The sequence below is a fragment of the Curtobacterium poinsettiae genome, from assembly GCF_025677645.1.
In the GTDB taxonomy this organism is placed as follows: Bacteria; Actinomycetota; Actinomycetes; order Actinomycetales; family Microbacteriaceae; genus Curtobacterium; species Curtobacterium poinsettiae_A.
Window position 1 is genome coordinate 2222213 of the sequence record NZ_CP106879.1, and the last position, 57671, is coordinate 2279883.

Sequence of the window (57671 nt, forward strand, 5' to 3'; positions counted from 1 at the left end):
AGGACGCCAGCGTCGACCTCGTGAAGCACTGGCTCGCACACCCCGCCACCATGGCCGCCATCGACTTCGACGGCTACGCCAACGGAGGTGACGGCGTCCGCAAGCAGGGCTTCCAGCTCCTCGCTGCCGACGAGCGCGAGGCCTGGGAGCCCGAGGCACCCGACGGCCCCCGTCCCACCGCCACGATCGACCCCGCACCGACGACCGGAGCAGCACGATGAGACTCGACGGACAACGCACGTACGGCACGGACGACGTCGTCGACGTGGTGGTGGTCGGCACCGGGGCCGGGGGAGCACCGCTCCTCGCATCGCTGGCGCGCCGTGGCCTGACGGTCGTCGCGCTCGAAGCCGGCCGCAACACCGAGCCGGGCGACCACGTGCCGGACGAGGTCGCCGCCCCCGGGGACATCAACTGGATGGACGAGCGGCTGAGCGGCGGTGGAGCCCCCACGGCCTTCGGCCCGAACAACAGCGGCACGGGCGTCGGCGGGTCGACGTTGCACTGGGGCGCGTTCACCCCGCGGCCGAGCGAGCACGACCTGCGACTGCGGACCGAGAGCGGCGCGGGGCAGGACTGGCCGATCAGCCACGCCGAACTCACCGGCTGGATCGAGCAGGTCGAGCACGACGTCGGCGTCGCCGGCCCCGAGTACTACCCGTGGGACCCGTCCCGCCGCTACCGGATGCGCCCGCCGGCCCGGAACGCCTCGTCGGACATGATGATGCGCGGCACCGCGGCGGCCGGGATCACCGCGACGGACGCCCCGGTCGGCCTGACCACCGAGGACCGGCACCAGGAGCACCACGGGCTGCGCCAGGCATGCGTGTCCTGCGGGTCCTGCCACCAGGGCTGCCGGAACGGCGCGAAGGTGTCGATGGACACGACCTACCTGCCCGCCGCGGTGGCGTTCGGTGCCGAGATCCGTCCGGAGTCCTTCGTGCACGGCATCGAGCTCGACGCGGCGGGACGGGTCGAGGCGGTCCTGTACACCGCCGACGGGCGCGAGCACCGCCAGCGCTGCCGGAGCCTCGTCCTCGCCGCGGGTGGTGTCGAGACGCCGCGGCTGCTCCTGCACACCGGTGTCGCGAACGGCAGCGGACAGGTCGGCCGGAACTTCACCGCGCACGGAGCCACCCAGGTGTGGGCGCGGTTCGACGAGTCGATGCGCTCGTACCGCGGGTACCCGTCGTCGATCATCACCGAGGACTTCGTCCGACCGGCGGACGCCGACTTCGCGGGCGGCTACCTCATCCAGAGCCTGGGCGTGCAGCCGCAGACCTTCGCGACGTCGCTGGTCCGGGGCGGCGGACTCCGCGGTGCCGAGCTGGTCCGGGCACTGCAGGACTACCCGTTCTCGGCCGGCGTCGGCATCAACGCCGAGTGCCTGCCGTACGACGACAACCGCCTCGAGCTGACCGACGAACTCGACGAGCACGGTGTCCCGCGTGCTCGGGTCTCGTTCACCCCGGGTTCGAACGAGGAGGCGATCCGCCGCCACGCGGTGCGCACGATGACGACCATCGTCGAGGCTGCCGGCGGCCAGGACGTCCGGGTGCTCGAACGCACGGCGCACACCATCGGCACCGCGCGGATGGGCACGGACCGCGAGACCTCCGTCGTCGACCAGGACGGCCGCTCGTGGGAGGTCCCGAACCTGTGGATCGCCGACAACTCGGTGTTCCCGAGCGCGGTCATCGCGAACCCGGCGCTGACGATCATGGCGCTCTCGCTCCGCACCGCCGACCGCATCCTGCAGGCCGCCTGAGCAGGCACTCCGACCAGCTGGGCACGGGATCCGACCGCCCGGTCGCGGCTCAGCCCCGCAGCGCGAGCGCCTCGCTCGTCCACCGGGCGTGCAGGTCCCACGGATCGTCGACTCCGGCAGCGACGGTGTCCACGTGGGCCAGGAGTTCCGGCGTCGCCCGGAACCACTCGGTACCCGGGTAGCGGCTGGCGGCGAAGGTGGCGTGCCGTCGGCGTTCGAGGGTCCGGTCACCGCGCTCGAACGCCAGCAGGTCCTGGTGCGGGATCGCCGCGAGCCGCTGCCGGGGGTTCATCGTCGTACCGATCTTGATGCGGTCACCGAAGTCGTCGCGCATCCGCAGGTAGTAGACGACGTCGACTCGAGGGGGAGCGAGGTCGCCGTCCGGCACCTCCCCCCAGCGCCACTCGCACCGGGCGCACACCACGCCCGAGGGGTACCGCACCCCGATCCGAGACCCGCACGCCGGGCACGGACCGGGCAGCGCGTCCTCGATGCCGGAGTGTTCGGCCGCGAGGTCGGCGACGAACGCGACGTGCGCACCGCACAGGGGGACGCCCGCGAGACCATCCGCGAGCACGCCTGCGCAACCCGGCACGCAGCACGAGGAGGAGACCATGCCCCGAACGCTAGCCCGACCCACCGACGTGCCCCGGGCCTCCCGGCCGCTGCGCGCGCGGGGCGTACCGGGCACACCTGGTCGAATCGGGCGTACCCGGTCGAATCGGGTGTACCCGGTCTGTTCTTCCGACCAGGGACGCCCGTTCTCACCAGCCATCGCGCGCGTTCTGGGAAGGACCGGCCAGGCAGGCAGGCAGGCCGCCGTCAGTCGGTGAAGATCACCCCGACGGGCTCGCGCTTCTCCTCCTGGAACTCGTCCTCGCCGCGACCGAGCGCCCAGTACGCCGACAACGACATCTCGCGCTTCACCAGCCCCCAGTCATCCTGCAGCAGCCGACGGATCGCCTTCATCGCGGTCCGCTCGCCGTGCGCGAAGACCTGGACCGGCCGGGAGGCACGCGGCAGCCCGCGGGCCGTCTCCAGCAGGAGCGTGCCCGGCTGGGCGCCGGTGGCGTCCCGGTGCAGCCACCGCAGGTCGACCCCGGCCGGGTGCCGGAGGTCCTGCTCGTCGGCGGGCCCGGCCACCTCGACCAGGGCGACCCCGGTGGCGGAGTCGGGCATCGACTCGAGTGCTGCGCCGATCGCGGGCAGGGCGCTGTCGTCACCGAGCAGCACGTGCGTGACCGCCGGGTCGGTGGTCGGCGCGTAGCCACCACCGGGCCCGGACAGGGCGAGCCGGTCGCCCGGCTGTGCGGACGCTGCCCAGGGACCGGCGAGGCCGTCGTCGCCGTGCACGACGAAGTCGATCGCGATGGTCCGTGTGGTGTGGTCGACCGCGCGCACCGTGTACGTGCGGCGGGCGGGGCGGTCGTGCTTCGGCAGGGTCTCGCGCAGGGCCTCGAGGTCGTACGGCGGCACGAGTCCGAGCGACGGCTTCGCGAGCAGGAGCTTGACGTACTTGTCGGTCGCGCCGAGCCGGTCGGGGTCGGCCTGGGCGACGAAGTCCTCGAAGGCCGAGCCGCCCAGGTGCACGCGCACCATGTGGGGCGAGAGCCGTTCGGTGCGGTCGACGACGAAGACGTGCTGGGGGCGTTTGGGTTTCGAGCTCATCGTGGGGGAGCTTCCTCTCGCGGGTTCGGCGCCACCTGGGTGATCCCTGCTTGACGCGCGCATCACTAAGGTTAGCCTTACCTCATGGACTCGACCGTCATCCCGTTCTCCGAGCTGCTGCGGCGTCGCACGCGGCGCTCGCACGGTGCCTCGGCCACGAGCGGCTTCATGCAGGACCTGCTCGGCGGCGACTGCAACGTCGCCGACTACGCGGACCTGCTCGGACAGTACGCCTTCGTGTACGACGCGCTCGAGCGGGCGGCGGAACGCATGGCCGACCACCCCGTGGCGGCGCCGTTCGTCACCGCGCAGCTCACCCGGATGCCGGCGATCCGTGCCGACCTCGAGTACCTGATCGGCCCGGACTGGTCCGAGCTGGTGTGCCCGCTGCCCGCGACGACCGCGTACGTGCGACGCCTCAACGAGGTCGCGGCGGAGTGGCCCGGCGGCTTCGTGGCGCACCACTACACGCGGTACCTCGGCGACGTGTCCGGCGGGCACGTGATCGGCCAGGTGCTGGCCGAGCGGTTCGGGTTCGACACGAACGGAGTCCTCTTCTACATCTTCGACCAGGTCGCCGACCCGAGCGACTTCGAGCACACCTACCGGGCCCAGCTCGACGCCGCGCCCTGGACGGCCGGGGAGCAGGAGCGGGTGATCGCCGAGGTCGAGCTCGCCTACGAGCTGAACCGGGGGCTGCTCGCCGGCCTCGATGCCCGCCGTGCGCCGTTCCGTCAGGAACCGGGCAGCGCCTCCGTGCCCGCCTGACCCCACGCCAGGCAGTACCCGGAGCGGGGCCGCGCGTGGGACCGCGCGGACCCGGCCCTGCGCGGACCCCGCCCCGCGTCCGTCCGGACCCCGCCCCGCGTCCGTCCGGACCCCGCCCCGCGTCCGTCCGGACGGTCGACGTCACGTGCCTCCCGGTGCCGATACGCTGCTGGGACCCGGGACCAGCCTCCCGGACGACCCGGAAAGGACTCCATGACGGCGATCGACGGATCTGCACGCCACGAGCGCGCGCGGGACGACGTCAGCGGTGCGGTCGACAGCGACCTGCGCGCCGACGTCCGGTACCTCGGCAACCTCCTCGGCCGGGTGCTGCGGGAGAACGGGGGCGACGAACTGCTCCACGACGTGGAGTCGTTGCGCGCCGCCGTGATCGACGCCTACGAGGGCGACCACGCCGAGGGCGCAGCGCGTGCCCAGGCGATCGTCTCGGGCATGTCGGCCGAACGCGCCGAGGCCGTGGCGCAGGCGTTCACCACCTACTTCCACCTCACCAACCTGGCCGAGGAGCACCACCGTGTGCGGGTCCTCCGCCAGCGTGGTGACGACGGCGGCGTGGCCGGCGACTCGTTCCCCGCCACCTACGCCGAGCTCGTCGCCGAGGTCGGCGAGGCCGAGGCCGCCGAGCGCCTCCGCACCCTGCGGTTCCACCCGGTGCTGACGGCCCACCCGACCGAGGCCCGCCGCCGCGCGGTCACCACGGGTGTGCGCCGCATCACGGATCTCATCGACGAGCGCGACCGCGCCCGGAACGCGACGGCCCGCGCCGAGAACGAGCGCCGCCTGCTCGAGGAGATCACGACCCTCCTACGCACCTCGCCGCTCCGGACCACCCGGCCGACCCCGCTCGACGAGGTCCGCACCGCGATGAGCGTGTTCGACCAGACCCTGTTCGAGATCGTCCCGCAGGTCTACCGCCTGCTCGATGACCGGCTGCAGGGCGACGACGCCGGTCGTGCATCCGTGATCGCGCCCGCGTTCGTGCGGTTCGGCACCTGGATCGGCGGCGACCGCGACGGCAACCCGCACGTCACGGCCGACGTCACCCGTCAGGCCGCCGAGATCGCGGCGGAGCACATCCTGCTCGGCCTCGCCCGCGCGACCACCCGCATCGGCAGCGCCCTGACCCTCGACGCCAGTGACACCCCCGCGGACGCCGGACTCACCGCCCTCGTGGCCGCGCAGGAGTCCCTCGACCCGGGAATCGCCGAGCGCATCGGCGTCCGCGCACCGAACGAGACCCACCGTCGTGCGCTCCTGTTCGTGGCCGCGCGCATCGACGCCACCCGGACCGGCACCACGCCGCTCGCCTACGACGGCCCCGAGGCGCTGCTGGCCGACCTCCGCACCATCCAGACGTCGCTCATCGCTTCCGGTGCCGTCCGCCCGGCGAACGGTGAGCTGCAGAACCTCGTCTGGCAGGTCGAGACCTTCGGCTTCCACCTGGCCGAACTCGAGGTCCGCCAGCACTCCCAGGTGCACCGCACGGCCCTCGCCGAGATCCGCGCCGGTGGCGAACTGAGCGAGACCACCGAAGAGGTCCTCGCCGTCTTCCGCACGATCGCCGGGCTGCAGTCCCGCTACGGCGTGCGCGCGGCGAACCGGTACATCGTGTCCTTCACCCAGTCGCCGGCGGACCTGGCGAACGTGCACGAACTCGCGGTCGCCGCACTCGGGTCCGCCGAGGCCGCGCCGGTGCTCGACGTCATCCCCCTGTTCGAGACCTTCGCCGACCTGCACGCCAGTGTCGACATCCTCGACGAGGCCGTGCGCACCGAGGCGTTCCAGCGACGCCTCGCCGCAACCGGCCGTCGGCTCGAGGTCATGCTCGGGTACTCGGACTCGTCGAAGGACGTCGGCCCGGTGTCCGCGAACCTGGCGCTGTACGACGCGCAGGCCCGCATCGCCGACTGGGCCCGCGACAACGACATCGAACTGACCCTGTTCCACGGCCGGGGCGGTTCGCTCGGCCGGGGTGGCGGACCCGCCAACGAGGCCGTCCTCGCGCAGCCGCCGGGGTCGATCGACGGCCGACTCAAGCTCACCGAGCAGGGCGAGGTCATCTTCGCCCAGTACGGCGACCAGGACATCGCCGCACGGCACCTCGAGCAGATGGCCTCGGCGACGCTGTTCGCGTCGTCGCCGTCGAACGAGGCGCGCACCGCCGCCGCGGCCGCCCGGTTCGCCGACCTCGCACAGCAGCTCGACGACGTCTCACGCGTCGCCTTCTACGACCTGGTCAAGGCCGACGGCTTCGCGCCCTGGTTCGCCCGGGTCACCCCGATGGAGGAGATCGGCCTGCTGCCCCTCGGCTCCCGCCCGGCCCGACGTGGCCTGTCGGTGGAGTCGCTCGAGGACCTCCGTGCCATCCCGTGGGTGTTCTCGTGGACGCAGGCGCGCATCAACCTCGCCGGTTGGTACGGGCTCGGCTCTGCGCTCGAGGCCGTCGGCGACGTCGACGTGCTCCGCGCCGCCTACGCCGAGTGGCCGCTCTTCGCCGCGATGATCAAGAACGTCGAGATGTCGCTCGCGAAGACCGACGAGCACATCGCCCGCCGGTACCTCGAGCTCGCCGACCGTGACGACCTCGCCGCGAAGGTGCTCGACGAGATGGCCCGCACCCGCGACTGGGTGCTCCGCGTCTCCGGCGGCAGCGACGTGCTCGAGGACCGACCCGTCCTCGCCCGCGCCGTGCGCCTGCGCAGCCCGTACGTCGACGCCCTGTCGCACCTGCAGCTCCGGGCGCTGCGCGCCATCCGCACCTCCGGCAGCACGGATCCGACGGACGCCGACCACCGGCTCCTGCTGCTCACCGTCAACGGGATCGCCGCCGGCCTGCAGAACACGGGCTGACGCCCCCACCCGACGGACGGGAGGCCTGGTGCCAGCTGGCACCGGGCCTCCCGTCCGTCCGCGCGCACGTCTCGTGCTGACCGCCCAGCGGTCACGATGCGTCGGCTGCGCCTCGCGCCGTCGGTCGGCCTGAGCGGTCGGGACCCGTCGGGCGGCCCCGGCCGAGTGGTCACGAAGCGTCGGCTGCGCCGTCGCCGGGCGACGGAACGCGACCACTCGGTGAACGTGAGCGGGTTGTCGTGACCGCTCGCGGCGCCGGACAGGAGGCCCGTGGCGGGCCCGCACCGGGCCTCCCGTCCGTCCGCGCGCACGTCGCCGGCCGCGCTTCGGCAGCAGGAACGGTCGCGTCCGGCACCGCGAACCGACCGTTCCTGCTCACGAAGTGCTCGTCGAATCGATTCGGGGACGCGTAGCGTGTCCGAGGTGACGACGGAGCGCAGGACGGGACCGACGACGACCGTGCTGCCCCCGATCGTGCCGCTGGCGCTCATCGTCGGGGTCTCGCCGTTCGCGACCGACATGTACATCCCCGCGCTCCCGGCCATCGCGCGCGACCTCGGCACCACGCCCGGCGCGGTGCAGCTCTCGCTCACGGCGTTCCTCGTGGCCTTCGCGGTCGGCCAGCTGCTCGTCGGACCGGTGAGTGACGGGATCGGTCGTCGGCCGATGCTCGTCGTCGGGACCGCCCTGTTCGCCCTCGCGTCGGTCGGCTGCGCGCTCGCCCCCGACGTCGTGACGCTGGTGGTGGCCCGCGTCGCCCAGGGACTCGCCGGAGCCGCGGGTGCCGTGGCCGGCCGGGCGATGGTGTCCGACGTGACGAGCGGCACCCGGATGGCGAAGGTGTTCGGCACGCTCGCGGCCATCAACGCGACCGGACCCGTGGTGGCACCGCTGGCCGGGGGAGCGGTGCTGACGGTCGGCACGTGGCGGCTCATGTTCGTCGTGCTGGCCGCGCTCGGTGCGGTGTTCTTCGTGGCCGTGGTGCTGCGGTTCCGCGAGACCCTGCCGCGGGAGCGACGCGGCGGCGTCGGGTTCGCGGCCAACGGGCAGCGGATCCGCGCGCTCCTGGCGATCCCGCGGTTCCGGGCCTACGTGCTGAGCGGCGTGCTGTCGACGGTGGGGTTCTTCGCCTACATCGCGACGAGCTCGTTCGTGTTCCAGTCGGAGTACGGCTTCTCCGAAGGGATGTACACCCTGGTCTTCGCCACGAACGCGTCGATGATGATCGTCACGACGGTGCTGTTCAGTCGGCTCGTCGGACGGTTCACCGAGGACGCTCTGCTGTCCCTCGGCCTGGCCGTCGGGACGGTCGGAGCCACGGCCGTGCTCGTGTCGGCGATCCTGGGGCTCGGTCCGGTGCCGGTGTGGTGCGCGCTCGCGGTCGTGACGGCCGCGTGGGGCTTCGTGCTGCCGGCGGCGATGACCCGCACGCAGCACGTCGGCTCGGCGCACCCGGGCACCGCGGCCGCGCTGCAGGGCGGGCTCACCTTCGGCATCGGCGGTCTCGGCACCCCGCTCGCCGGCGCCCTCGGTGGCACTGCACTGGCGATGGGCGGGGTGATGGCAGTGCTGATGGCCGCAGCCGTCGTGGTGCAGGTGACGGCGACGCGGCGAAACCGGTCACACAACTGAGGGTCGGAGCCGGTAGGTTGCTGGTTGCAAGGCGCACCGATCTGAGGAGACCCACCGAGATGGACATCGTCGTACACGAGGCGGAGACCGACACCGCCGTCCTGGAGTGCAGCGGCCGGCTCAACATGGTCTCCGCGCCCACGTTCCGCGAGACCGTCGCCCAGATCGTCGGCAACGGGCGATCGCGGCTCGTGGTCGAGCTCTCCGCGGTGGAGTTCATGGACTCCTCCGGCCTCGGCGCCCTGGTCGGCAGCCTGAAGACCGCGCGGCAGGCCGGCGGCGACCTCCGGATCGCGGCACCGTCGGAACAGGTGCAGATGGTGCTCAAGCTCTCCAACATCGACAAGATCCTGCGGACGTACCCCGACGGGGACGCCGCGGTGACCGACTGGTGATGACCGCCCCCGTCGCCGAGCACATGCTCGCACTGGCGTGCCCCCCGGACGACGTATCCGCGGTGCACGACTTCCTCGCGGGCGTGTGGCAGGACGAGCCGTCCGTCTCCGCCGAGGACCGCATGGCCCTCGAGCTCGCCCTCGTCGAACTCACCTCGAACGTCATCGAGCACGGCGCGCGTGCGGACGGCGTCTCCTGCGAGCTCCGGCTCGAGATCGGCGACGAGCGCTTCCAGGCGCTCCTGTCGGACGACGGCGTCGCCGCGACGGTGGACCCCGATGCCGCCGTGCTGCCCGACGACTTCGCCGAGGGCGGTCGCGGACTCGCACTCGTCCGCATGGTCGTCGACGACCTCCGGTACGAGCGCGTGGCGGACCGGAACCGGTGGACCGTGCTGCGGGACCGGCACTGAGCACGACCGGTCCGGCAAGGCGCTGCGGTGCCCGTGATCCGTCCGGCGCACTCGACGAGCCGGAATCCGCAATGCGGCTCGGTCGATTGCTGCGCATCACGGACACCGTGTGACGATCTGCGCGATGAGTGCTGAGCCCGATCCCCGGATGCGGTTCGAGACGTCCGGGACCACGCTCGACGCGGCCGTGCGACTCTACGAAGAAGCCTACGAGAGCACCGGGTTCTCGGCGTCCCGCACCGATCGTCCGTTCGGGTACCGGTTCCAGGTCGTGGGCGACGACACGATGACGTTCCGATCCACTCGGTTCGACGGACGGATGCAGGGCGAGGTCGAGGTCCCCGACGAGTACGTCGTGATGTGGACCTCGGACGGCGGCGGACGCGTGGACGTCGGTCGGCAGGAGGTCGACCTCGCGCCCGGCACGCCCCGGGTGTTCCCGACGCGTCGCCCCTTCGTGTTCGATCTCCAGGAGGTCCGACAGAGCCTGGTCCAGTTCGACCGCACGTACCTGGAGCGCGTCGCCGCCGAGGTGCACGGCACCCGGACCGGGCCCCTCGTGTTCGACCACACCGCAGCACCCCGACCGGAGGACCTGCGCGCCTGGAACGCGCAGGTGCAGCGTGCGGCAGCGATCGTGCTCGGTCCGGCGCCGCTCACCGAGCTGGCCCTCGCCGAGACGGTGCGCGAGACCGCCCTGGCGTTCCTCGACACGTTCCCGCACGAGACGATCGCCCCCGACGTCGCACTGCCCCAGGGAGCCACGGGGCGCGTCCGCGAGGCCGTGGAGTTCATGCACGCGTTCGCCCACACGCCGATCACGACCACGGACGTCGCGGCGCACGTCGGCCTGAGCGTGCGGGGCCTCCAGCAGGCTTTCCAGCGGCAGGTCGGCACGGCGCCGAACGCCCTGCTGCGGGGGATCCGACTGGACCGCGTGCACGAGGAGCTCCGGCGCGCGTCGGCGGGAGACCTGACGGTGGCGAGCGTGGCGCTGCGCTGGGGCTTCGCGCACCTCGGTCGGTTCTCGGCGGCGTACGCATCCCGCTTCGGGCAGTACCCGCGCGACACACTGCAGCAGCCCCGAGGCGCGGTCCCGCAGCCCTGACCGGGCGGGAGGTCGGCGTCACACCCGGGATCGGTGCGACGCGGTTCGCTACGCTGCCCCGGTGAGCAGACCGCGACCGTGGGTGATCGTCCCGGGCATCTGGAACTCGGGCCCGGACCACTGGCAGTCCGTCTGGGAGCGGGAGCAGCAGGACGAGCACGACGAGCGCGATCGGCGCGACCACCGGCAGCACGCCGCCGTCCGCATCGCCCCCACCTCGTGGAGCGACCCGGATCCCGACGACTGGCGCGCCGCGATCTCGACGGCCGTGGCCTCGTGCGCGGAGCCCCCGGTCCTCGTCGCCCACAGCCTCGGCGTCCTGGCCGTCGCCGACTGGCTCGCCACCACGGCGCATGCTCCCGCGCTCGTCGCCGGTGCCTTCCTCGTCGCCCCGCCCGACCCGCTCGGTGACTCGTTCCCGGACGAGGCACTGGGCTTCGTGACACCGCGCCAGGCGCCCCCGGCCCAGCGGGTCCCGACGCGCCTCGTCGTGAGCGACGACGACCCGTACTGCAGCGCGGACCGGGCCCTCCTGTTCGCCGAAGCGATGGGCGCAGAGGTCGTCCGTGTCGGTGCCCTCGGGCACGTGAACGTCGCCAGTGGTGTCGGTGCCTGGCCCGCGGGACGGGAACTGCTGCGGGTGTTCGAGGACGGCCTCCGCCCACGTCGGTGATCACGGGGCGCGACACGCCGCTCAATTCCGCTCCGATATGGCAGGCGGTGCAGCGACACTCCGGCGATGTCCCGCGTTCCTGCCCGCGCGATATTTATGCTTCGGACATGGAGACCCAGTCCGGCGCACGCACCCCGCTCGTGGACCCGTTCGGCCGCGAGCTCGAGGAGTGGCTCCGCGACGCACCAGCGACCCGTGCCCCGTACGTGCCGGACCTCGTCGTCCCGCCCGTCACCGGTCCGATGCAGCGTCCCGGCCATGCCGCGATCACCGCCGACGACGCGCCCGCGACTGCCGCCGTCTCCGCCGACGTGACCGCCGCCGCGACGACCGCTCCCGCGCACGTCGCCAGCCCGGCACCGGCCGACGAGACGACCCGGTCGGCACCCGTCGCGGCTCCGGCGTTCCGCCGCGACCGCGCCCGCCACGCCGCCGTCTGCGCCCCGTCGTTCCCGGAGCCGCCGGAGCGTCTGGCCCTGCGCATCGAGGACCTCGCCGTCGAGGTGTCGTCGTCCACGGGCCGCAGCACCATCGAGCGCATCGTCCTGCTCGAGGCCGAGGTCCGCCGCCGTGACGAGGACCTGGCGCGGCTCGCCGCGTGGGAGGCCACCGTCGCCGATTCCGACGACCCCGAGGTGACCGCCGCCCGCGCCTTCGCCCACACCGTCTTCGCCGACCTGCTCACCGACGCCGCCGCCGAGGCGGACCGACGTGACCGCGCCGCAGCCCGCCGCGCAGCGACCGCGCCCGTGGCGCCCGTCACCCGGCCGGCGCCCGTGCCGAGCCGCGCAGCACGGCACGTCCCCGCAGCGGCGCAGGCACCCGCACCGGAAGCCGCGGCGGTGGTGGAACTCGTCACCCCGGAACGCGACGAACCGGTCCGACCGGTGCTGGGCCTCCCGGCCGTGTCCCCGGTGTCGGCGGCCACGCGACCGACCCCGCTCGTCCTGCCCGCCACCGGGCCGACGGTCATCGACCGTGCGGCCTTCGCCGCCGCGCTCACCGCGCACCAGGGCGTCATCGCCAGCACGCCGGTCGTCCTGCCGGACGCCGTCGCCGCACCGGTCGTCCCCGCCCCCGTCGCGGACGCGGCAGAAGCCGACACCGACACCGACACCGACACGGCGGCGGAGCCGGCCCCGGCCGGCTGGTGGTCGCGACTCGTCGACCGGCTGCTCGGCCTGCTCGGTCGTCGCTGACGGCTCGCGGGTGCCCCGTGCGGGGCGGTCGCCTCGGTACACTGACGGGATGCCGACGCTCCGCGAACTCCAGGCCGTGATCGAGGACCTGTGGCCCGCCGCCGGTGCCGAGTCGTGGGACTCCGTCGGGCTCGTCGCGGGCGACCCGGACGCCACCGTCGAGCACGTGCACCTCGCCGTCGACGCGGTCCCGGCCACCGCCCGTGAAGCCGTCGAACTCGGCGCCGGGCTCCTGCTCACGCACCATCCGCTGCTGCTCCGCGGGGTGACGACGATCGCGGAATCGACCTACAAGGGCAGCGTCCTCGCGACCCTCGTGCGTGGCAGCAGCGCCCTGCTCGCGGCGCACACCAACGCCGACGTCGTGACGACCGGCACCTCGGCCGTCCTCGCCGATCGCCTCGGGCTCACCGAGCAGCGACCGCTCGACGCCGCAGCCGACCCCGACACGGGTATCGGCCGGGTCGGGGTGCTGCCCGAGGGGACGACCCTCGGCGCCCTCGCCCGGAAGCTCGTCGACCTGTTGCCGCCCACCGCGACCGGCGTCCGCGTCTCCGGTGACTTCGACCAGCACGTCCGCACCGTGGCGCTCTGCGCGGGTGCGGGCGACTCGCTGCTCGGCCATCCCGCCGTGCTCGACGCCGACGTGTACATCACGAGCGACCTGCGGCACCACCCGGCCTCGGAGTTCCGCGAGCAGGCGCTGCTCGGCGGCGGGCCGGCGCTCATCGACACCTCGCACTGGGCCACCGAGTGGCTCTGGCTCGACGTCGCCGCAGCGCAGCTGCGCACCCGGGCCGGGGTCCGCGTCAGCGTGAGCGACCTCCGCACCGACCCGTGGGACTTCGCCGTCCTGCCGGCCGCCGAACCCACCACCCCCACAGAAGGAGCTTGACCATGAAGGCAGCACCCGAGGACCAGGTCATCCTCCTCGACGTCCAGCGTCTCGACAACGACGTCACCCGCATCGCGCACCGCATCACGTCGTTGCAGAAGGGCGACCAGCTGACCGAGCTGAGCAAGCAGGCCGCGGCGCTCCGGAGCGAACTCGTCGCCGCCACCGGCGAGGTCGAGGACGCCGAGCGCGACCTCGCACGCCTGGAGTCCGACACCGCTGTGGCGCAGGCGCGCGTCGAACGCGACACCACGATGCTGCAGAACGTCGCCAACGCGAAGGACGCGGCCGGACTGCAGAGTGAGCTCGACTCGCTGCAGCGGCGCATCGGCGGCCTCGAGACCGCCGAACTCGAGATCATGGAGAACCTCGACGGACTCCGCGCCCGGGTCGGTGACATCGAGGCGAAGCTCGCCGACGTCGAGGCCGCTCGCGGTGGTCTGGTCGCCGAGCGCGACGCCGAGATCGCCCGACTCACCGCCGACCGCGAGTCCGCCGAGCAGGCCCGCGCCGACGTCGCCGCCAAGGTGCCGGCCGAGCTGCTCGCCCTGTACGACCGGCAGCGTGCGCGGTACGGCTTCGGTGCCTCGCTGCTGCAGGGCGGCGTGTCGACGGCGTCCGGCGTGGCGCTCAACAACTCCGACCTGCAGACCATCCGGCGGGCTGCGCCCGACGACGTGGTGCTGTGCCCCGACAGCGACGCGATCCTGGTGCGGACGGCCGAGTCCGGGCTGTAGACGCGAGCGACGTCCGGACAGGAGGCGCGGTGCCCGACGGCACCGCGCCTTCTGTTCGTTCGTGGGCTGGTCGCAACGCGTCGCGCGCGTGGCGCCGAGCGGTCACGAACTGTCGGCTGCCGACGTGCTGGCCGACAGTTGGCGACCACTCGGCGAACCTGAGCGGGGAGTCGTGACCGCGCGCGCCGAGCGCCCCGGTGCGAGCCAACGTGGCGAGGAGAAGGGGCGAATGGGCCGGCCGTACGCCGGGTTCTGTCCCGCCGCTTGCACGGCGGTGACGGCCATCTCTCTCGGACCGACGTTGCCGTCGGCCTCCAGCGGTCTACCCGAGGACTCGGCGAGCAGCCTCAACGTCCTCTGTCTGACCTTGCTCCGGGCGAGGTTTACCGAGCGGATCCGGTCACCCGGACCCCTGGTGGTCTCTTACACCACCGTTTCACCCTTACCGACGTTGCCGCCGGCGGTCTGCTTTCTGTGGCACTGTCTCGCGGATTGCTCCGGGTGGGTGTTACCCACCGCCCTGCTCTGTGGAGCCCGGACGTTCCTCGGCGCTCCCGGGGGAGCGACGCGACCGTCTCACCGACCCATTCGCTGGAGCGAGTCTACCCGGCTCCGCGGTGCCCGCTGCGAGGGGAGCCCCTCGCCAGGCGTACCTGATGAGAACGGGCGTCCCTGGTCAGAAGTTCCGACCAGGGACGCCCGATTCGACCAGGTACGCCCGACCAGCGCTAGACGCTGCGCGCTGCCAGGGTCGCGGCGCCGATGATGCCGGCGTTGTTGCGGAGCGTCGCGGGGATGATGTCGGCCTGCAGGTCGAGCAGCGGGAGGAACTCCTCGTACTGCTTCGAGACCCCGCCGCCGACGACGAAGAGCTCGGGGAGAGCAGCGCCTCGAGCGTCGAGTAGTACTTCTGCAGGCGCTTCGCCCAGTGCTTCCAGGACAGGTCGTCGCGCTCCTTGGCGGCGAACGAGGCGCGCGACTCGGCGTCGTGCCCCTCGATCTCCAGGTGCCCGAGCTCCGAGTTGACGATGAGCACACCGTCGTTGATGAGCGCGGTGCCGATGCCGGTGCCGAGCGTCGTCACGATGACCAGGCCGTCCTTGCCCTTGGCCGCACCGAACTGCTGCTCGGCGAACCCGGCGGCGTCGGCGTCGTTGACGAAGTGGATGGAGCGGCCGAGTTCCTTCTCGAACAGCGCCTCGGCCTCGAAGCCGATCCACTTCTTCGACACGTTCGCGGCGGACATCGTCTTGCCGTCCCGCACGATCGCCGGGAAACAGACCCCGACGGGGACGTCGTCACCGGGCGCGAGCTCACCGATGATCTCCTTGACCACCGCCGTGATGTCCTGGGGCTTCCCGCCCTCGGGCGTGGCCTTCTTGATGCGGTCCGTGGTGAGGGCGCCGGACGCGACGTCGACGATCGCGCCCTTGATGCCCGTACCACCGATGTCGACGCCGACTGCGAGGGAGGTCATGAGGTTGTCGTGCCTTTCGGTTGCCTGCCGGAGGTGTCCGGTCAGGAGACGGTGAGGAGCTCCGCGCCGCGTTCGGTGACGACGAGGGTGTGCTCGAACTGCGCGGTCCACGACTTGTCACGGGTCGAGACCGTCCAGTCGTCAGACCAGATGTCGGCGTCGATGCCGCCGAGCGTGAGCATGGGTTCGATGGTGAACACCATGCCGGGTTCGATCACCGTGTCGTACTGCGGTGCGTCGTAGTGGGGGATGATCAGGCCGGAGTGGAACGCCCGACCGACGCCGTGTCCGGTGTAGTCGCGGACGACGCCGTAGCCGAAGCGCTTCGCGTACGCCTCGATGGCGCGACCGATCACGTTGACCTGCCGCCCCGGTGCGACGGCCTTGATGCCGCGGCGCAGTGCCTCTTCGGTGCGGGTGACCAGGTCCGACACCTCGGGCGCGGCGTGTCCGACGACGAAGGTGCGGTTCGTGTCGCCGTGCATGCCGTCCTTGTAGGCGGTGATGTCGATGTTGACGAGGTCGCCCTCCTGCAGGACGGTGTCGTCGGGGATGCCGTGGCAGATGACCTCGTTCAGGCTCGAGCACAGCGACTTCGGGTAGCCGCGGTAGCCGAGGGTGGAGGGGTAGGCGCCGTGCGCGACGACGAACTCGTGCCCGATCCGGTCCAGTTCGTCGGTGGTCACACCCGGGCGGATGGCCTCGCCGACGGCGTCGATGGCCTGCGACGCGATGCGTCCGGCGACCCGGATGCGCTCGACCTCGTCCGGTGTGTAGGTGTCACCGAGACCGTGCTCGTGGGGCTCGACCTTCCCGACGTACTCCGGACGCTCGATGTCCTTCGGGACGGCGCGGTGCGGGGAGATGCGGCCGGCGGTCAGGTGTCCGTGTTCGTCCCGGGGCATGCGGACCACTCTAGCCGCGGCGCGACGCGCCGAACGCAACCGCCCCAGGGGGGCGAGCCGACGGGGTGGGCGTGACTGTCTGGAGGCCCGGTGCCGGTCCGCCGGACCGGCACCGGGCCTCCAGGCGCGCCGAGCCTCGGACCGGCGGACAGAATCCGGTAGGCGCGACATGGAAGCCGTCCGGGGAGCCGAGGCTCGGCGCGGAGCCGCCCGGTTGCCGGTCCGTCGGGTCCGCGACGTGGGTACGGTGGGCGGCATGAGCGAAGAACGCATCGAGTCCCAGTGGTGGTTCAACGACAAGACCGGCCAGGTCGAGCAGGGCCCGCAGTCGCCGCAGCGCGACCGGATCGGCCCGTTCGCGACGCGCGAGGAGGCGCAGCACGCGCTCGACCGCATCGCCGCGAACAACGAGAAGTGGGACGCCGAGGACCGCTGAACACCGTGGCCGGCGCCCCGGTGACGGCGCGTCGCACGGCCCCGCGCACACCGCCGGACCACTAGCCTGGGACGAGGCCCGCCAGCGGCCACCCGATACACGGAAAGGTCGTGCATGGACAAGCAGACGGACTTCGTGCTCCGCACCATCGAGGAGCGCGGCATCAAGTTCATCCGACTCTGGTTCACGGACGTCATCGGGACGCTGAAGTCGGTGGCGATCGCCCCGGCCGAGGTCGAGGGCGCGTTCGCCGAGGGCATCGGGTTCGACGGCTCCGCGATCGAGGGCCTCACCCGTTCGTACGAGGCCGACGTCCTGGCGCACCCGGACCCCTCGACGTTCCAGATCCTGCCGTGGCGCGGCGAGATCGACCCCACCGCGCGGATGTTCTGCGACATCACGACACCGGACGGGCAACCCGCCGTGGCGGACCCCCGCAACGTGCTGAAGCGCACCCTGGCGCGGGCGAGCGACCGTGGGTTCACGTTCTACACGCACCCCGAGATCGAGTTCTACCTGCTGAAGAGCCGCGAGTGGAAGGACGGCGGCCCGCAGCCCGTCGACCAGGCCGGCTACTTCGACAACGTCCCCGGCGGCAGCGCGCACGACTTCCGCCGCCGGTCGGTCCGGATGCTCGAGGACCTCGGCATCTCGGTCGAGTTCTCGCACCACGAGGCCGGCCCCGGGCAGAACGAGATCGACCTCCGCTACGCCGACGCGTTGACGATGGCGGACAACATCATGACCTTCCGCACCGTCGTGAAGGAGGTGGCGATCGAGCAGGGCGTCTACGCGACCTTCATGCCGAAGCCGATCTCGGGCCAGCCCGGTTCCGGCATGCACACCCACGTCTCGCTGTTCGAGGGCGACCAGAACGCCTTCTACGAGGCCGGTGGCCAGTACCAGCTGTCGCAGACGGCCAAGCACTTCATCGCCGGCGTACTCAAGCACGCGCCGGAGATCACCGCGGTGACGAACCAGTTCGTCAACTCGTACAAGCGGCTCTGGGGCGGCGACGAGGCCCCGTCCTTCGTCACCTGGGGCCACAACAACCGCTCGGCACTGGTGCGCGTGCCGCTCTACAAGCCGAACAAGGGCCAGTCCTCACGGATCGAGTACCGCGGGATCGACTCGGCAGCGAACCCCTACCTGGCGTACTCGCTGCTGCTCGCCGCCGGCCTCAAGGGCATCGAGGAAGAGTACGAACTCCCCGCCGAGGCCGAGGACAACGTGTGGAGCCTCAGCGACTCGGAGCGCCGCGCCCTGGGCTACAGCCAGCTGCCCGCGAGCCTCGACCACGCCCTGAGCCTCATGGAGGACTCGGAGCTGGTGGCCGAGACCCTCGGCGAGCAGGTGTTCAACTTCGTGCTGCTCAACAAGCGGCAGGAGTGGAAGCGCTACCGCGACCAGGTCACCCCGTTCGAGCTCGACACCAACCTCGGCGCGCTCTAGAACCGAGCGCCCTGACCCCTCGGGAGCACGTTCCACATGACCGGTCGGACGACGACGTCACGTTCGGAGCTGGCCCGTCTGGGGTTCGCGGAGCTGTCGGAGAGCCTCGAGCGGGCTGCCGACCTGGAGGCCCGGTTCGGCCCCGACCTGCCGCTGCCGTTCGCCGGGTCTGCCGCGCTCTGGGGCGGCACCGCTGATCCGGACGGTGCCCTGCGGATGCTCGAGCGGCTGCTCGAGCGCGCGCCGGACGAGCTCCGCCCCGTCCTGACGGACGACGCAGCGACCGAGCGTCTGATCCGCCTGCTCGGTGCCTCGATCGGCCTCGGGGAGTTCCTGCACCGTCGTCCGGCCGAGCTGGCACTGCTGCTCGAGCCGGTCGGTGAACCGTGGTCGCAGGAGCGGTACACGGCGTCGCTGACCGAGGCGGTCGACGGTGCCACGGGTGAGGACGCCCGGATGCGCCTGCGTGTGCGCTACCGCCGGCACCTGGCCCAGATCGCCCTGTTCGACGTGCTGCACCCCGTGCCGACGGACGCGTTCCCGGCGGTCGCGGCCGGCCTCGCCGACCTTGCCGGAGCCACCCTCGACGCCGCGGTCGACATCGCCCGGCGCGAGGTCCCGTTCCCCGCGGCCGACGTCGCGGCGACCCCTCTCGCGGTGATCGCCATGGGCAAGGCCGGCGCACGCGAACTCAACTACGTCAGCGACGTCGACGTCATCTTCGTCACCGAGCCCACCGACGACGTCCCCACCGACCGGGCGGTGCTCGTCTCCACTCGCATCGCGATCGCCGCGATGCACGCGATCACCGACCTCGCCGCCGAACCGGCGCTGTGGGAGGTCGACGCGAACCTCCGGCCCGAGGGCAAGGACGGCGCACTCGTCCGCACGCTCGACTCGCACGTGGCGTACTACGAGCGCTGGGCGAAGGGGTGGGAGTTCCAGGCGCTGCTCAAGGCCCGCCCGATCGCGGGGTCCGCCGACCTCGGCGCCCGGTACGCCGAGGCCGTCGCGTCGTTCGTGTGGAACTCCGCCACCCGGCCGGGGTTCGTCGAGTCGGTGCAGCGCATGCGCGAGCGGGTGACCGAGCACATCCCCGACGCCGACGTCGACCGGCAGCTCAAGCTCGGCCCCGGTGGCCTGCGGGACGTCGAGTTCACCGTGCAGCTCCTGCAGCTCGTGCACGGCCGTGACGACCCGTCCGTCCGGGTGCGGTCGACGCTCGAAGCCATGGACGCCCTGACCGACGCCGGGTACGTCGGGCGCGCCGAGGCCGCTCGGTTCGGGCCGGACTACGCCCTGCTCCGGGTGCTCGAGCACCGCATCCAGCTCCGGCGCATGCAGCGGACGCACCTCATGCCCTCCGACGAAGAGGAGTTGCGGGTGCTCGCCCGGTCGAGCGGTGTCGCGGCGTCCGCCCCGGCGCTCGAGGCCCGTTGGCGTGCCGTGAAGCTCGAGGTCCGCGGGCTGCACGAGCGCCTGTTCTACCGGCCGCTGCTGTCGGCCGTAGCCTCCACCGAGGACGAGATCGTCCTGACCAACGACCAGGTCGTCGACCGGCTCGCCGGTGTCGGGTTCGTCGACCCCGCCGGTGCCGTCGGCCACATCCGCGCCCTGACGCAGGGCACGAGCCGGCGCGCGGCGATCCAGCGGAACCTGCTCCCCGTGCTCCTGCGCTGGATGGCCGAGGGGCCGGCACCCGACCGTGCGCTGCTGGCCTTCCGCCGGCTGAGCGACAGGCTGGGGGAGTCGAGCTGGTTCCTCCGCATGCTGCGCGACTCGTCCGGCGCCGCGCACTCGCTCACCACGGTGCTGTCCGAGTCGGCGTTCCTGTCCGGGCTGCTCGAGCGGTTCCCCGAGGCGGTGGCCTGGCTCGACGAACCCGAGGCGCTCCTGCGTCCGCGGCCGATCAACGCCCTGCTCGCCGAGATGACCGCGACCACCGCCCGGCACGGCGACGACGTCGACGGCTCCGCGGCGCTGCTCCGGTCGGCTCGACGTCGGGAGACGCTGCGGCTCGGCATGGCCGCCGTGCTGGGCTCGCTCGACGTCGACGGTCTGGGCCCGGCCCTGAGCGATGTCACCGAGGCCACCCTCGCCGGCGCCCTCGCGCTCGCCCGCCGTGACGCCCCCGAGGGCTTCGAGTTCGGGATCATCGCGATGGGCCGGTACGGCGGGCGGGAGCTCGGCTTCGGCTCGGACGCCGACGTGCTGTACGTCTACCGCGCATCCGAACTGGCCCCCGAGGTCGCGTCCCGGACCGCCCAGACCATCGTGCGTGAGCTCAACCGCCTGACCGAGGACACCATCCACCCGCTCGACCTCGACATCGACCTGCGCCCCGAGGGCAAGAACGGTCCCGTCGTGCGGACGCTCGAGTCCTACGGCGCCTACTACGCCCGCTGGTCGCTCACGTGGGAGGCGCAGGCGCTCCTCCGCGCCCGCGGGGCCGTCGGCGACGCGCAGCTCCTCCGTGACTTCGAGCACCTCGCCGACCGCACCCGGTACCCGGAGCGGATCGACGACCACCAGGTGCGCGAGGTCCGTCGCATCAAGGCCCGCGTGGAGTCGGAGCGGCTGCCCCGCGGTGCCGATCCGGCACGACACCTCAAGCTCGGCCGGGGATCGCTCAGCGACGTCGAGTGGTTCGTCCAGCTCCTGCAGCTGCAGCACGCGCTCGAGATCCCGTCGCTCCGGACCACCTCGACGCTCGAGGCGCTCGACGCCGCGGTCGACGCCGGACTCGTCGGCGCCGAGGACGGCGAGCGGCTCGGGGCCGCCTGGCGCTTCGCGTCGCGCACCCGCAGCGCCCTCGTGCTGTGGTCCGGGAAGACCACCGACGTCCTGCCCGTCGACCGCGTCCAGCTCGAGGGCGTCGCCCGTCTGATGGAGTACCCGCCGGGTTCTGCGAGCCACCTCGAGGACGACTACCTCGGCGTCACGCGGCGCGCCCGACAGGTGTTCGAGCGCGAGTTCTACGGCGCCTGACCCGCCCGCGACGCCGCGTCCGACCCGCCGGCGACGCCGCGTCCGACCCGCCGCGGACGCAGCGCCCGACCGCCGCCGACGCAGCGCCGAGCGTCCCGCGACACGCCCGAGCGTCCGCGGACGGACCCGACCTGAGCAGCCGTCGAAGGTTAATTCTCCGTGTCGCACGACGTCCCCCGACGACACCCTCTTCGTACCCCTGTTTGAAACGGAGCCCGGCTCGTTACCGTGCCGTGACCGAACTCCCACCGGACCGCCAGGGGGCCGTTTCCGACGTCGCCCGACACGCCGTGCGACCCGGCGCTGACCGGGGATTTCTGTCGGAGCCGACCCGTGCCTCCGGGCCGCACCTGTCGCCCATCCGACGGAGCAGGCGTCGAGGTGTGGTCCGCAGGAGTGCTGTCAGCACCACGGGGGACCGCTCCGACCGGTCGAGCGGGGGACCGGTGTGTACCCCGTAACGCGCCCGTAACGCCCCCGGACGGGGGCCGCGTTGCGCGCGCGTTCAGGTTCTGCATCAATTGCATCACCCGAACCGGCCCTGATTCCCCGATGAAGCGGAATCTCCACCTCGAACGTTGAAGCAGGGATCAGTGTTCACCTTCATTCTGCAGATCAGGCAGATGGTCGAAGGGCACCCCGAGTTCTACCTGTTCGCCGTGTACTCCGCGGTGATCTGGTTGCTCTGGTTGCTCAAGGTCGTCATCTCCGCCCGCTACCGCCCCTTCACCGGCACCTTCGTCGGTACCACCAGCGTCGTCGTCCCCGTCGTGGACGAACCGCTCGACCTCTTCCGCGACGTCATCGGACGCATGGTCGAGCAGCAGCCCGGCGAGATCATCGTCGTCATCAACGGTGCTCGCAACGAGGCGCTCGAGGAGGTCTGCGACGAGTTCGCCCCGCTCGTCCGCTGGACCCACACGCCCATCCCGGGCAAGCGCAACGCCGTCAAGGTCGGCACCGAGATGTCCAACGGTGACATCACCGTGCTGGTCGACTCGGACACCGTCTGGACCCCCGGCGCGCTCGAGGAACTCCTCAAGCCGTTCGCCGACGAGTCCGTCGGTGGCGTCACGACCCGGCAGCGCATCCTCGAACCGGAGCGCAGCTGGATCACCCGCTGGGCCGACTGGCTCGAGAACTCGCGAGCGCTCTACTCGATGCCGGCACAGAGTGTCCTCGGGCAGATCGGCTGCCTGCCCGGGCGAACCATCGCGTTCCGCCGGAGCATCCTCATGCGGGTGATGGACCGGTTCATGCACGAGAAGTTCATGGGCGTGTTCCTCGAGGTCTCGGACGACCGGACGTTGACGAACCTCACGCTCAAGGAGGGGTACCGGACGGTCTACCAGTACACGTCGCTGGTCTACACGGATGCCCCGCTGCAGGTGAAGAAGCTGTTCAAGCAGCAGCTCCGCTGGGCCCGCGGCTCGCAGTACAACACGCTGCGGATGCTGCCGTGGATGCTCGGCCACGCCCCGGTCCTGGCGGCGTTCTTCATCACCGACATCATCCTGCCGTTCATGCTCTTCGGCGTGATCGCAGGCTGGATCTACCGTGCCTTCACCGGCCAGGGCGAGAACCTGTACCAGGGCATCTTGTCGCAGTACGGCTTCTCGACCGGGTTCGTCTACGTCGCGGCGCTCATGGTGATCTCGAGCGTGCTGAGCATGGCGATCCGCCAGATGCGGCACCTGTCCGAGAAGCCGAGCGACTTCTTCCGCCTGCCGATGTTCATCATCGTGTCGACGTTCTTCCTGATGCCGATCCGGCTCATCGGCTTCTTCCGCCTGGCGCACGCGTCCGGCTGGGGGACCCGAGCCGGCGCCTACGCCGGTGGTCCGATGCAGGAGGACCCGGCGGACGCCGTCCAGCCGCTGTCCGCCACGGCGCAGATCCCGGTCAGCCCGATCGACGCCGAACGCGCCCGCACGAACGGTGCGGACGCAGGTTCGGCGGGCTCGGGGTCAGGTCTGCCCGCTCCGCTCGAGACCGTCGACCAGGTGGCCGTCGACCGTGCGTTCGACGAGCTCTTCGGCGCCGACGCGGCGACCAACTCCACCACCACCGTGCTCGCCACCCGCCGCGAGGCCGCTGCCGCGGTTGCGCAGCAGGAGGCCCAGCGAGCAGCCGCGCCGGCCTCCGCCCGAGCCCGCCGGTACAACCCGTACGCAGCGATCCCGTACGTGATCGGCATCGCGATCTTCGCCCTGGAGGCGTTCCTCATTGTCTGACATCATCCGTTCCTCGAGTGCTTGGTGGGCGCAGTCCAGCAAGCACGCCCGCCGGACGGCCATCGGCACGACGGCCATCGTGCTGGCGCTCGGCCTCATCACCTGGTCGGTGTGGATCTCGCCCACCGGCCCCGTCTCGACCGCCGTGCACCAGGCACTCGGCGTCGAGGCGCCGAAGGCCAAGAAGGTGTCCGCCGCCGAGCTGCAGACGCAGCTCGACGCCGCCCAGGAGCGCATCTGGTCGCTCGAGGGCAAGCTCGACTCCCGCACCGCCCAGGCCGGGTCGCGCGGCGACCAGATCTCGGAACTCAAGGCGCAGATCGCGTCGCTGCAGTCCCAGCTCGGTGCCGCGAAGGGCTCGGGAGGCTCGTCCGACGTCAACGCCGCGGGTTCCGGCAGCGGTGGCTCGGGTTCCGGCGGGCCCGGTGCCGCGTCGGCAGGTGGGTCCGGTTCGGGCTCGGGCTCGTCCGACAACGGGTCCGGCAGCGGCTCGGGTTCCGGCAACGGATCCGGGTCTGGTTCGGGCAACGGTGGCGGCTCGAAGCCGAACCCCGGTCCCTCGACCGACCCGGGTACCACCCCGGTCGTCACGCCGACCAAGGCCGAGATCCTCGGTCAGCAGTCTCGCTGGTACGGCCTGTACACCGCGCAGTCCCCGTTCAACTGGGCCGAGTACGACGAGGTCTCCCGTCAGGTCGGCACCGCGTCGAACATGACCGGCTTCTTCCAGGGCTTCGACCAGGAGTTCAACGCCAGCGCGGTGCAGCGCTCCTGGGCCAACGGTCGCGTCCCGCTCATGACGTGGGAGACGGTGCCGGCGCAGACCGGCAACGACCAGAAGTACGTCCCCGGGTACACCAACGAGGACATCTCCGGCGGGTCGTTCGACGCCTACCTGACCAAGTACGCGAAGGCGCTGGCGGCCAACGGGCAGCCGATGGTCATCCGTCTCGACCACGAGATGAACGGCTCCTGGTACAACTGGTCCGAGGGCGACGCCCAGAAGAACCCGGCCGGCTCCTACAAGAAGATGTGGCAGCACGTGCACGACGTCTTCCAGGCGAACGGTGCGAACAAGTACGTCATCTGGGACTGGTCCCCGAGCCGCATCGACAAGCTCGGCAACCCGAAGTACCAGACGCTCGACTACATGCAGCAGTACTACCCGGGTGCGGACTACGTGGACTGGGTCGGCATGAGCGGCTACTACCGCGACGCCACCGAGCAGCCGACGTTCGCCACGACCTTCGGAGCGACGCTCGCGCAGCTCCGGCAGATCGCGCCGGGCAAGGGCATCATGCTCAACGAGATCGGGGCGACCGAGACCGGCACGAGTGTCGCGAACCCGCAGAAGACGCAGTGGATCAACTCGCTCTTCGATGCCCTGGCGGACCCCGCCAACAAGGACATCGTCGGCTTCGCGTACTTCAGCGAGACGGCCACCACCATCATCGACGGCAAGCGCACCACGAACGACTGGCGTCTCAACTCCCGCGCCGATTCCCTGAAGGCCTTCGCCGAGGGCATCAAGCGCAACGACATCGACTACGACCTGCAGGAGGTCACGCAATGAGCGAGTCCAAGAAGTCGACCGCATCGGCCGACACCCGCCCCGCACCCGTCATCAGCGTCATCGGCACCGGCTACCTCGGCGCCACCCACGCGGCCGCCATGGCCGAGATGGGCTTCGAGACCATCGGTGTCGACATCGACCCGTCGAAGCTCGCCGCGCTGTCCGCCGGTGAGGTCCCGTTCTTCGAGCCCGGGCTGCCGGAGCTCATCACGAAGCACGTCGCCAGCGGCAAGCTCCGCTTCACCGCCGACATCGCCTCGGCCGTCGCCGCTGCGGACGTCCACTTCGTCTGCGTCGGCACCCCGCAGAAGGCCGGGTCGCACGCCGCGAACCTGGCCTACGTCGAGAGCGCCACGCGCGGCGTCGCCGAGAACCTCACCCACCCGGGCCTCATCGTCGGCAAGTCGACGGTCCCGGTCGGGACGGCATCGCGACTCCGCGGCATCGTCCGCGAGTTCACCCCCGCCGGCATCGACGCGGAACTCATCTGGAACCCCGAGTTCCTGCGTGAGGGCAAGGCCGTCGAGGACACCCTGCACCCCGACCGTCTGGTCTGGGGCGGAGCCTCCGAAGCCGCCGACGCCGTGATCCGCGAGGTCTACGCCGCGCCCATCGGCGAGGGCACCCCGGTCATCACCACCGACCTCGCCACCGCGGAGCTCGTCAAGGTGAGCGCCAACGCGTTCCTCGCCACGAAGATCTCGTTCATCAACGCGATCTCCGAGATGTGCGCGATCACGGGAGCGGACGTGTCCACGCTCGCCGACGCCCTCGGCCACGACGCCCGTATCGGCCGGAAGTTCCTGAACGCCGGCCTCGGCTTCGGTGGTGGCTGCCTGCCGAAGGACATCCGGGCCCTCATGTACCGCGCGAACGAGATCGGTGCGGGCCAGGTCGTCGGCCTCATGCAGCAGGTCGACGAGATCAACATGGGGCAGCGCCAGCGGGTCATCGACATGGCGATCGACTCGGCCGGGGGATCGGTGCTCAACCGTCGCGTGGCCGTCATCGGCGCCGCGTTCAAGCCCCTGACCGACGACGTCCGGGACTCCCCGGCGCTCAACGTCGCCGCGGCGCTGCACCTCCGCGGCGCCCAGGTGACGCTCTGGGACCCCGAGGCGATGGAGCCCGCGAAGCGCTCGTTCCCGACGCTGAGCTACGCCGCCTCGATGACGGACGCGATCGAGGGCGCCGACGTCGTCCTCGTGCTCACCGAGTGGGACGACATCATCACCGCCGACCCGGTCGCCCTCGGTGACCTCGTCGGGCGCCGCGTCGTCATCGACGCGCGCAACTGCCTCCCGGTCTCCGACTGGGTGAAAGCGGGGTGGACCGTCCGTTCCCTGGGACGTCCCACGCCGGTCACGGGTGCACCCGTGAGCGTCGCAGCGGGGACGAACGACGCGTTGGCCACGAGCCGCTAGTCACCGTTCGCGAGACGGGGTCCGTGCCGGGCGGCGCGGGCCCCGTTCCCGTGCACCCGGGGAGTGCCTTGTCGATCCGGGCGCACCTGGTCGGATCGGGCGTACCTGGTCGGAAGTTCTGACCAGGTACGCCCGATCCCGCTTTCCAGTCCAGCTGCGATGGGAAGGAACGCGCGTCGCGACCGCCTGGAGGCCCGACGCCCGCCCGCCGGACCGGCACCGGGCCTCCAGGCGGTCGCGTCCGCACCCCGCGCGCACGGTGGCAGCGTCCCCTCGCGAACGCGACAGGATCCCGCGGAACGTTCGCGACGTTCTGTCGCTCTCGCGAGTGCGAGCGCCGAGGCCGTCAGCGCGCTGTCGCTCTGGCCACACGCACGAAGGGCCCCGCACCTGACGGTGCGGGGCCCTTCGTGTGGTTGTCAGCGAGACTCAGACGCCGAAGTACAGCTCGTACTCGAACGGGTGCGGGCGCTGGGCCAGCGGGAGGATCTCGTTCTCGCGCTTGTAGTCGATCCAGGTCTGGATGAGGTCCTCGGTGAAGACGTTGCCCTTCGTGAGGAACTCGTGGTCCGCCTCGAGCGCGTCGAGCGCCTCGTCGAGCGAGCCGGGGACCTGGGGGATGCCCTTGGCCTCCTCCGGGGGGAGCTCGTAGAGGTCCTTGTCGACCGGCTCGTGCGGCTCGATGCGGTTCTGGATGCCGTCGAGGCCCGCCATCAGCTGCGCGGCGAAGGCGAGGTACGGGTTTCCGGAGGCGTCGGGCGCGCGGAACTCGATGCGCTTGGCCTTCGGGTTGGTGCCCGTGATCGGGATGCGGATCGCCGCCGAGCGGTTGCCGGCCGAGTAGACCAGGTTGACCGGGGCCTCGAAACCCTTGACCAGACGGTGGTACGAGTTGATCGACGGGTTGGTGAAGGCGAGCAGCGCCGGGGCGTGCTTCAGGATGCCGCCGATGTACCAGCGGGCGAGGTCCGACAGACCGCCGTAGCCGTTCTCGTCGTAGAAGAGCGGCTTGCCGTCGGACCAGAGCGACTGGTGGGTGTGCATGCCCGAGCCGTTGTCGCCGAAGAGCGGCTTCGGCATGAACGTGGCGACCTTGCCCCACTGGTCGGCCGTGTTCTTGACGATGTACTTGAACTTCAGGATGTCGTCCGCGGCGTGGACCATCGTGTCGAACTTGTAGTTGATCTCCTGCTGGCCGCCGGTGCCCACCTCGTGGTGCGAGCGCTCGAGCTCGAAGCCGGCGTCGATCAGCTTGAGGGTGATGTCGTCGCGCAGGTCGGCGGTCTTGTCGACCGGCGACACGGGGAAGTAGCCGCCCTTGTACGGGGTCTTGTTGGCGAGGTTGCCGCCCTCTTCGTCACGACCGGTGTTCCAGGCGCCCTCTTCGGAGTCGACGGCGTAGAAGGACTCGTTCTGCGTGACCGAGTAGCGGACGTCGTCGAAGATGTAGAACTCGGCCTCGGGGGCGAAGAACGCGGTGTCCGCGATGCCCGTCGACGCGAGGTACTTCTCGGCCTTCTTCGCGACCTGGCGCGGGTCGCGGCCGTAGATCTCACCGTTCCGCGGGTTGTAGATGTCGAAGATCATGATGAGCGTGCGCTCGGCGCGGAACTGGTCGACGTACGCCGTGGTGACATCGGGGATCAGCTGCATGTCGGACTCGTGGATCGACGCGAACCCACGGATCGAGGAGCCGTCGAACAGCTGGCCGACCGAGAAGAAGTCCTCGTCGACGGTGGATGCCGGGATGTTGAAGTGCTGCTGCACACCGGGCAGGTCCGTGAAGCGGATGTCGAGGAACTTGACGTCGGTGTCCTTGATGAAGGCCAGGACCTCGGAGGAATCGCTGAACATGGGGCCGATCTCCAATGGGTTGGGTGATGTCGGAGGCACCGGTCAAGGCACCTCCGACGAGGCTATTGACACGGGGTTTCCCGGACATGACTGGTTTGTTTCGGGCGTGTTACGCCCGGACCGTCGCCTACGCTGGGGACCATGGCCCGCAGCACTCCCAGTCCGTCCGCGCCCTCCGAGCACCCGGACGGATGGCCGGGGAAGGACCTCGGGCTGCCCGAGTCCGGGCCCCGGAGTGTCGGGCGGATCGGCCGGCGGGTCGTCGCGCTGCTGATCGACGGTGCGCTGGCCGACCTGGTCGCCTACGTCACCGGTGTGTGGTCGCCGGTGAACGGTTCGGGCGACATCGCGCACTCCTGGGTGCAGATCGCCATCTTCGCCGTGCTGCAGATCGTCTTCATCTGCCTGCTGTCCGGGTCGTTCGGCCACATCTGCGTCGGACTCCGGGTCGTGCCCATGCGCGGGGGCTACGTGGGGGTGTGGCGGCCGATCCTCCGGACGGTGCTGCTCTGCCTGGTGGTCCCGGCGCTCATCATCGACCGCGACAGCCGGGGCGCGCACGACCGCATCGCCGGGACGGTGCTCGTCCGGCGCTGATCGTGGCTGGCCGGGGTGCGGCGAGCGGGCCGTGCCTGTCGTCCGCGCCGTCGCACCGTGCGAGGTTGCTCATCCGGTGCGAGCATGCCCGCCCGGTGCGCCGTCGGAGTCCCGCACCGAGCCGACAACCTCGCACGGTTCTCCGAAGGTCGCACGGTGCAGGCCTCGCGAACACCGACGCCCCGCGGTCACTCCACGCTCAGACACTCCACGCTCAGACGACGACGCCCCCGACCGGATCTGGTCGGGGGCGTCCTGGTGTACGGAGGGCTCGGGTCAGCGCGGCCGTCCGGCGCGGGCCCGCATCGGGTCCATGCCCTTCGGGATCGAGGCCGCAGGGCTCTGGGTCAGCGAGTCGAGACGGTTCGCGACCGCCAGGACCTCGTTGCGGTTGAGCGACTTCTTGAGCTTGTTCATGGCACGGGGCAGCTTGTGCAGCGTCAGGCTCTCACCGGTGCCGTCTCCCACGTGCAGCACGTGCACGGCGACGTTCGGGACGATGCGCTGGACCTTGCGGCGCTCCTCGTCGACCTGGCGGTTGAGGTTGCCGCGCTGGCCCTCGGTGATCAGGACCACTCCGGGGCGACCCACGGCGCGGTAGACCGCTGCCTGCGAGCGACCGTGCACCGCGACGGGCATCTCGCTCGAGCGCCACTGGCGACGGAGCGAGTTCGACAGCACGGCACCGACCGCGCCGGGCTGGCCTTCGATCTGGGAGTACGCGGCACGCTCTGCCAGGCGGCCGAGCACGATGAGGAAGAGCAGCACACCGAGCAGCACACCGGCGACGATCCACAGGACGATCGCGAGCCAGTTCTGCCCCGGCAGGAGCAGCGCCAGCAGGACACCGAGGACGACCGGACCGACGAAGGCGAGGGCGAACCACCAGACCGACGACGGATCGGCCTTCCGGGTCATCTGGAAGACCTGGAACATCTGCTTGAGACGCCCCGGCTCCTTCGCCTTCTTGTCTGTGGAAGAGCTGCGTGCCATGCGAACAGGATACGGCCTCCGTGCGCCAGGGGAGACCGTCGCGTGTCCGGCTGTGCGCGAACACGTCTTGTCCACAGGTGGTGCAGGAGAGCCTGGAGGCCCACCGCGCCACGGCCACGCTGGTCACCATGGAGACGAGCACCGACCACCACCCGGATCGCTGGATCGCGACCGGCAACGAGCACGACGAGCACGAGGTGCTCACCTGGGTCGCCGACCGCTCCGCGGCCGCCGAGCGGCACCTCGTCCCGGTGGCCGCGGTCGGTCGGACCGCGACGGGGCGTCTCGTCGTCGACCTCGACCGGCCGACCGGTACGTCGCTCGTGCCGGCGCTCGACCGGCTCGGCACCCCGACCACCGGGGCCGCGGTGACCCTGACGGTCCCGCTCCTCGAGCTCCTGGTGGCGGTGCACGACGGCGCGGTCCTGCTCGGTCCCGCCGGCATCGACGACGTGCTGGTGGACGACTCCGGTGCCGTCGTGCTCTGCGACCGCCCGACGAGCGCGACGAACCCGACCGACGAAACCGACGCGACGACCCCGCCGCGCCCCGCGCACCCGGCGGATGCGACCCGGACCCTCGTGCTCGCGGCTCGGACCGTGTGGGACCGTGTCGACCCGGCCGACCCTGCCCAGGCCCCGGTGCTCGGAGCGTTGCAGGACGCCCTCGACGGTGACGGGCCGAGCGCACGAGCAGCGCTCGACGTCGTCCGTGCCGCCGCCGCGCCCCGGCCGTTCCGCTGGACCCCTGTGCCGAGCGACCTCGTGTTCGCCGAACCGCCGACACCGGACGGGCAGGACGGACTGCTCGAGCGTCTCCGCGACGTGGTCGAGCACGGGGTCCCGCTCGGAGCCGATCGACGACTCCCGCTCCGCCGTGTGCTCGTGGGGCTCGTCGTCGCCGTCGGGTCGGTGGTCGCCGCCCTGACCCTGCTCGGCGGGGGGTGACGCGATGGGTGACGCGGCGGGTGACGCGGTAGATGACGTCGCCCCCGGAACGGGAACGGCCCCGGCTCCCACGAGGGGAACCGGGGCCGTCGGCCGTGCTGCTGGGATCAGTACCCGAGGTTCGGGGCGAAGTTGCCCTCTTCGAGACGGTTCTTCACCGCGACGAGGTACCGCGAGGCGTCCGCGCCGTCGATGATCCGGTGGTCGTACGACAGTGCCAGGTAGACGAACGAGCGGATGGCGATGGCCTCCTGGCCGTCGACCTTCACGACCGCCGGGCGCTTCGTGACGATGCCGGTGCCGAGGATCGCCGACTGCGGCAGGAACACCACGGGGGTGTCGAACAGCGCGCCACGCGAACCGGTGTTGGTCAGCGTGAACGTGCCGCCGGCCAGCTCGTCGGGCTTCAGCTGGTTGTTCCGGGTGCGCTCGGCGAGGTCCGCGATGGACTTCGAGAACTGCGCCAGGTCCAGCGAGGCCGCGTCCTTGATGACCGGGGTCAGCAGGCCGCGCTCGGTGTCCACCGCGATGGAGACGTTCTCGGTCTCCGGGTAGACGATCTCGTCGCCCTCGACCGTGGAGTTGATCTTCGGGTGGGCCTTCAGCGCCTCGGACGCCGCGAGGGCGAAGAACGGCATGAAGGAGAGCTTCGAGCCGGTCTTCTCGAGGAACTCCGCCTTGTGCGCGTCGCGGAACTGCGCCACCTTCGTGACGTCGACCTCGACGACGCTCGTGAGCTGCGCGGTCGAGGTCATCGACTGCACGGCACGCTCGGCCACCACCTTGCGCAGGCGGGTCATCTTCTCGCGGGTTCCGCGCAGCGGCGAGACCTCGGCGACGAACGGGCCGGACGCGGTGGCGGGTGCTGCTGCAGCCGGGGCGGCCGGGGCCTTCGCAGCGGCGGCGAGGACGTCCTCCTTGCGGATGCGCCCCCCGACACCGGAACCCGTGACCGTGGACAGGTCGACTCCCTGCTCGTTGGCGAGCTTGCGCACCAGCGGGGTGACGTAGCCGGAGGCCGCGCCGTCCTGCGTGGGGTTCGGCACCGCGGCGGCGGTGGCGCTCGGCGCGGAAGCCGGAGCCGGCGCGGCTGCCGGAGCGGCCTGGGCCGGCACGGCCGCCGGCGGAGCGGCTGCGGGCGGCGGGACCGGCGCGGCGGCCGGGACCGGCGCTGCCGCGGGCGGGGCGGACGGTGCCTGCGGGGCGGCGGGCTGCGTCTGACCGGCGGGAGCGGGCTCGGGCTCCGTGGGCTCGGGCGCGGGGGTCTCGGCCTCCTGCTCCGTGCTCGGAGCGGCCTCGGGCTCCTCGGCGTCGGCAGCGGCGGCGTTCGTGTCGTCGGCGCCGGAGTCGGACGAGTCCGAACCGCCGTCCGACGAGCCGGAGCCGTCACCGATCTTCACGAGGGCGGTGCCGACCTCGACGGTCTCGTCCTCCGGCACGAGGATCTCCTCGACGACGCCGGCGATCGGCGACGGGATCTCGGTGTCGACCTTGTCGGTCGAGACCTCGAGCAGCGGCTCGTCGACCTCGACCCGGTCACCGACGTTCTTCAGCCATCGGGTCACCGTGCCCTCGGTGACGCTCTCGCCGAGCGCCGGGAGGTTGACGGATTCGCTCATCGGGTGGACTCCTCTTCGCGGGGGATTGCAGTGGTTGTTGGTGTGGTTGTCACAGCGCGCTGACCGGTGCCGGTCACAGCGCGTGCAGCGGCTTGCCCGCGAGGTGCAGGAACGCCTCGCCGAGGGCTTCGTTCTGGGTCGGGTGACCGTGCACCAGGGGAGCGATGTCCTCGGGGTAGGCCTCCCAGTTCACGGCGAGCTGGGCTTCGCCGATGAGCTCGCCGACGCGGGCACCGATCATGCTGACGCCGACGACGGGGCCGTCCACGACGCGCACGACCTTGACGGAACCGGAGGTCCCGATGATGTGGCTCTTGCCGTTGCCGGCCAGGTTGTACTCGTACGAGTCGACCTTGTCGGCGCCGTACTGCTCTTCGGCCTTGGCCTGCGAGAGCCCGACCGACGCGACCTCGGGGTCGGAGTAGGTGATCTTCGGGATGTTCTTGTCCTCGATGACCACCGGGTTGAGGCCGGCGATCTCCTCGGCGACGAAGATGCCCTGCTGGAAGCCGCGGTGCGCGAGCTGCAGGCCGGGGACGATGTCGCCGACGGCGTAGACGTTCGGGATGTTCGTGGCGAGACGCTCGTTCGTGGTGACGAACCCGCGGTCCATCGCCACACCGACCTCGTCGTAGCCGACGTTCTGCGTGACCGGGCCACGGCCGACGGCGACGAGCAGGACGTCCCCGTCGAAGGTCTTGCCGTCCTCCAGTGTGACGACGACGCCGTTCTCGTGCTGCTCGACACCCTGGAACCGGACACCGAGCGAGAACTCGATGCCGCGCTTGCGGAACGCGCGCTCCAGCTGCTTCGACATCGACTCGTCCTCGGCGGGGACCAGGTGCGGCAGGCCCTCGACGATGGTGACCTCGGCCCCGAAGGACTTCCAGACGCTGGCGAACTCGACGCCGATGACGCCGCCGCCCAGGATGACGACCTTGTTCGGGACGTAGTCCATGCGGAGCGCGGTCTCGCTGGTGATCACGCGGCCGCCGATCTCGAGCCCGGGCAGGGACTTCGAGTAGGAGCCGGTCGCGAGCACGATGTTCTTGCCGGTGACGGTCTGGTCGCCGACCTGCACGGTGTTCTGGGAGGTCAGACGACCCCAGCCCTCGACCACGGTGATGCCGCGGGCCTTGATCAGGCCCTGCAGGCCCTTGTACTTGGAGTTGATGACGCCCTGCTGGTAGTCGATCACCTTGGGCACGTCGACCCCGGCGAACTCAGCGATCACACCGTACTTCTCGGCGTCCCGCGTGCCGTCGGCGATCTCCGCGGCGTGCAGCAGCGCCTTGGTCGGGATGCAGCCGCGGTGCAGACACGTCCCTCCGAGCTTGTCGCCCTCGATGAGCGCGACGCTCATGCCGAGTTCGGCGGCCCGGAGCGCAGCGGCGTACCCACCACTCCCGCCACCGAGGACAACGACGTCGTAAGTCTGTTCCGTCACCTGGTGCAACTCCCTCGTGCGTGTCGGGCCGATCGGGCCCTACGTGGACACCGCGGAGGGCGGCGTCCGACGGTCGGACCGCGTGGTTCCGGTCCCGTCCCGTGCAGTACCGGTGGGAGGCGCGTCGGTGCGCCGATCCCACCGGTACCAAACCTACTACTCGGACTGGAGGTCTTCTGCGAGAGCGATGAGCGTCCGGACCATCGCGCCCGTCGCACCCTTGCCCAACCAGGCGTACCCGCCGCCCTTGTTCTCCGACGGACCCGCGATGTCGAGGTGCGCCCAGGGGACACCCTCGCCGGCGAAGCGCTCGAGGAACTTGCCCGCGAGCAGCATGCCGCCGGCCGGGTTGCCCACCGTGGCGTTGACGATGTCGGCGACGTCGCTGGACAGCCGGGCCTCGAGTTCCTCGGGCAGCGGCATCGGCCAGATCGGCTCCGCGACGCCGTCGGCGACGGCGCGGACCTTCGCGACGAGGTCGTCGCTGCCCATCAGGCCGGTGGTGCGGTCGCCGAGCGCGACGACCTGGGCACCGGTCAGCGTGGCGACGTCGACGAGCGCGTCGGGCTGCTCGAGCGACGCGGCGGCCATCCCGTCACCGAGCACCAGGCGGCCCTCGGCATCGGTGTTCGTGACCTCGACCGTGGTGCCGTTCTTCAGCGTCAGGACGTCGCCCGGGCGGGTCGCGGTGCCGGAGGGCATGTTCTCGGCGAGGGCGAGCCACGCGGTCACGCGCACGTCGAGGCCCAGGCGGGCGGCGGCGACGGTCGCGGCGAGCACCGTGGCGGCACCGGTCATGTCGGTCTTCATGCCGAGCATCGACGCCGCCGGCTTGAGCGAGAGGCCGCCCGAGTCGAAGGTGATGCCCTTGCCCACGAGGGCGAGGTGCTTCGTGGCGGACTCCGGCGAGTACCGGACGACGACCAGGCGCGGGGGACGCGCCGAACCACGGCCGACGCCGAGGATGCCGCCGAAGCCCTGCTCCTCGAGCGCCTGCTCGTCGAGGACCTCGACGGTGAGCGGCAGGTCGGAGGCGAACCCGGTCGCGACGTCGGCGACGTCCTGCGGCCCGAGGTCGCCCGCGGCGGTGTTCACGAGGTCGCGCACGAGCGACGCGGCGTCGGCGACGATGGCGGGGCGCACGGCGGCGTCGGCGGCGACGTCCGCGGGGGCGACGACCTCGATGCGCTGGTCGCCGCGGGCCGGGGCCTTGGTGCCGGCGCCCTTGTGCCGGGTGAAGGCGTACGCACCGAGCGCCGCGCCCTCGAGGGCGGCGTCGACGAGCTCGGCCGAGTCGGTGGGCAGGGCGAGCGTGATCGAGTCGACCCGGGGGAGCTGGCGGACGGCGCTGCCGGCCGCAGCACGGATCGCCGCGGCACCCGTGGCGGACCCGAGCCCGATCAGCGCGACCGACTTCGCACCGACGCCGGTGGCGGGCAGGCGGACGAGCTGGTCCTTCGCGCCGGTGACCCCGATCGCGGCGAGGTCGAGGCCGGCGAGGGCGTCGAGCGCGCCCAGGGCGGTGGGAGCGAGCACGGCGGTGCTGTCGGCCTCGCCGGACGAGCCCGGACGGACCCCGACGACGAGCACGTCGGCGGTGGTGGCCTCGGGGGGTGAACTGGTGGTGGAGAGCGTCGGTCGGACCATGCTCCAACCCTACCGACGGCCTGTTCGCTGTCGGCGTGGTCGTCGCGCACCGGTGACGTCGGAGGCCCCGCCTAGCATGGGGACGGTGAACCACCCCGAGGAGCTCTACACGTTCGACGCGGACGCCCCGACCGTGCCAGCAGGGTTGCACCTGGTCGCCGGGCTGACCGGCTTCGCCGATGCCGGATCGGCGGTCGCGCAGGTGACGAACTCCGTCCTCGAGGACCTCGACACCGAGCTCGTCGCCGAGTTCGACCCCGACGTGCTGCTCGACTGGCGGGCCCGTCGCCCGGTCATCACCTTCGAGCACGACCACATCAGCGCCGTCGAGCCGCCACGGTTGGCGCTGCACCTGGTGCGCGACGAGATCGGCCAGCCGTTCCTGTTCCTGTCGGGCTACGAGCCGGACTTCCAGTGGAACCGCTTCGTCCGCGCCGTCACCGGGCTCGCCGCCGACCTGCAGGTGGCCGACACCACGTGGGTGCAGTCCATCCCGATGCCGGTCCCGCACACCCGTCCGATCGGCCTCACCGTCTCCGGCACCCGGGCCGACCTCGTCGAGCAGATGAGCGTCTGGAAGCCCGAGACCCAGGCGCCGGCGAACGTCCTGCACCTGGTCGAGCACCGCCTCGCCGAGACGGGCGCGCAGGTCACCGGGCTCGTGCTGCTCGTGCCGCACTACCTGTCCGACACCGAGTTCCCCGACGCCGCCGTCGCGGCGCTCTCCGGCATCGCCGCCGCGACCGGGCTCATCTTCCCGACGGACGCCCTGCGCGAGTCGGGTCGCGAGTTCCTCGCCCGCGTCGAGGAGCAGGTGGCCGGGAACCCCGAGCTGCAGCGCCTGGTGTCCGTGCTCGAGGAGCGGCACGACACGTACATGGAGGGCAACCCCGTCGCGTCGCCGCTCACGGGCGTGGACGGCGAGGTGCCGACCGCCGACTCGATCGCGGCCGAGCTCGAGCGCTTCCTCGCCGACCGACGCACCCAGGGCGACGCGACCGACTGACCGTCGCGGGATCCGGACGTCCCCCAGGGCGGCCTGGAGGCCCGTGGCGGCCCCGCACCGCGCCTCCAGGCCGTCCCCTGGTCGCCCGCACGACGTGACGCGCGTCGACGACGCTCGTCGCGCATCGACGCGGGGAGGCGTCGGTAGCCTGGTCCGGTGAACTCCCGTCGTGCCTTCCTGATCTGGGGCGTCGCGGTCCTCGCGTACGTCCTCGCCGTGGTGCAGCGGTCCTCCCTCGGGGTCTCCGGAGTCGACGCGCAGGACCGGTTCGCCGTCTCCGCCGCGGTCCTGTCCACCCTGGCCGTGGTGCAGATCGCCGTCTACGCGGGGCTCCAGATCCCGGTGGGGATCGCCCTCGACCGCGTGGGCCCGCGCCGGCTGGTGCTCCTCGGCGCCGCGCTGCTGGTCGTCGGACAGGCGATCGTCGCGGTGTCCCCGTCCATCGGGCCGGCCATCGTGGGGCGGGTGCTTGTCGGTGCCGGTGACGCGATGACCTTCATCTCGGTCATCCGTCTGGTGCCGATGTGGTTCAGCGGCCGGATCCTCCCGCAGATCTCGCAGTGGACGGGCAACCTCGGGCAGATCGGCCAGATCCTGTCGGCGTTCCCGTTCGCGGTGCTCCTGCACACGGTGGGCTGGACACCGGCGTTCGGCGTCGCGGCCGCTGCCAGCGCCGTGGGCCTGGTGCTCGCAGCGGTCTTCGTGCGGAACGGTCCCGTGCCGGTGCGGACGGACACGATCCCGCTGCCGCACTCGTGGGGCGCCGCGTTCCGCACCTTCGGGCACGCGCTCCGGCGCCCGGGCACGCAGCTCGGGTTCTGGTCGCACTACGTCACGCAGTCGTCGGGCACGGTGTTCTCGCTGCTGTGGGGTGTCCCTATGCTCCGGGGGCTCGGGTACTCCCCGGGTGAGGCGGCGGGCTTCCTCACGATCATCGTGGTCGTCGGGTTCGTCGCCGGTCCGGTGCTCGGCGTGCTCTGCGCGCGGTTCCCGATGCGCCGGTCGAACCTGGTGCTCGGCGTCGTCGTCCTGCTCGCGGTGCTCTGGACGGCGATCCTGCTCTGGCCCGGGCACCCGCCGACGTGGCTGCTCGTGCTGCTCGTCGTCGCGATGGGGATCGGCGGGCCCGGTTCCCTGATCGGCTTCGACTTCGCCCGGTCCTTCAACCCGGTCGGATCGCTCGGCTCGGCGAACGGCGTCGTGAACGTCGGCGGGTTCCTGGCGGCCTTCGTGATGATGTACCTGATCGGCGTCCTCCTCGACGTTGCTGCGCGGGCGTCGGGCACCGAGGTGTTCGCCTGGGAGAACTTCCGGATCGCCCTCAGCGTGCAGTACGTCGTGGTCGGTCTGGGCGTCGGGATGCTGCTGCACGCGCGCCGTCGGACCCGCCGGGTGCTGCACTCGGAAGAGGGAATACGCGTCGGGCCGCTCTGGGTTGCACTCGTTGCACGCCTGCGGAAGCGGCACGTGCAATAATGATCACGGACCCGTTCGGGCCCCCTGTCTGTCGGAACACTTCGGTGCGCCGGTGAACTCGGGGGACTTGACATGGGTCCTAGTGCTGCCCGGAACGGTAGGACTCGTACGACGCGGGGGACTGCGGCGCGGGACCTGGGCGGCGAGGGAGGCCACGACCCCACGAACGTGGCACGACGAGAGAGGTGATCGCATGGCTGCCCGGAGCACGACGATCGATCCCACGAAGGACACCGAGCCCGAGGGCGCCGTGGCAGAGGACGCCACGGACACCGAGGGCACCGCAGCGCCGAAGAAGCGTGCCACGAAGGCCCCCGCCAAGAAGGCGCCCGCCAAGAAGGCAGCACCCAAGGCGAAGAAGACCGACGCCGTCGACGAGGCGATCGCCTCCGACGAGCCCGTCGAGGAGCCGACCGACGAGGCCGACGACACCGACGACAAGACGGCCAAGCCGGACGCCGCTGCCGCGGTCGCCGCCGGTGCGCTCGTCATCTCGCAGACCGACGACGACGAGGCGCCGGTCTACTCGACGACCATCACGGGCGCCACGGCCGACCCGGTGAAGGACTACCTCAAGCAGATCGGCAAGGTCGCCCTGCTCAACGCCGAGCAGGAGGTCGAGCTCGCGATGCGCATCGAGGCCGGCCTGTTCGCCGAGGACAAGCTGCAGCACGCGACGGGGCTGTCGAAGCCCGCCGAGCGCGAACTGCGCTGGGTCGCCCGTGACGGACAGCGTGCGAAGTCGCACCTGCTCGGCGCGAACCTCCGCCTGGTCGTCTCGCTCGCGAAGCGCTACACCGGTCGTGGGATGCAGTTCCTGGACCTCATCCAGGAGGGCAACCTGGGCCTGATCCGTGCGGTCGAGAAGTTCGACTACACGAAGGGCTTCAAGTTCTCGACCTACGCGACGTGGTGGATCCGTCAGGCCATCACCCGTGCCATGGCCGACCAGGCCCGCACCATCCGCATCCCGGTGCACATGGTCGAGGTCATCAACAAGCTCGCCCGTGTCCAGCGCCAGATGCTGCAGGACCTCGGTCGCGAACCCACTCCGGAAGAGCTCGCCCGCGAGCTCGACATGACCCCGGAGAAGGTCGTCGAGGTCCAGAAGTACGGCCGCGAGCCGATCTCGCTGCACACGCCCCTGGGTGAAGACGGCGACTCGGAGTTCGGTGACCTCATCGAGGACACCGAGGCGGTCGTGCCGGCTGACGCGGTGGGCTTCACGATGCTGCAGAAGCAGCTCGAGAGCCTGCTCGACTCCCTGTCCGAGCGCGAGGCGGGCGTCATCCGCATGCGCTTCGGCCTCGGTGACGGCCAGCCGAAGACCCTCGACCAGATCGGTGACACGTTCGGCGTGACGCGCGAGCGCATCCGTCAGATCGAGTCCAAGACGATGGCGAAGCTCCGCCACCCGTCGCGGTCGCAGTCGCTGCGCGACTACCTCGAGTAAGCCGGCATGCGCTTCTTCATCCCGATCCTGATCGGGCGGATCCTCCGTGCCCTCGCCCGCGCGAGGGGCGGCGGGTCCGCCTACCCCGGGTACATCGTCCTGAAGCTCGTGCCGGACTTCCTGCAGCACGTGACGAAGCAGTTCCCGAACGGCGTCGTCTTCGTGCTCGGGTCGAACGGCAAGTCGACGACGACGCACATGATCTCCGACATCGTCCGGGCGCACGGGCTGCGGGTCTTCACGAACCCGTCCGGCGCGAACCTGCCGCAGGGCATCGCGTCGGCCCTGCTGTCCGAGGTGTCGCTGACCGGGCGGCTCAAGGCCGACATCGGCATCCTCGAGGTGGACGAGGCCTTCGCGGTCGAGCTCGCCGGCATCCTGTCGCCCTCGACGGTGACGATGCTCAACGTGCAGGTCGACCAGCTGTACCGGTTCTTCGAGACCGAGCGCGTGGCGACGATGATGCTCGACACCGCCGCACTGTCGACGGCGAACGTCATCACGAACCACGACGACCAGTTCCTCGATGGCTACTCCGGCACCCCCGGGCAGCGCGTCCTGCGGTTCGGTGCGAGCGACGAGGTCATCGCCGCGGCACCGAACGGCCTGCAGAACGCCGACTCGTTCGACGCCGGTGACCGTGCCCAGCACACCGCCGACGCCGAGGTCGTGGCCCACACTGGTGACGGCGCGACGATCCGCTTCGACGGCGCCGAGATCCCGGTCCGGCTGCCCGCCCGCGGCCTGCACTACGCGGTCGACGCCGCTGCGGCCACCGCGACGGCCAGTGCGGCCCTCGGCGCGCAGTTCCGTGCCGACGCCGTGACCAAGGCCTTCGGCACGATGAAGCCCGCCTACGGCCGCGGAGAGCGTCTGCCGATCGCGGGTGAGTCCGCCGAGTTCACGATGTTCAAGAACGCCGCGAGCCTGCAGCTCAACCTCGACGCCCTGCCGGACCAGCCCGAACAGGTCCTCATGGCGATCGACGAGGGCACGCCCGACATCTCCTGGATCTACGACATCGACTTCTCGAAGCTCGACCACGTGGACGTCGTCTCCGGGGACAAGGCGTGGCAGATCGCGATCGCGCTCGAGCACGCCGGTGTCCGCATCGGCCGGGTCGAGCCCGACGTCGAGGCAGCCATCAAGCACATGGAGCAGCTCGGCTCGACGACCCGCGGGACGAAGAACTTCATCGTCAACTACGAGATCATGATGATCGCCCGCAAGGCCCTGGGCCACCCGGACATGGAGAAGACCGCATGACGGCCGACCGGCTGACCATCCTGCACGTCTACCCCCGGCAGATGGGCGTCTCGGGTGACCGTGGCAACGTCGCGGCCCTGGCCCGCCGTGCGGCCGCCGCGGACATCGAGACCCAGGTCCTCGAGTACGCGCCCGGTGACGAGCTTCCGACCATGGCGGACGTCGTCGTGATCGGCAACGGACCGCTCAGCGCGATGCGTTCCCTGGGTGACGACGTCACCCGCATCGGCGGCGCGCTCCGTGCGTTCGCGACCGATGGTGTGCCGGTGCTCGCCGTCGGCGGTGGGTTCGACCTCGCGACGAACGAGGTCGTGCCGACCGAGGGCGGGCCGGTCGCGGGCTTCGGCGTGTTCGACGCCCGAGCCGTCCGTGGTGCCGAGCGCCGCGTGAACTACTTCGTCCTCGAGACCCGGTACCCGCTGCTCCCCGGCGCACCGAAGCGTCTCGCCGGCTTCGAGGACCACGCCACCACGATCGAGCTCGCGGCCGGGGTCAGCCCGTTCGCCGACGTCGTGTCCGGTGGCGGCAACCAGGCGGGAGCCCCGGTCGAGGGTGCGATCGTCGGCACGTCGTTCGGCACACACACGCAGGGTCCGATCCTGCCGCTCAACCCGCAGCTGACCGACGGTGTCCTCGCCGCGGCCACCGCACGGCTGGGCCGCGAGTACGCGCCGGACCCGGAGCAGACGGCGACCATCGACCGCTACGCACGCGAAGCGCGCGCGACGGTCGACCGCTACGTCGACAAGGCGTTCAAGCGCATCGCCTGACGGCGGTTCGCCGTGGACGTCGAGCGCGTCCACGCAGAGACGGGAGGCGCGGTGCCAGCTGGCACCGCGCCTCCCGTCTTCGTGTCGGTCGCGACTACTTCGACTCGTAGAGTCGGCTGCTCTCGTCGTGCCACTCGATGGCGGTCGCCGCGAGCTTGTCCTTGAACTCGGCGCCGTGGTGGGCGCAGAAGTAGAGCTCGCCGCTCGACATGGTGGCTCGGATGTAGGCCTGCGCCCCGCAGCTGTCGCAACGGTCGGCGGCGGTCAGCTGGTGGTTGCTGACTTCGTCGATGGAGGGGTCCTGCACGGTCTGGGTCATTGCTGTGCTCCTCACGGATCGCAGGTGGTGCCGGGTGGTTGCACCATTTCAACACGTGATGCCTGAGAGCGACGCATTGTCGGGGCCTGTTTCGCTCAGCGCGGATCGCTTGGCCCCAGTGCGAGTGTCCACACGGTGCTGTCGGTGCCGCTCGGTAAACTCCGACGGTGAGCTCCGACTACTCCGCACGCCATCTCTCCGTCCTCGAAGGGCTCGAGGCGGTCCGGAAGCGGCCGGGCATGTACATCGGCTCGACGGACTCCCGGGGCCTCATGCACTGCCTGTGGGAGATCATCGACAACTCGGTCGACGAAGCCCTCGCGGGGCACGGCGACGAGATCGGTGTCGTGCTGCACGCCGACGGCTCGGTCGAGGTCCGGGACACCGCGCGAGGCATCCCCGTCGACGTCGAACCGAAGACCGGTCTGACCGGGGTCGAGGTCGTGTTCACCAAGCTGCACGCCGGCGGCAAGTTCGGTTCGGGGTCGTACGCGGCCTCGGGCGGCCTGCACGGCGTCGGCGCCTCGGTGGTGAACGCGCTGTCGGAGCGCCTCGACGTCGAGGTCGACCGGGCCGGCAAGACGTACGCCATGTCGTTCCACCGCGGCGAGCCCGGCATCTTCGACGACAGCACGGGCATCGGACCGGACGCTCCGTTCGCGCCCTTCACCTCGGGCAGCGAGCTGCGAGTGGTGGGCAAGGTCAAGAAGGGCGTCACCGGTTCCCGGATCCGTTACTGGGCGGACCGCCAGATCTTCACCGCCGACGCCCGGTTCAGCACCGACGACCTGGTCACCCGTGCACGGCAGACCGCGTTCCTCGTGCCCGGCCTCGGCATCACCATCACCGACGAGCGCGCGGCGTCGATCGACGCCGCTGCCGCCCGGGCCGAGGCGACGGGCACCACGGTGGGCGCCGGGCCGGTGGTGGAGCGCTTCCGGTACGAGGGCGGGATCGGTGAGTTCGTCGAGCACCTCGCCGTTGACAGCCCCCTCACCGACGTCTGGCGCGTGCAGGGGACCGGCACCTTCACCGAGACCGTGCCGATGCTCGACGACAAGGGCCACATGGTCTCCACCTCGGTCGAGCGCGAGTGCGAGGTCGACCTGGCGCTCCGCTGGGGCAGTGGCTACGAGACGGTGTTCCGCAGCTTCGTCAACATCATCGCGACGCCGAAGGGCGGGACCCACCAGGCCGGGTTCGAGTCCGGCGTCGTCAAGGCGGTCCGCGCCCAGGTCGAGGCGAACGCCCGCAAGCTCAAGGTCGGGCAGGACAAGCTCGACAAGGACGACGTCCTCGCCGGCATGACCGCCGTGCTGACCGTGCGGTTGCCGGAGCCGCAGTTCGAGGGGCAGACGAAGGAGATCCTCGGCACCCCGGCGGTCCGGAAGATCGTCGACCAGGTCGTGTCGAAGCGCATCACCGAGATCCTCACCTCGACGCAGCGCACCGAGAAGGCACAGTCGGCGGCCCTGCTCGAGAAGGTCGTGTCCGAGATGAAGACGCGCATCTCGGCGCGGGCCCACAAGGAGACGCAGCGCCGCAAGAACGCGCTCGAGAACTCCTCGCTGCCGACGAAGCTCGCCGACTGCCGCTCGCAGGAGACCGAAGGCACCGAGCTCTTCATCGTCGAGGGTGACTCGGCGCTGGGCACCGCGAAGCTCGCCCGCAACAGCGAGTACCAGGCACTGCTGCCGATCCGCGGCAAGATCCTCAACGTGCAGAAGGCGTCCGTGTCGGACATGCTCTCGAACGTCGAGTGCGCGTCGATCATCCAGGTGATCGGCGCCGGTTCCGGCCGCACGTTCGACATCGACCAGGCCCGCTACGGGAAGATCATCATCATGTCGGACGCCGACGTCGACGGTGCCCACATCCGCACGCTGCTGCTGACGCTGTTCTTCCGGTACATGCGGCCGATGATCGAGCAGGGCCGCGTCTTCGCCGCCGTGCCACCGCTGCACCGGGTCGTCGTGGTGAACCGCGGCAAGCCGAACGACACGCTGTACACGTACTCCGAACAGGAGCTGCAGACGGTGCTGAAGAAGCTCGAGAAGACGGGCAAGAAGTACCAGGAGCCGATCCAGCGGTACAAGGGCCTCGGCGAGATGGACGCGGACCAGTTGGCCGAGACCACGATGGACCGCGCGCACCGCACCCTGCGCCGGGTCAACGTCACCCATGCCGAGGGCGCGGCGAAGGTGTTCGAGTTGCTCATGGGCAACGACGTGGCACCGCGCAAGGAGTTCATCCTGGCGGGCGAGGGCCTGGACCGCGACCGCATCGACGCGTAGCGCGCGGCGGAAGCGACACCGCTCGGCCGACGCACGCGGTCCATCCCGCAAGAGCGACAGAACCCCGCCGACCGTTGGCGGGGTTCTGTCGCTTCTGGGACGGCGGACCGGAGGCCCGTGGCGGTGCCGTCCCGCGCCTCCTGGCCGCTGTCGTCTGCGTTCTCAGGCGCGGGGCGACGCGCCACGGGGTGCCGAGCGCGTGAGGTGGCGCCAGACGCTGAACGTGGCGGACGCCAGCGCGCGCCTACGCCTCGCCTGCGGTGCCGTCGAGCGTCGCGGCGCTGCCACCGATCGAGCCGATGACCGCCTCGAGCGGGGCGCCGGACCCGTCGCGCTTCGACAGCCAGTCGGGCAGGGTCCGCGCGGCGCCGTCCGTGCCGACGGCGTGCGGCGGCGCGATGCCCGCCCATCCCACGGTGAGCCCGTCCTCGCCCTTCAGGAACGCGTGCGCCCGGACACCCTGGGTGGCACGGCCCTTCGCCGGGAACTCCGACAGGGCGGAGACCTTGGCACGGCCGGCGTCGGTGCCGGGCAGGGCTGTCGAGGTGGTGGACACCGTGGCGACCACGGCGTCGTCGGATCGTGCGACCGAGCCGAACCAGATCACCGAGGCACCGTCGGCGAGGGCCATGCCGGCCACTCCACCGGCGGGCAGCCCCTGCGCGCGGACGACGGACGCCGGGAACCGCAGCAGCTGCGCGTTCGAGCTGATGAACACGAGATCGTCGGACTCGGGCGCCTGCGCGGCACCGACCACGTGGTCGCCGGGCTTCAGACCGATCGCGACGAATTCGGGCTTGTCCGGCCAGACGCCGGGGACGACGCGCTTGACGACGCCCTGCGCGGTGCCGATCGCCAGCGAGTCCGACGACGCGCCGGACAGGTCGACGATCGCCACGACGGTCTCGCCCTTGGTGAGCGCCAGGAAGTCGGTGACCCGGACGCCGGCGTCGAGCCGGACCGCGGCGGGCGGCACGGCGGGGACGTCGACGGGGGAGAGTCGTAGGACCCGACCGGTCGAGGTGATCGCGCCGATCTGCCCCCGCACCGTGCTCACCACGGCGGAGCGGACGGCGTCGTGCTTGGAGCGCTTCGGCACGCGGACGATGCCGAGTTCCGACGTCGGGATGTCGACGCGGATGAGCCGTCCGGTGGTCGAGAGCAGCACGCGGCAGGGGGAGTCGGCGATCTGCAGGGACTCCGGGTCGACCGCGGCCTTCCGACCGCCCTTGACCGGGGCGTCGGCCTCGGTGAGCAGCGTGCGGCGCGGGGTCGCGAACCTGTCGGACACCTCGGTCAGCTCGAGGGCGACCTGCGCGCGGAGCCGCTCGTCGGATGCCAGGAGTTCTTCGAGGGCGGCGATGTCGGCGAGCAGCTGGTCGCGCTCGGCCTCGAGCTCCATCCGCGAGAACTTCGTCAGGCGGCGCAGGCGCAGCTCGAGGATGTACTCGGCCTGCACCTCGGACAGGTCGAAGACGTCGCGCAGGCGGTTGCGCGCCGCCTCGGAGTCGTCGGAGGTGCGGATGACCTGGATGACCTCGTCGATGTCGAGGATCGCGATGAGCAGGCCCTCGACCAGGTGCAGCCGTTCCTTGCGTCGTGCCAGCCGGTACTGCGACCGCCGGGTGACGACGTCGAGCCGGTGCTGCACGTAGACGTCGAGCAGCTCACGGAGCCCGAGGGTGCGCGGTGACCCGCCGACCAGGGCGACGTTGTTGATGCCGAAGCCGTCCTCGAGCGGGGTGTGCTTGTAGAGCTGCTCGAGGACGGCGGTGGGGTTGAAGCCGCTCTTGATGCCGATGACGAGCCGGAGCCCGTGGTTGCGGTCGGTCAGGTCGTTGACGTCGGAGATGCCGACGAGCTTCTTGGACTGGACGCCGTCCTTGATCTTCTCGATGACGCGTTCGGGGCCGACGAGGTACGGCAGCTCGGTGACGACGAGCCCGACCTTGCGCGGCGTGAGGTTCTCGACGCTCACCTTCGCGCGGGTGCGGAACGAACCACGGCCGGTGGCGTAGGCGTCGCGGACCCCGGAGAGCCCGACGATCGTGCCGCCGGACGGCAGGTCGGGGCCGGGCACGAACTCCATGAGCTCTTCGAGGCTGGCCTGCGGGTTCATGAGCAGGTGCTTCGCCGCCTCGACCACTTCGCCCAGGTTGTGCGGCGCCATGTTCGTCGCCATGCCGACCGCGATGCCCGAGGCGCCGTTGACGAGCAGGTTCGGGAACGCCGCCGGCAGCACGCCCGGCTGCATGATCTGGTTGTCGTAGTTCGGGACGAAGTCGACGACGTCCTCGCCGAGGCCCTCGGTCATCGCCATCGACGGTTCGGCGAGCCTGGCCTCGGTGTACCGGGCGGCAGCGGGGCCGTCGTCGAGCGAGCCGAAGTTGCCGTGGCCGTCGACGAGCGGCACGCGCATCGTGAACGGCTGGGCCATCCGCACCAGCGCGTCGTAGATCGCGCCGTCGCCGTGCGGGTGCAGCTTGCCCATCACCTCGCCGGTGACGCGGGCGCTCTTGACGTGTCCGCGATCGGGCCGCAGCCCCATCTCGGCCATCTGGTACAGGATGCGACGCTGCACCGGCTTCAGGCCGTCGCGGGCGTCGGGCAGCGCCCGCGAGTAGATGACGGAGTACGCGTACTCGAGGAAGGAGCCCTGCATCTCCTCGGAGACGTCGACGTCCTCGATGCGCTCACCGTCGGGCAGGCCGACTACGTCCGTGCGTGCCATGGCACCTTTCTGGAGAACCGGAGTCGTCTGGGAGACTCGTGGGATGGGAACAAGCGTACCGACGGCCCCCGACGCCGTCGCGAACCTCGCCGACGTCTTCCCGAGTTGCCTCGTGGCGCTCGGCGCTGCGGACGACGCGTGGTTGCGGAACGACGGCCTGGAGGCCCGGATCACCCTCCGCCCCGCCCGCTCGGCGATCGTCGTGCTGGTCGACGGCCTCGGTTCCGCCGCGCTGGCGGCCCGCGCCGGGCATGCCCGCTGGCTGACCGGCGCGAAGGGCACCGGCACCGCGAAGAAGCTGCGGAGCGGGTTCCCGACCACGACCGCGGCCGCGCTGAGCACCCTGACCACCGGCCGGTCGCCCGGCACGCACGGCGTCATCGGCTACAGCGGCTGGAACCCGGACACCGGTGCCGTGATGAACCTGCTCGGCGGCTGGGACACCGAGGTCCCCGCGGACTGGTTCCTGACCCGGACCCTGTTCACCCGGGCCGCGGAGCTCGGGCTCGACCCCGTCGTCGTCGGGCCGGACCGGTACCGCTCGTCCGGGATGACCGCGAACGTGCTCGGCGGCGCACGGTACGTGTCGGCGGACACGATCCCACAGCGCATCGACGCGGCACTGGCCGAGACCGCCACCGGCCGCTCGCTCGTCTACCTGTACGTGCCGGAGCTCGACTCCATCGGACACAAGCACGGCTGGCAGTCCGACCGGTGGACGGCTGCCCTCGAGCTGCTCGACGGGGAACTCGTCCGCCTCGATGCCCGGACCGCCGCCGACGTGGGGGTCCTGGTGACGGCGGACCACGGTGTGCTCGACGTGCCGGACCACGCGAACATCGCCATCGACCCGCTACTGCTCACCGACGTGGTCGGCGTCGCGGGCGACCCTCGCTGCCGCCAGCTCACCGTCGCACCCGGCACGGACGTCCGCGCCCTCGTCGGCGCGTTCCGGGCCCGCTACGGCAAGAAGGCGTACGTCGCCAGCCGTGCCGAGGCGATCGAGGCCGGGTGGTTCGGGCAGGTGTCCGACCAGGTGCTGCCGCGGATCGGCGACGTGCTCGTCGTGGCGCGTGGCTCGTGGGCGTTCAACGACGACCGTGCCCTGCGCGAGGACGAGACGCCGAAGCGCATGGTCGGCCAGCACGGGGCGATGACCGACGAGGAGACGATCGTCCCGCTCCGGCTCGCCGGCGCGTTCTCCCACTAGCGTCGCCAGCGCCCGCGCGAGGCGTCAGCGCCGACGGTCGGTGGGCGTGCCGGTCAGGCCGGGTCGTCGTCCGGACGGGTGCCGAAGACGATCTCGTCCCAGCTCGGCATCGAGCGGCGGTTGCGCTTCTTGCGTTCGCCGCGGCTCTCGGGCTCCGGCGCCGAGGCCGGGCGGGCGTCGGACGACTGCGGTGCGGTGTCGTGGGCGCCGCCGTCCTCGAAGCCCTGCAGCGGGATGTCGACGACGCTGATGGAGGTGCCGCGGGCTGGCTCGTCGCGCTGTTCGCCGAAGGACGCTGCTTCGCGCTCACCCCGGCGACGGCGGAGCGCCTCGAGCAGGTCGGCGGTCTCGTTGCCGGGAGCGCGCTCTTCCACAGCGGCCTGGCCGATGCGGGGCAGCGGTGCACGGAGCGGCGCGTGCTGGGACGGCTCGGGCTCGGCGGCCGGCTGCTCCGGCTCGTCGACGCGGAAGGCGCCGGAGTCGAACCGGGTGCCGTCGTCGTCCTGCTGCTCGAACTCGACCGCACGCAGCCGCGGGGCGATGCCCTCGTCGTCGGTGTGCGACAGCCGGTGTGCGTCGCCGTTGTCCGGCGCCAGGGTCGAGGTCTTCGGGTCGAAGTGCCACTGGGCGTCGTGCTCGACCTCGCCAGCGGTGTAGCGGACGCGGACCTGCCAGCCGCTCTCCGGGTGCTTCCAGGAACCCCAGGTGATCGCGGTGGCCTCGCCGGCCTCGAGCTTCGCGGTGATCGCGGGGCCGAAGGTGTCGGGGGCCTCGTCGTCGACCGGAGTGACCGGCACGCGGTGCGAGGCGTCGAGGATGAAGGCACGCTCGGCGAGGACCGGGCCCTCGAAGCGGCGGACGTACTCGACGTCGACGTCGAGCGCGGCGGCCACGTCGGCGGCGTCGGCGCCACCACGGATGCGCGCCTGGACGTCCTTGGGGGAGACCCGCTTCTGCGGACCGGCGTCGGGGTTCGCCTGGCGCACCTGGCCTGCCAGCGACGACGTGACGGGCAACCGGAACTCGGTGCCGCCGTCGGTCGCCAGGAGGAGTGCGCCGGACTCGACTCCGATGACTCTCACGTCTTGCATGGTTCCGCCTTCCCAGCGTCGCGTACGGTCCTGCTGTCGTACCCCGTGAGTATGCAGGGACGATAGGCGGTTTCCGGGGAGGCGCACGGGCGTGCCGCGGACATCCGCACGGCTGATCCCGGGCACACGGCGCTCCGGCAACGGGTGTCGGGAATGTCCGGTTCCGGCCCTGGGTTGCACAGCCAGCACGACCCGCTGCAGCACTCGGTTTGCGCTCTGGCGGGGCGTGGTGCAAACTGTCGCCGCCGATCACCCGGCGACGACCTCTCGATACGAGAAATGGATGGGCATGGCCACCGATTACGACGCCCCCCGGAAGACCGACGACAACTCTGACTCAGAGTCGATCGAGGCCCTCAAGGAGCGCGTTCCCGACAAGATGTCGGGGGTCGTCGACGATGATTCCGACAACCCCGGCAGCTTCGAACTCGCCGGGCAGGACCTCAGCGACGTCGACCTCGACGTCGTGGTGCTGCCCCCGCAGGTCGATGAGTTCACCTGCGTCGAGTGCTTCCTCGTGAAGCACCGCTCCCAGCTCGACCACGAGTCGAAGCTCGGACCGGTCTGCGCGGAGTGCGCTTCGCTCTAGCGAGCACAGCCGCTTCGATCGAGCGCAGCCGCGTCGCTCTCGACGCAACGATCAGCGAAGGCCCCGCATCCTCCAGGGATGCGGGGCCTTCGTCGTGTGCTGCGAGGCGGGGCCGAGCCGCGCCTCCAGGCCGTGGGCCGTGGTCCGTCAGGACCGCAGCGCCTCGACGACCTTGCCCGGGTGTCGGACGCTGACCAACCAGTAGGGGGTCGGGTCCGCGTCATCGCGCACCTCGACCTTGACGACCCCGCGCACGTAGCCGCGGAAGAGGGTCCAGGCGCGGGCGTCGAGTGCCGGCCCGCGCTGCTCGGTGGCCGCTGCACCCTCGAACGCCTCGGTCGTGCCGACCAGCGTGCGGGGGAGGTGTGCCCTGCCCGCCCTGAACTCGGTGTCGGTGACCTCGATGGTGGGTGCGAGTGCCCACAGGAGGACCAGGACCCCGAGCTCCATCCCGATCGCCACGAGGACGCCGGCCAGGACGCTGATGGGGAGGAAGACGAGCAGGGTGGCGGGGATGACGAGCGCCGTCGCCAGGTAGAGGGCGGGCGGGGCCCAGAGTCGTTCGCGGTACAGGGTCACGGGTCCATTCGATCACGAGCGAGCGAGGTCACGGAACGGTCACGGCTGCACTACCCTCGTCACGTGACCGAACCAGTCGACGTCCTCTGGACCGGGGAGCACGCTCCCGGCCACGCCCACCCCGGCGACGCGGGTGCCGATCTCGTCTCCACCGAGGCCTTCGTGCTGCAGCCGGGCGAGCGACACCTGGCCGCCACGGGGCTGCGCATCGCGCTGCCCGAGGGGTACGCCGCGTTCGTGGTCCCGCGGAGCGGCCTGGCGGCGAAGCACGGCATCACGATCGTGAACAGCCCCGGCACGGTCGACTCCGGCTACCGCGGGGAGATCAAGGTCGCCCTGCTCAACACCGACCAGACGGAACCGTACGAGGTGCACGTCGGCGACCGCATCGCCCAGTTGATCGTGATGCCGGTGCCGCAGGTGACCTACACCCGGGTCGACGACCTGCCGGACAGCGTCCGCGGACAGGGCGGGTTCGGCTCGTCGGGCTACGGTGACCGGAGCGACGCCGTGACCGGTGCCGCCGCAGACGCTCAGGAAGGAACGCGCGCATGAAGTTCGGCCGACGCAAGCGGGACGAGGTCGAGGTGGCGGACGCCGTCGCCGACGACATCGAGGTCGCGGACACGTCCCCCGAGGTCGACATCGCGACGGATGCCGACGCGGACCTCGACGAGGTCGACGCGGTCGCCCCGACGGACAAGTCTGCCCCGGAGGACCGCGCCGAGAACGGCCCCCTCGACGAGACCGAGGCGAACCTGGTCCGCCCCTACGTCGACCTGGGCGGGGTGAAGGTGCTCCCGCGCGAGGGCCTGCACCTGCGCCTCGAGGTCGAGGAGGGCTCGCAGCGCGTCGTCGCGGTCGGGCTCGACTACGACGAGTCCACGCTGCAGGTCCAGCCGTTCGCGGCGCCCCGGTCCACCGGCCTGTGGCACGAGATCCGCGCGCAGATCGCCGAGCAGATCGAGCGCCAGGGCGGTGTCGTGACCGAGGTCGACGGGCCGTTCGGCCCCGAGCTCCGCGCGTCCGTCCCGGTCGCGGTGGACGGCGACGGCGGCACGGCCGGCTCCCGTCCGGCCCGCTTCGTCGGCGTCGACGGCCCGCGCTGGTTCCTGCGCGGCGTGATCGCCGGCAAGGCCGCCGAGCAGCCCGACGACGCGAGCGAGATCGAGGAGCTGTTCCGCAGCGTCGTCGTCGTGCGCGGCACGACGCCGATGCCGCCGCGCGACCTCATCCCGCTGCACATGCCCAAGTCGACGCAGACCGCGATCTGACGGACTGACGACCAACCCCGCCTGGAGGCACGGTGCCGGACCACGACGACACCCCACGACCCGAGACGGCCGGCTCCGACCCCGCTGCACCGGCGACGCCGTCGGCCGCGCCGTCCTTCTCCGCGCAGTTCCGCGACGCCGTGCAGAACGCGGGCATCGCCCGCGTCGCGCCCGGTGAGGCACCGTCCGGCCGCGCGCTGCTCGGCGCGGTCGGCGGGGTGCGCGGGCTCGCCGAGTCGGTGCTGCCCGGGTTCGCGTTCCTGGTCGTCTACGCGATCACGAAGGAGCTCGTGCCGAGCGTCGTGATCCCGGTGGCCGTCGGCCTGGTGTTCGTGGTGCTGCGGCTGCTGCAGCGGCAGTCGGTGACGATGTCGTTCGCGGGCATCCTCGGCGTTGCGGTGTCGGCCGGTCTCGCACTGATCACCGGCCGAGCGGAGAGCAACTTCATCCCCGGGATCGTCATCAACGCGGTCTGGCTCGTCGGGCTGCTGATCACGCTGGCGATCCGCTGGCCGCTCATCGGGCTCGTCGTCGGGTTCCTGCTGCCGGCGAACGAGGACGGATCGCACGTCGACTGGCGCGCGGATCCCGTCAAGCGTCGCGTGCTGACGATCGCCACCTGGATCTGGGTCGGGCTGTTCGCGGTCCGGCTCGCGGTGGAGGTCCCGCTGTACCTGACGGCGCAGGTCGAACTGCTCGCCGGGCTGAAGCTCATCCTCGGCGTACCGCTGTACGCGGCGGTGCTCTGGGTGACGTGGCTGCTGGTCCGCACCGTGTTCGTCCGACGCGACGACGTCGCCCCGGTGTAGAGTTCTCTCGACATCAAGATAGTTCTCGCAGGGCGCGCACGCGTCCTCGGGATTAGGTTTGCCTTGCTGGTGGGACGGTCCACGGCCCGCGAGGATGAGGGCAAACCGATCAGTAGGGAGGCGGCACGGTGGCTGCAGTCAATAGCTTCGGCTCGAAGGACACACTGTCGGTTGGGGGTGTCGACTACGCGATCCACCGGATCGACTCGGTTCCCGGGCACGAGAAGTTGCCCTACAGCCTGAAGGTGCTGCTCGAGAACCTCCTCCGCACCGAGGACGGCAAGAACGTCACCGAGGGACAGATCCGGGCGCTCGGTTCCTGGCGGCCCGACGCGGAGCCCGACACCGAGATCCAGTTCTCCCCGGCACGCGTCGTCATGCAGGACTTCACGGGTGTGCCGTGCATCGTCGACCTCGCCACCATGCGCGAGGCCATGGCGGACATCGGCGGCGACCCGAACAAGATCAACCCGCTGTCCCCGGCCGAGATGGTCATCGACCACTCCGTCATCGCCGACCTGTTCGGCAGCACGGACGCCCTGCAGCGCAACACCGACCTGGAGTACGAGCGGAACGGTGAGCGCTACCAGTTCCTCCGCTGGGGCCAGACCGCGTTCGAGGACTTCAAGGTCGTCCCGCCGGGCACCGGCATCGTCCACCAGGTGAACATCGAGTACCTGGCGAAGGTCACCTACACGCGCGACTTCGACGGCGAGACCTACGCGTACCCGGACACCCTGGTCGGCACCGACTCGCACACCACGATGGTGAACGGCCTCGGCGTGCTCGGCTGGGGCGTCGGCGGCATCGAGGCCGAGGCCGCGATGCTCGGCCAGCCCGTGTCGATGCTCATCCCGAAGGTCGTCGGCTTCAAGCTCTCCGGTGCGATCCCGGCCGGCGTGACCGCAACCGACGTGGTGCTCACCATCACGCAGGAGCTCCGCAAGCACGGCGTCGTCGGCAAGTTCGTCGAGTTCTACGGCGAGGGCGTCGGCGCCGTCCCGCTCGCCAACCGCGCCACCATCGGCAACATGTCGCCCGAGTTCGGTTCGACGGCGGCGATCTTCCCGGTCGACGACGTCACGCTGGACTACCTGCGACTGACCGGTCGCGAGGAGGCACAGATCGCCCTGGTGGAGGCGTACTCCAAGGCCCAGGGGCTGTGGCACGACGCCACGGTCGAGCCGAACTACTCCGAGTACATGGAGCTCGACCTCTCCACGGTCGTGCCCTCCATCTCGGGCCCCAAGCGCCCGCAGGACCGCATCGAGCTCACGAACGCGAAGAGCCAGTTCGAGCTCGACCTGAACAACTACACGACGCCGTCCGAGCAGACCGACCTCGACGACGCGGTCGAGGAGACGTTCCCGGCCTCCGACCCGATCGCCGCCGGTTCGACGAACGAGGACACGGCGCTGCACGAGCACGTGCACGTGTCGAGCGCACCGTCGACCGCCTCGGCGCCGACGAAGGTCGCGATGGACGGGGCCGACCCGTTCACGATCGACCACGGTGCCGTCGCGATCGCCGCCATCACGTCGTGCACGAACACGTCGAACCCGTCGGTCATGATGGCCGCCGGCATCCTCGCCCGGAACGCCGCGAAGAAGGGCCTCACCGCGAAGCCCTGGGTGAAGACCACCCTCGCGCCCGGGTCGAAGGTCGTCACCGACTACTACGAGAAGGCCGGTCTCACCACCTACCTCGAGCAGCTCGGCTTCTACACGGTCGGCTACGGCTGCACCACCTGCATCGGCAACTCGGGCCCGCTGCCCGAGGAGATCTCGCAGGCCGTGCAGGACAACGACCTCGCCGTCACCGCGGTGCTCTCGGGCAACCGCAACTTCGAGGGCCGGATCAACCCCGACGTCAAGATGAACTACCTGGCGTCCCCGCCGCTGGTCATCGCCTACGCCCTCGCCGGGTCGATGCACTTCGACTTCGACAAGGACGCCCTCGGCACCGACCAGGACGGCAACGACGTCTACCTGACCGACATCTGGCCCGACGCGGCCGAGGTGCAGCAGGTCATCGACACCTCGATCGACACCGAGATGTTCACCCACGAGTACGGCTCCGTGTTCGAGGGCGACGACCGCTGGAAGAACCTGCCGACCCCGACGGGTGACACCTTCGAGTGGGACCAGGAGTCGACCTACGTCCGGAAGCCCCCGTACTTCGAGGGCATGACGATGCAGCCCGACGCGGTGTCGGACATCTCCGGTGCCCGGGTGCTCGCGAAGCTCGGCGACTCGGTCACGACCGACCACATCTCGCCGGCCGGTTCGATCAAGGCCGACAGCCCCGCCGGCCAGTACCTCGCCGAGCACGGCGTCGACCGCAAGGACTTCAACTCCTACGGCTCGCGTCGCGGCAACCACGAGGTCATGATCCGCGGCACGTTCGCGAACATCCGTCTGCGCAACCAGCTGCTCGCGTCTGCCAACGACGGCGCTGGCGTGGAGGGCGGCTACACCCGCGACTTCACGACGCCCGACGGTGCCCAGTCGTTCATCTACGACGCCTCGCAGCACTACCAGGAGCAGGGCATCCCGCTCGTCATCTTCGGTGGCAAGGAGTACGGCTCCGGCTCGTCCCGCGACTGGGCGGCCAAGGGCACGAACCTGCTCGGTGTCCGTGCGGTCATCACCGAGAGCTTCGAGCGGATCCACCGCTCGAACCTCATCGGCATGGGCGTCGTCCCGCTGCAGTTCCCGGCGGGCGAGACGGTCGAGTCCCTCGGGCTCGACGGCACCGAGGTCGTCTCGATCTCCGGGCTGACCGAGCTGAACGAGGGCCGCACCCCGAAGACGGTGCACGTCACCGCGACGCCGAGCGAGCACTCGCCGGCCGGCAAGCAGCCGGTCGAGTTCGACGCGGTCGTCCGCATCGACACTCCCGGTGAGGCCGACTACTACCGCAACGGCGGCATCCTGCAGTACGTGCTCCGTTCGCTCGTCTGACCGACGGGCGCACGGGCCGCTGACGCGACCACACACCGGACGGGAGGCCCGTGGCGACACCGCCACGGGCCTCCCGTCCGTTGTCGGTCCCCGAGAATAGAGTGGGCCGACAGCCCCACGAAAGGAGCGCTCGTGAGCCTGCTCAGCAGCATCACGTTGCCGCGCGACCTGAAGCGTCTGTCCGACGCGCAGATGACCGACCTCGCCGCCGAGATCCGGCGGTTCCTGGTCGCCGAGGTCGCGAAGACCGGTGGGCACCTCGGGCCGAACCTGGGCGTCGTGGAACTGACGCTCGCGATGCACCGCGTGTTCGACTCGCCGAACGACCCGTTCGTCTTCGACACCGGGCACCAGTCGTACGTGCACAAGCTCGTCACCGGGCGCCAGGACTTCTCGAAGCTGCGCGAACGCGGCGGCATCGCCGGCTACCCGCAGCGGAGCGAGTCCGAGCACGACATCGTCGAGTCATCGCACGCGTCGTCGTCCCTGTCGTGGGCCGACGGCATCTCCCGCGCGTTCGGGCAGACCGGGCAGACCGACCGCACGGTCGTCGCGGTGGTCGGTGACGGCGCCCTCACCGGCGGCATGACGTGGGAGGCGCTCAACAACATCTCCGACGACAACGACCGCCGCCTGGTCATCGTCGTCAACGACAACGGCCGCTCGTACGCCCCGACGATCGGGGGTATGGCACGGTTCCTGAGCTCCGTGCGCACCCGGCGCGAGTACCGGGCCCTGTACGAGGGCACGCAGGCCGTGGCGGCGCGGTTCGGCGCTCCGGGTCGTGCGGTGTACCGCGGCATGCGCGGCGGCCTGCACGGCTTCCTGTCACGGCTGACGAACAACGAGGCGCTGTACTCGAACCTCGACATCAAGTACATCGGCCCGGTGAACGGGCACGACCAGCAGGCGATGGAGGCAGCACTCCGGCAGGCCAAGGAGTACGGCGCGCCCGTGATCGTGCACGCGATCACCGAGAAGGGCCACGGCTTCGAGCCCGCCCTGCGCGACCAGGCCGACCAGTTCCACGCCGTCGGGCACATCGACCCGGAGACGGGGGAGTCGCTCGACGCGGCGTCGGGTCCGTCGTGGACGTCGGTGTTCGCATCGTCCCTGGCCGAGGCCGGTGATGCGGACCCGCGGATCGTCGCCATCACGGCGGCGATGCTCCGGCCCACGGGACTGCACCTGTTCCAGGAGCAGCACCCCGACCGGGTCTACGACGTCGGGATCGCCGAGCAGCACGCCGTGACGACCGCCGCGGGCCTGGCCTACGGGGGACTGCATCCGGTCGTGGCGCTCTACGCGACGTTCCTGAACCGTGCGTTCGACCAGGTGCTGATGGACGTCGCCCTGCACCGGGCCGGCGTGACGTTCGTGCTCGACCGGGCCGGGATCACCGGTCCGGACGGCCCCTCGCACCACGGCATGTGGGACCTCGCACTGCTGCAGGTCGTGCCGGGGATCCAGATCGCGGCGCCTCGTGATGCCGCGACCCTGCGCGAGGAGTTCCGCGAGGCGATCGCCGTCGACGACGCCCCCACCGTGCTGCGGTGGTCGAAGGGCCAGGTCGGGCCGGACATCCCCGCGGTGCGCCGACTGTCCGACGGAGTGGACGTCCTGCACGAAGCCGCCGACGCCGTCGAGGACGTGTTGCTGGTGGCCGTCGGGTCGATGGTGCCGACCGCGCTCGAGGCCGCTGCGCTGCTCGAGGCGCAGGGCATCGGCGTCACCGTCGTGGACCCGCGCTGGGTGGTGCCGATCCCGACGTCGCTGATCGAGCTGTCGCGGACGCACCGACTCGTGATCACCATCGAGGACGGCGTGCGGGTCGGCGGCGTCGGGACCCGCCTGCGGCAGGACCTCCGTGCCGCGGGGGTCGACACGGGGGTGAACGAGCTCGGGTTGCCCGACGCGTTCATCGACCACGCGACCCGGTCGCAGATCCTCGCCGACGCGGGACTGACGGCGCAGGCCATCGCCCGCGACGTCATCGACCAGGTCGTCGGGACGAAGCTGCCCCAGGCGAAGCCCGCGCGCTCCCGCGAGTCGGCGGCGTCCGACCGCTGACCGCGCGGCCCGGGCCGGCCCGGGCCCGGACAGCAAAACACCGGTGTTCGC

At 71.1% G+C, this 57671-nt stretch carries 45 protein-coding genes, 1 other RNA gene and 1 pseudogene (1 of these 47 cut by a window edge); 33 read left to right on the top strand and 14 right to left on the bottom strand.

Features of this window, described 5'->3' with window-relative positions; genetic code table 11:
• Window positions 1–221 carry the 3' end of an alpha/beta fold hydrolase gene (locus tag OE229_RS10695; protein ID WP_262137988.1) on the top strand. The gene continues 1168 nt to the left of window position 1, outside the view, so only the last 221 of its 1389 coding nucleotides appear in the window; the start codon falls outside the window, past its left edge; it ends in the stop codon at window positions 219–221.
• Window positions 218–1768: a GMC family oxidoreductase gene (locus OE229_RS10700; protein ID WP_209134564.1), complete on the top strand. Its 1551-nt coding sequence runs from the start codon at window positions 218–220 to the stop codon at window positions 1766–1768. The genes OE229_RS10695 and OE229_RS10700 overlap by 4 nt, the downstream gene beginning before the upstream one ends.
• Window positions 1769–1817: 49 nt before the next feature.
• Here OE229_RS10700 and OE229_RS10705 read toward each other — a convergent pair whose 3' ends face one another.
• Both OE229_RS10705 and OE229_RS10710 read right to left on the bottom strand, forming a co-directional pair.
• Window positions 1818–2384 (bottom strand): GIY-YIG nuclease family protein, encoded by a 567-nt coding sequence (locus tag OE229_RS10705; RefSeq protein ID WP_259577680.1) that lies wholly within the window; start codon window positions 2382–2384, stop codon window positions 1818–1820.
• 206 nt (window positions 2385–2590) lie between these two features.
• The gene (locus tag OE229_RS10710) at window positions 2591–3436 is read right to left on the bottom strand and encodes a siderophore-interacting protein (RefSeq protein WP_262137991.1); all 846 of its coding nucleotides are present in this window, start codon (window positions 3434–3436) and stop codon (window positions 2591–2593) included.
• 84 nt (window positions 3437–3520) lie between these two features.
• Here OE229_RS10710 and OE229_RS10715 point away from each other — a divergent pair, with 84 nt between their 5' ends.
• The 10 genes from OE229_RS10715 to OE229_RS10760 all read left to right on the top strand — a co-directional run bounded on the left by OE229_RS10715 (window position 3521) and on the right by OE229_RS10760 (window position 14127).
• Complete coding sequence (locus tag OE229_RS10715) at window positions 3521–4204, top strand: biliverdin-producing heme oxygenase (protein WP_263344444.1); 684 nt, start codon at window positions 3521–3523, stop codon at window positions 4202–4204.
• Window positions 4205–4417: 213 nt separating this feature from the next.
• The gene (locus OE229_RS10720) at window positions 4418–7075 is read left to right on the top strand and encodes a phosphoenolpyruvate carboxylase (RefSeq protein ID WP_182066971.1); all 2658 of its coding nucleotides are present in this window, start codon (window positions 4418–4420) and stop codon (window positions 7073–7075) included.
• Between the two features lie 423 nt (window positions 7076–7498).
• Window positions 7499–8707: a multidrug effflux MFS transporter gene (locus tag OE229_RS10725; protein ID WP_262137993.1), complete on the top strand. Its 1209-nt coding sequence runs from the start codon at window positions 7499–7501 to the stop codon at window positions 8705–8707.
• Between the two features lie 59 nt (window positions 8708–8766).
• A complete protein-coding gene (locus OE229_RS10730; RefSeq protein ID WP_262137995.1) occupies window positions 8767–9102 on the top strand; it encodes an STAS domain-containing protein in 336 nt (111 codons plus the stop codon).
• A complete protein-coding gene (locus OE229_RS10735) occupies window positions 9102–9515 on the top strand; it encodes an ATP-binding protein (protein WP_247737825.1) in 414 nt (137 codons plus the stop codon). The genes OE229_RS10730 and OE229_RS10735 overlap by 1 nt, the downstream gene beginning before the upstream one ends.
• 124 nt (window positions 9516–9639) lie before the next feature.
• Window positions 9640–10623: a helix-turn-helix transcriptional regulator gene (locus tag OE229_RS10740; protein WP_182066969.1), complete on the top strand. Its 984-nt coding sequence runs from the start codon at window positions 9640–9642 to the stop codon at window positions 10621–10623.
• A gap of 61 nt (window positions 10624–10684) precedes the next feature.
• Entirely contained in the window at window positions 10685–11296 is a 612-nt protein-coding gene (locus OE229_RS10745; RefSeq protein ID WP_262137997.1) for an RBBP9/YdeN family alpha/beta hydrolase, read from the top strand.
• 107 nt (window positions 11297–11403) lie between these two features.
• Window positions 11404–12495 (top strand): hypothetical protein, encoded by a 1092-nt coding sequence (locus OE229_RS10750; RefSeq protein WP_262137999.1) that lies wholly within the window; start codon window positions 11404–11406, stop codon window positions 12493–12495.
• Window positions 12496–12544: 49 nt separating this feature from the next.
• Window positions 12545–13390: a Nif3-like dinuclear metal center hexameric protein gene (locus OE229_RS10755; protein ID WP_182066966.1), complete on the top strand. Its 846-nt coding sequence runs from the start codon at window positions 12545–12547 to the stop codon at window positions 13388–13390.
• Between the two features lie 2 nt (window positions 13391–13392).
• Complete coding sequence (locus OE229_RS10760) at window positions 13393–14127, top strand: zinc ribbon domain-containing protein (RefSeq protein WP_027465445.1); 735 nt, start codon at window positions 13393–13395, stop codon at window positions 14125–14127.
• Window positions 14128–14353: 226 nt separating this feature from the next.
• Here the strand turns inward: OE229_RS10760 and rnpB are convergent.
• The 3 genes and pseudogenes from rnpB to map form a co-directional block, all read right to left on the bottom strand.
• An RNA gene (gene rnpB / locus OE229_RS10765) (RNase P RNA component class A) lies at window positions 14354–14714 on the bottom strand.
• Window positions 14715–14855: 141 nt separating this feature from the next.
• Window positions 14856–15604 (bottom strand): annotated as a pseudogene (gene ppgK, locus OE229_RS10770) (polyphosphate--glucose phosphotransferase).
• A 41-nt stretch (window positions 15605–15645) separates the two neighbouring features.
• Window positions 15646–16509, bottom strand: coding sequence for a type I methionyl aminopeptidase (gene map, locus OE229_RS10775; RefSeq protein ID WP_182067036.1), 864 nt, complete (start codon window positions 16507–16509; stop codon window positions 15646–15648).
• Between the two features lie 256 nt (window positions 16510–16765).
• On the opposite strand from map, the gene OE229_RS10780 reads away from it, so the two are divergent.
• The 6 genes from OE229_RS10780 to OE229_RS10805 all read left to right on the top strand — a co-directional run bounded on the left by OE229_RS10780 (window position 16766) and on the right by OE229_RS10805 (window position 26616).
• A complete protein-coding gene (locus OE229_RS10780; RefSeq protein ID WP_111023013.1) occupies window positions 16766–16945 on the top strand; it encodes an SPOR domain-containing protein in 180 nt (59 codons plus the stop codon).
• A 114-nt stretch (window positions 16946–17059) separates the two neighbouring features.
• Window positions 17060–18397, top strand: a complete 1338-nt coding sequence (glnA, locus tag OE229_RS10785; protein ID WP_027465449.1) for a type I glutamate--ammonia ligase — start codon at window positions 17060–17062, stop codon at window positions 18395–18397.
• A 36-nt stretch (window positions 18398–18433) separates the two neighbouring features.
• The gene (locus OE229_RS10790) at window positions 18434–21385 is read left to right on the top strand and encodes a bifunctional [glutamine synthetase] adenylyltransferase/[glutamine synthetase]-adenylyl-L-tyrosine phosphorylase (protein ID WP_262138001.1); all 2952 of its coding nucleotides are present in this window, start codon (window positions 18434–18436) and stop codon (window positions 21383–21385) included.
• Between the two features lie 593 nt (window positions 21386–21978).
• Window positions 21979–23619, top strand: coding sequence for a glycosyltransferase family 2 protein (locus OE229_RS10795; RefSeq protein ID WP_182067033.1), 1641 nt, complete (start codon window positions 21979–21981; stop codon window positions 23617–23619).
• A complete protein-coding gene (locus OE229_RS10800) occupies window positions 23612–25192 on the top strand; it encodes a glycosyl hydrolase (RefSeq protein WP_209134541.1) in 1581 nt (526 codons plus the stop codon). Before OE229_RS10795 ends, OE229_RS10800 begins: the two co-directional genes overlap by 8 nt.
• The gene (locus tag OE229_RS10805; RefSeq protein ID WP_182067029.1) at window positions 25189–26616 is read left to right on the top strand and encodes a UDP-glucose dehydrogenase family protein; all 1428 of its coding nucleotides are present in this window, start codon (window positions 25189–25191) and stop codon (window positions 26614–26616) included. The genes OE229_RS10800 and OE229_RS10805 overlap by 4 nt, the downstream gene beginning before the upstream one ends.
• A 429-nt stretch (window positions 26617–27045) precedes the next feature.
• Here OE229_RS10805 and glnA (OE229_RS10810) read toward each other — a convergent pair whose 3' ends face one another.
• Complete coding sequence (gene glnA / locus OE229_RS10810; protein ID WP_017886082.1) at window positions 27046–28470, bottom strand: type I glutamate--ammonia ligase; 1425 nt, start codon at window positions 28468–28470, stop codon at window positions 27046–27048.
• A gap of 141 nt (window positions 28471–28611) precedes the next feature.
• Between glnA (OE229_RS10810) and OE229_RS10815 the strand changes: the two genes are divergently transcribed.
• A complete protein-coding gene (locus tag OE229_RS10815; protein WP_071244549.1) occupies window positions 28612–29067 on the top strand; it encodes an RDD family protein in 456 nt (151 codons plus the stop codon).
• A 276-nt stretch (window positions 29068–29343) separates the two neighbouring features.
• Here the strand turns inward: OE229_RS10815 and OE229_RS10820 are convergent, their stop codons facing one another.
• Window positions 29344–30060, bottom strand: coding sequence for a DUF4191 domain-containing protein (locus OE229_RS10820; protein WP_027465455.1), 717 nt, complete (start codon window positions 30058–30060; stop codon window positions 29344–29346).
• 128 nt (window positions 30061–30188) lie between these two features.
• Between OE229_RS10820 and OE229_RS10825 the strand changes: the two genes are divergently transcribed.
• On the top strand, window positions 30189–31007 hold the full coding sequence (locus OE229_RS10825) for a hypothetical protein (protein WP_262138003.1): 819 nt from the start codon (window positions 30189–30191) through the stop codon (window positions 31005–31007).
• 107 nt (window positions 31008–31114) lie between these two features.
• Here OE229_RS10825 and sucB read toward each other — a convergent pair whose 3' ends face one another.
• The 3 genes from sucB to OE229_RS10840 all read right to left on the bottom strand — a co-directional run bounded on the left by sucB (window position 31115) and on the right by OE229_RS10840 (window position 35720).
• Window positions 31115–32626 carry a 2-oxoglutarate dehydrogenase, E2 component, dihydrolipoamide succinyltransferase gene (gene sucB, locus OE229_RS10830; protein WP_262138005.1) on the bottom strand — a complete coding sequence of 504 codons (1512 nt, stop codon included), beginning with the start codon at window positions 32624–32626 and terminating at the stop codon, window positions 31115–31117.
• 73 nt (window positions 32627–32699) lie between these two features.
• Window positions 32700–34073, bottom strand: a complete 1374-nt coding sequence (gene lpdA / locus OE229_RS10835) for a dihydrolipoyl dehydrogenase (protein WP_027465458.1) — start codon at window positions 34071–34073, stop codon at window positions 32700–32702.
• 156 nt (window positions 34074–34229) lie between these two features.
• A complete protein-coding gene (locus tag OE229_RS10840) occupies window positions 34230–35720 on the bottom strand; it encodes a leucyl aminopeptidase (protein WP_262138006.1) in 1491 nt (496 codons plus the stop codon).
• 76 nt (window positions 35721–35796) lie between these two features.
• Between OE229_RS10840 and OE229_RS10845 the strand changes: the two genes are divergently transcribed.
• The 5 genes from OE229_RS10845 to OE229_RS10865 all read left to right on the top strand — a co-directional run bounded on the left by OE229_RS10845 (window position 35797) and on the right by OE229_RS10865 (window position 41691).
• The gene (locus OE229_RS10845) at window positions 35797–36726 is read left to right on the top strand and encodes a proteasome assembly chaperone family protein (protein WP_262138008.1); all 930 of its coding nucleotides are present in this window, start codon (window positions 35797–35799) and stop codon (window positions 36724–36726) included.
• A 156-nt stretch (window positions 36727–36882) separates the two neighbouring features.
• Window positions 36883–38202, top strand: coding sequence for an MFS transporter (locus OE229_RS10850; RefSeq protein ID WP_262138009.1), 1320 nt, complete (start codon window positions 36883–36885; stop codon window positions 38200–38202).
• A gap of 193 nt (window positions 38203–38395) precedes the next feature.
• On the top strand, window positions 38396–39655 hold the full coding sequence (locus OE229_RS10855) for an RNA polymerase sigma factor (protein WP_027465462.1): 1260 nt from the start codon (window positions 38396–38398) through the stop codon (window positions 39653–39655).
• Between the two features lie 6 nt (window positions 39656–39661).
• The gene (locus OE229_RS10860; RefSeq protein ID WP_176708723.1) at window positions 39662–40921 is read left to right on the top strand and encodes a MurT ligase domain-containing protein; all 1260 of its coding nucleotides are present in this window, start codon (window positions 39662–39664) and stop codon (window positions 40919–40921) included.
• Entirely contained in the window at window positions 40918–41691 is a 774-nt protein-coding gene (locus tag OE229_RS10865; protein WP_182065353.1) for a type 1 glutamine amidotransferase, read from the top strand. The genes OE229_RS10860 and OE229_RS10865 overlap by 4 nt, the downstream gene beginning before the upstream one ends.
• A gap of 94 nt (window positions 41692–41785) precedes the next feature.
• On the opposite strand, the gene OE229_RS10870 is transcribed toward OE229_RS10865, so the two are convergent.
• Window positions 41786–42010, bottom strand: coding sequence for a DUF7455 domain-containing protein (locus OE229_RS10870; RefSeq protein ID WP_017886093.1), 225 nt, complete (start codon window positions 42008–42010; stop codon window positions 41786–41788).
• 167 nt (window positions 42011–42177) lie between these two features.
• On the opposite strand from OE229_RS10870, the gene OE229_RS10875 reads away from it, so the two are divergent.
• Complete coding sequence (locus OE229_RS10875) at window positions 42178–44304, top strand: DNA gyrase/topoisomerase IV subunit B (RefSeq protein WP_209135659.1); 2127 nt, start codon at window positions 42178–42180, stop codon at window positions 44302–44304.
• 244 nt (window positions 44305–44548) lie between these two features.
• On the opposite strand, the gene OE229_RS10880 is transcribed toward OE229_RS10875, so the two are convergent.
• A complete protein-coding gene (locus OE229_RS10880; RefSeq protein WP_182065355.1) occupies window positions 44549–47035 on the bottom strand; it encodes a DNA gyrase/topoisomerase IV subunit A in 2487 nt (828 codons plus the stop codon).
• 43 nt (window positions 47036–47078) lie between these two features.
• Between OE229_RS10880 and OE229_RS10885 the strand changes: the two genes are divergently transcribed.
• Window positions 47079–48245 (top strand): alkaline phosphatase family protein, encoded by a 1167-nt coding sequence (locus OE229_RS10885; protein ID WP_182065356.1) that lies wholly within the window; start codon window positions 47079–47081, stop codon window positions 48243–48245.
• Window positions 48246–48298: 53 nt separating this feature from the next.
• Here OE229_RS10885 and sepH read toward each other — a convergent pair whose 3' ends face one another.
• A complete protein-coding gene (sepH, locus tag OE229_RS10890) occupies window positions 48299–49327 on the bottom strand; it encodes a septation protein SepH (protein WP_182065357.1) in 1029 nt (342 codons plus the stop codon).
• A 298-nt stretch (window positions 49328–49625) separates the two neighbouring features.
• Here sepH and OE229_RS10895 point away from each other — a divergent pair, with 298 nt between their 5' ends.
• The gene (locus OE229_RS10895; RefSeq protein ID WP_017886098.1) at window positions 49626–49925 is read left to right on the top strand and encodes a DUF4193 domain-containing protein; all 300 of its coding nucleotides are present in this window, start codon (window positions 49626–49628) and stop codon (window positions 49923–49925) included.
• Window positions 49926–50072: 147 nt separating this feature from the next.
• Here the strand turns inward: OE229_RS10895 and OE229_RS10900 are convergent, their stop codons facing one another.
• The gene (locus OE229_RS10900) at window positions 50073–50504 is read right to left on the bottom strand and encodes a DUF3093 domain-containing protein (RefSeq protein WP_182065358.1); all 432 of its coding nucleotides are present in this window, start codon (window positions 50502–50504) and stop codon (window positions 50073–50075) included.
• 63 nt (window positions 50505–50567) lie between these two features.
• Here OE229_RS10900 and dut point away from each other — a divergent pair, with 63 nt between their 5' ends.
• The 5 genes from dut to dxs all read left to right on the top strand — a co-directional run bounded on the left by dut (window position 50568) and on the right by dxs (window position 57620).
• Entirely contained in the window at window positions 50568–51059 is a 492-nt protein-coding gene (dut, locus tag OE229_RS10905; protein ID WP_071403948.1) for a dUTP diphosphatase, read from the top strand.
• The gene (locus tag OE229_RS10910) at window positions 51056–51778 is read left to right on the top strand and encodes a DUF3710 domain-containing protein (RefSeq protein WP_262138013.1); all 723 of its coding nucleotides are present in this window, start codon (window positions 51056–51058) and stop codon (window positions 51776–51778) included. The genes dut and OE229_RS10910 overlap by 4 nt, the downstream gene beginning before the upstream one ends.
• 32 nt (window positions 51779–51810) lie before the next feature.
• Complete coding sequence (locus tag OE229_RS10915; protein ID WP_262138014.1) at window positions 51811–52587, top strand: DUF3159 domain-containing protein; 777 nt, start codon at window positions 51811–51813, stop codon at window positions 52585–52587.
• A 128-nt stretch (window positions 52588–52715) separates the two neighbouring features.
• A complete protein-coding gene (gene acnA / locus OE229_RS10920; protein WP_262138016.1) occupies window positions 52716–55550 on the top strand; it encodes an aconitate hydratase AcnA in 2835 nt (944 codons plus the stop codon).
• 132 nt (window positions 55551–55682) lie between these two features.
• On the top strand, window positions 55683–57620 hold the full coding sequence (gene dxs / locus OE229_RS10925) for a 1-deoxy-D-xylulose-5-phosphate synthase (RefSeq protein WP_263344454.1): 1938 nt from the start codon (window positions 55683–55685) through the stop codon (window positions 57618–57620).
• Window positions 57621–57671 lie beyond the last annotated feature (51 nt).

Excerpts from the sequence above, each read along its gene's own strand:
- OE229_RS10790 (WP_262138001.1), top strand. The coding sequence starts at position 18,434 with ATGACCGGTCGGACGACGACGTCACGTTCGGAGCTGGCCCGTCTGGGG.
- OE229_RS10740 (WP_182066969.1), top strand. The coding sequence starts at position 9,640 with ATGAGTGCTGAGCCCGATCCCCGGATGCGGTTCGAGACGTCCGGGACC.
- OE229_RS10780 (WP_111023013.1), top strand. The coding sequence starts at position 16,766 with ATGAGCGAAGAACGCATCGAGTCCCAGTGGTGGTTCAACGACAAGACC.
- OE229_RS10870 (WP_017886093.1), bottom strand. The coding sequence starts at position 42,010 with ATGACCCAGACCGTGCAGGACCCCTCCATCGACGAAGTCAGCAACCAC.
- glnA (WP_027465449.1), top strand. The coding sequence starts at position 17,060 with ATGGACAAGCAGACGGACTTCGTGCTCCGCACCATCGAGGAGCGCGGC.
- OE229_RS10855 (WP_027465462.1), top strand. The coding sequence starts at position 38,396 with ATGGCTGCCCGGAGCACGACGATCGATCCCACGAAGGACACCGAGCCC.
- OE229_RS10730 (WP_262137995.1), top strand. The coding sequence starts at position 8,767 with ATGGACATCGTCGTACACGAGGCGGAGACCGACACCGCCGTCCTGGAG.
- OE229_RS10820 (WP_027465455.1), bottom strand. The coding sequence starts at position 30,060 with ATGGCACGCAGCTCTTCCACAGACAAGAAGGCGAAGGAGCCGGGGCGT.
- OE229_RS10755 (WP_182066966.1), top strand. The coding sequence starts at position 12,545 with ATGCCGACGCTCCGCGAACTCCAGGCCGTGATCGAGGACCTGTGGCCC.
- OE229_RS10910 (WP_262138013.1), top strand. The coding sequence starts at position 51,056 with ATGAAGTTCGGCCGACGCAAGCGGGACGAGGTCGAGGTGGCGGACGCC.
- OE229_RS10750 (WP_262137999.1), top strand. The coding sequence starts at position 11,404 with ATGGAGACCCAGTCCGGCGCACGCACCCCGCTCGTGGACCCGTTCGGC.
- OE229_RS10700 (WP_209134564.1), top strand. The coding sequence starts at position 218 with ATGAGACTCGACGGACAACGCACGTACGGCACGGACGACGTCGTCGAC.
- OE229_RS10710 (WP_262137991.1), bottom strand. The coding sequence starts at position 3,436 with ATGAGCTCGAAACCCAAACGCCCCCAGCACGTCTTCGTCGTCGACCGC.
- sucB (WP_262138005.1), bottom strand. The coding sequence starts at position 32,626 with ATGAGCGAATCCGTCAACCTCCCGGCGCTCGGCGAGAGCGTCACCGAG.
- map (WP_182067036.1), bottom strand. The coding sequence starts at position 16,509 with ATGCCCCGGGACGAACACGGACACCTGACCGCCGGCCGCATCTCCCCG.
- OE229_RS10715 (WP_263344444.1), top strand. The coding sequence starts at position 3,521 with ATGGACTCGACCGTCATCCCGTTCTCCGAGCTGCTGCGGCGTCGCACG.
- OE229_RS10760 (WP_027465445.1), top strand. The coding sequence starts at position 13,393 with ATGAAGGCAGCACCCGAGGACCAGGTCATCCTCCTCGACGTCCAGCGT.
- OE229_RS10705 (WP_259577680.1), bottom strand. The coding sequence starts at position 2,384 with ATGGTCTCCTCCTCGTGCTGCGTGCCGGGTTGCGCAGGCGTGCTCGCG.
- OE229_RS10865 (WP_182065353.1), top strand. The coding sequence starts at position 40,918 with ATGACGGCCGACCGGCTGACCATCCTGCACGTCTACCCCCGGCAGATG.
- OE229_RS10840 (WP_262138006.1), bottom strand. The coding sequence starts at position 35,720 with ATGGTCCGACCGACGCTCTCCACCACCAGTTCACCCCCCGAGGCCACC.
- OE229_RS10825 (WP_262138003.1), top strand. The coding sequence starts at position 30,189 with ATGGAGACGAGCACCGACCACCACCCGGATCGCTGGATCGCGACCGGC.
- OE229_RS10815 (WP_071244549.1), top strand. The coding sequence starts at position 28,612 with ATGGCCCGCAGCACTCCCAGTCCGTCCGCGCCCTCCGAGCACCCGGAC.
- OE229_RS10880 (WP_182065355.1), bottom strand. The coding sequence starts at position 47,035 with ATGGCACGCACGGACGTAGTCGGCCTGCCCGACGGTGAGCGCATCGAG.
- OE229_RS10885 (WP_182065356.1), top strand. The coding sequence starts at position 47,079 with ATGGGAACAAGCGTACCGACGGCCCCCGACGCCGTCGCGAACCTCGCC.
- OE229_RS10805 (WP_182067029.1), top strand. The coding sequence starts at position 25,189 with ATGAGCGAGTCCAAGAAGTCGACCGCATCGGCCGACACCCGCCCCGCA.
- OE229_RS10860 (WP_176708723.1), top strand. The coding sequence starts at position 39,662 with ATGCGCTTCTTCATCCCGATCCTGATCGGGCGGATCCTCCGTGCCCTC.
- OE229_RS10720 (WP_182066971.1), top strand. The coding sequence starts at position 4,418 with ATGACGGCGATCGACGGATCTGCACGCCACGAGCGCGCGCGGGACGAC.
- OE229_RS10895 (WP_017886098.1), top strand. The coding sequence starts at position 49,626 with ATGGCCACCGATTACGACGCCCCCCGGAAGACCGACGACAACTCTGAC.
- OE229_RS10845 (WP_262138008.1), top strand. The coding sequence starts at position 35,797 with ATGGGGACGGTGAACCACCCCGAGGAGCTCTACACGTTCGACGCGGAC.
- OE229_RS10735 (WP_247737825.1), top strand. The coding sequence starts at position 9,102 with ATGACCGCCCCCGTCGCCGAGCACATGCTCGCACTGGCGTGCCCCCCG.
- glnA (WP_017886082.1), bottom strand. The coding sequence starts at position 28,470 with ATGTTCAGCGATTCCTCCGAGGTCCTGGCCTTCATCAAGGACACCGAC.